A 55449-nucleotide genomic window follows, 5' to 3' on the forward strand; every position below is an offset into this window, starting at 1 on the left:
GCGCCCTCCCGTCGGGTCAGTCCTCGATCGAGGCGTTGTAGAACTCCGGCAAAGCGCCGTCCGTGAGGCGGAAGCCCTTCACGTGCTGCTGGGTGACGTACACCTGGCTGTCGTTCAGGATCGGGACCACGTACGCCTGATCGATCAGATAGTCCTGGATCTGTCCGAGGATCGCCGTCCGGGCCTCATCGTCGGTCGCGGCATACTGCGAGTCCAGCAGCGACTGCAGGGTCTGGTCGGACCCGGCGAGGCCGAGCAGATCCGAGCCTGCCGAGCCGTAGTACTCGCTGAGACCCTTCGAGGCGTCCGGGTGCGGCCATCCCACCCGCAGCGGTCCGACTTCGGGGTCCGCGAAGGCGGTCGCCCAGTAGGTCGAGTAGTCGAGCTCGTTCAGCGCCAGCTCGATGCCGACGTCCTTGAACTGGTTCTGGATCTGCTGGAAGAGACTCTTCGCGGTGTTGTCGTAGACGTCGATATAGGTCTTGAGCGTCAGGCGCTCGCCGCCCTTGGTGCGATAGCCGTCGGAGTCGCGCTCCGTCCATCCCGCCGCGTCGAGCAGGCTGTTCGCCTCATCGGGGTCGTACTCGAACTTCGCCGACTCGTCGACGTAACCGAAGGTGTCCGGCGACAGCACCGAGCTCGCGGCCGTCCAGCTCTCGGTGTACTGAGTCTCGATGATCTGCTCGCGGTCGATCGCATGCAGCAGGGCTCTGCGCACCTGGATGTCGTCGAAGTGCGGGGCGCCGGGACGCAGGAACCACTGGTTGCTCAGGCCGACGCCGGTCTTCGAGACGATCTCATACCCGGCATCCGCGAGTCCCTGCTCTTCACTGGGCTGGACGTAACGGATCACGTCGGCCTCCCCCGACGTGAGGGTGCCGAGCCGAACGCTGTCCTCCTGCACGGGGATCACGGTGACCTGGGCGAGGTGCGCCTCGCCCTGGTTCGGCGAGCTCTCTGGCGCCCAGGCGTAGCCGTCGCGGCGCTCGAGCACGATCTCCTTGCCGTAGGTCTCCGAGGTGACGACGAAGGGCCCGCTCCCGATCAGGTTCACGAACTTCGACTGATCCTCCTTGCTCGCGTCGATCGTCGCATCCGCGACGAGGCCGGAGCCCCAGCCGGTGAGCACGTTGAGGAACGGCGCGTACGGCTCGGGGAGCGTGACGGTCACCGTGCGGCTCGCGTCGTCGGCGGTCGCCGCCAGACCGCTCGGGAACTGGGCGTTCGGGGTGGTGCCCACCGCTTCGTCGCCCGCGGATTGCCACTCGAGGTTCTTCGCGACGCTCGACGCGTCGAGATCGGTGCCGTCGCTGTAGGTGACGCCGTCACGGATCACGAACGTGTAGGTGAGGCCGTCAGGGCTGACCGTCCACGACTCGGCGATCCAGGGCTCCAGCTGGTTCGTGTCGGGGTTGCGGTACAGCAGCCGGTCGGTGATGTTCTGCTGCAGTGCACGCGTCTGCCACGTGCCGGACTCCTGCACCTGCGCGGAGGTGGGGATCTCGGCGTCGAGGTACACGAGGGATCCGCCGTCGGCGTCGGTGGACGCCGGCTGGGCGGAGCAGCCGACGAGCGCGATGCTGAGCGCGGCGACGGCTGCGGCGGCGAGTCTGACTCGTCGTCCGGTGATTCGGGACATGGCGGATTCTCCTGAGGCTGGGTTCGAGATGCGGGGGGCGGGATGCGACAAGGCCACTGCTGTGCCCGTGTGGTTGACCATCCTGCGGCTGGATCGGGCCCTGCGCACGCGCTGTTACCAGCGGTGACCGGGATCGTCGGTCGGTGTCGCTGTATGACGTTGCGTGTCGGCTCCCGGGGCGGACCTCGAATCAGGATCAGCACCGGGCTCGCGCTCTGCGGGATCGGGAAGCGGCTCATGGCGAGCCGCCCACGGATCGGGGTCGGCTCCGTTGACGTACCAGTCGCCGAGAAGCCTCGCCTTGTAACCACGGGGGTTGTGGGAGATGAGGGTACGGGCGTTGCGCCAGTGCCGATCGAGGCCTGCCCTGTGTTCGACCGACGAGGATCCGAGCGCGTCGAACAGCTCGGTCGAGGCGCGCAGGGCGGCGTCGGCAGTGACGATCTGGGCCTCGTAGGTGGCGACGGCGGCAGGATGCAGCAGGTCGCTGCCCCTCGCGTCCTCGGCGCGCAGCCCCTCGGCGCTCGCACGGGCGGCACGGAGGGCCTCCAGCCCGGCGTCGAGTTCGCGCGCCGCATGCACGACCACGGCTCGAGCCGCCGCGGCGGCGGCCGCCACGCCGCCGATCGTCTCCTGCACGATCGCGTCCTCCCTCGGCAGAGCGGCGAGACCCTGCGGATAGTTGCGCACCCGTGCACGGACGGCGGCAGCACCGTCATCCCGCGCTCCGACGGCCACACCCGCCACCGCGGCGACGAGCACCAGCTGGTAGATGGTCTCCTGGTGGGGCGAGCGACCTCCGTCCGGGAACACGGCGTCACCCGCGACGGGGACGTCTCGGAGCTCGGTCGTGCCGCTGGCGGTGAGCCGTTGGCCGATACCGCCCCAGTCGTCATGACGCACGACGCCCGCTTCCGAGGCATCGACGACCACGAGCACATCCGCGCCGTCATCCGTCTTCGCGGTCACCGTGATCCAGTCGGCGTAGAGGCTGCCGGTGCTGTAGTACTTGGTGCCGCTCACCGTCGGGGGCCGCGTCGACGCGTCGAAGCGCGTGCTGCTCCTGGCGCCTGGCACGGTGGCGCGTTCCGACCAGGCACCGCCGACGAAAGCGCCCTGGGCGATGCGGGCTATCCAGACGTCGTCAGCACCGCCCTCACGATGCCAGAGGCGGTCTTCCACGAAGGCGATGTGGTTGCGCCAGATTTGCGGAAGGTTGGCGTCGGCGGCACCGAGGTCGATGAGCAGCTCGACGAGCTCGCCGGCGGTCAACCCGCCTCCGCCTTCCGACACGTCGAGGCGCAGGGCGCCGAACCCCGCGGCGGCGAGGCGTCGGACCTCGTCGACGGGGAGCTCGCGCGAGGCCTCCCGCGACGCCGCACCCGCGGCGATCTCCGCGAAGAGCGGGGCGAATCGCTCGCGCGCCGCAGCGAGTCGGTCGGTCGACGCGGCAACGGGCGAGTCGACGGACGAGATGCTCGGAGCGGTGGCCGTGCTCATGCCGAGGCTCCGATCAGGCGGGAGTCCGCCGGTCGAGTGCCGCCCAGTCCGGTTCCGCCGCGATACCGCGCCGCCGGGTGGTCGTCAGGGAGACGCGCTCCGCCGCCGGTCAGCCGCTCGCGTAGGGTCTCGCCCGGCACGTAGGCGGTGCGCAGCCGTCCCCGCCGTTGGAGCTCGGGGACGACGAGCTCCACGAAATCCTGCAGGGTGTCGTAGCTGTGGTACTGGCGGAGGTTGATGCCGTCGATGCCCACCTCGTCGAGCCAGCGCTCGATCTCGTCGGCGACGACCTCGGGAGTGCCGACCGCGAAGAAGTCCTGCTCGAGCTCTGCGCCGACGCGTTCGATGAAATCACCCACGGTGCCCGACACCGACTGCGGAGGCAGCGTGTCATCCGGCAGACCCTCGGCGGCGAGCGCATCCGCGATCGTGCGCTCCGCCGGGTGCGCGGTGGGGTCGAACGGCAGGCTCGCATGCACGAACCGGCCGATGAGGCTCGCGTGCTCGCGATACTCCTGGGCCTTGCGCTCGGCCTCCTCCTGTGTCGGGGCGACGATCACGGCGGCCTGCACGACGATCTTCACCGAACTGCCGTCACGGCCGTTCCGCCTCGCCGAGTCACGGAACCGGTCGATCAGCGGTCCCGCGCCTCCGGGGCCGCGGACACCGGTGAACACCGCTTCAGCATGACGACCGGCGAAGTCGATGCCCGCGGGCGACGCGGTCGCGGTGAACAGCACAGGGGTGCGCTGCACGCTCGGCTCGGAGAGATGAGGGCCCGCGACCCGGAAGTACTCGCCCTCGTGGTCGATGTATCTGACCTTCGAGGGATCGGAGTACACCCCGGCCGCTCGGTCGCGGATCACGGCGTCGTCGTCCCACGATCCCTCCCAGAGCTTGTAGACGACGTCGAGGTACTCCTCCGCGATCGCGAAGCGCTCATCGTGCGGGATCTCCTCGGCCAGGCCGAAGTTCCGCGCCGCATTCGGCAGGTAGGACGTGACGATGTTCCAGGCCACGCGCCCGTTGGTGAGGTGGTCGAGGGTGCTCATCCGACGGGCGAACCCGAACGGCGGCTCGTAGCTCGTCGAGAAGGTGATGCCGAATCCGAGGTGCTCGGTCACCGCCGCCATCGCCGGGACGACGAGCATCGGATCATTGTTCGGGATCTGCAGCCCCTCGCGCAGGGCATCCGCGGGGCCACCGCGGAAGACGTCGTACGCACCGACGACGTCGGCGATGAAGATCGCGTCGAATCCACCCCGCTCGGCGGTGCGCGCGAGCTCCGTCCAGTACCGGATGTCCGTGTAGCGGTCGCGATTGTTCCCTGGCAGGCGCCACAGCCCGTGCGTGATGTGGCTCACGCAGTTCATCTCGAACAGGTTGAGGATGAGGGGCTTCGGCTCGGCCGATGTGCGGGCAGTGATGATCGTCTCCTCTGACAGCGGTGAACGGGCCTCACGACGCGAGCCCGGTGAATCAGCACACTAGGTCGCGACGGAGGTCGGATCCGCCCCGGTGTCATGAGGGGTAACCGGGGGTCATACGAGAACCTCTCCCTCGCCCGGATGGCCTTCTCACCCCATCCGATTCCTCGCGGGCTCCGAACAGGAGCAGATGGGCCCGTTCTCGCGCGCCCGAGAGGAGTTCCGATGATCGAATCGTCGACCCCGCCGCTCGCCGACCTCGACGGGTACCGCAACGTCACCGACCTGCTGGTCGCACGCGCAGCCGCAGCTCCCGATCACGTCGCCTTCGAGGTCAAAGGCGCGGATGCTCGAGGACCGTGGCGCCCGATCACGACTCGGGAGTTCCTCACCCAGGTGCGCGCTCTGGCCAAGGGCTTCATCGCCCAGGGCGTGCGGGCCGGCGACCCCATCGCGATCATGGCGCCGACGCGCTACGAATGGGCCGTCGCCGACCTCGCCTCCTGGTTCGCCGGCGCCGTCGTCGTGCCGATCTACGAGACGTCATCGCCGTCGCAGGTCAATGCCATCGTCGCCGATGCCGGCGTGCGCCTGGCGATCGGCGGCACCACTGAGCACGCGGTGCTTCTGCGGGCGGCGCTCACGCAGACCGGACGGAACACTCTCGGCGCCTGGACGATGGATGCCGCAGCATCCGGCACGCTCTCCGACCTGGTCGCGCGGGGCGTCGACGTCGCCGACGACGAACTCGAGGCTCGCAGGACCTCGGCCTCGCAGGACGACCCCGCGACGATCGTCTACACCTCGGGCACCACGGGCGAGCCCAAGGGCGTCGTGCTCACGCACCGGAACTTCCTCGGGCAGGTCCTCAACATCGCCGCCGCGTATCGCGAGATCGTGAACGAGCAGGGCAACACCGTCATCTTCCTGCCCCTCGCCCACGTGCTGGCGCGCGGGCTGCAGCTGATCTGCCTGGCCAGCGGCATGCGCATCGCGCACCTCTCCGATCCCTCGACGGTCGTCGCGACCCTCGACACTCTGCGCCCGACATTCCTGGTCGTCGTTCCGCGGGTGCTGCAGAAGATCCAGGCCGCCGCGGCCGACAAAGCCGCCGAGAAGAAGCTCTCGGCGGTGTGGGCGAAGGCCCGGTCGACGGCCATCGCCTGGGGCCACCGCGCCGAACGGATCGACGCCGGCCGCCGTCTCCCGAAAGACCTCGGGCTCAGCCTGCGGCACCGCTTCTTCGACGCTCTCTTCTACCGCCGCCTCCGCACCGTGATGGGCGGGCGCGTCGGATACATCCTGTCGGGTGGAGCCGCGCTCGACGCCGAGCTCTCGCTCTTCTTCCGCGGCATCGGCGTTCCCGTCATCGAGGGCTACGGTCTCACCGAGACGACGGCGCCGCTCACCGGCAACCTGCCCGGTCGCATCGCCTCCGGCAGCGTCGGCTCGCCGCTGCCAGGGCTCACCGTGCGCATCAGCGACGACGGCGAGGTGCTCGCCAACGGCATCGGCGTCTTCGGCGGGTACCGCAACCCGGCCCACGACGAGGGTGCCTTCGTCGACGGCTTCTTCCGCACCGGCGACCTCGGGCGGCTCGACGACCAGGGCCGGCTCTTCCTCGAAGGCCGACTCAAAGACGTGATCGTGACCTCGAACGGCAAGACGGTGGTGCCGACGCGGTGGGAGAGCGCGGTCGAGGCGGATCCGCTCGTCTCGCACGCGGTGATGGTGGGCGAGGGCAAGCCGTATCTCTCGGCGCTTCTCGTGCTCGACCCCGAGCAGACCGTGGCCTGGGCGGCATCCGAAGGCGTCAGCATCCCTCCGATCGCCGAGGCCGACCTCCGCGCCGTGACCGACCCGACCCTGCGCGCTCGCCTGCAGAATGCCGTCGACGCCGCCAACGCACTCGTGGCCCGCAGCGAGCAGGTGCGCCGGTTCAGCGTCGTCTTCGCCGACCTCGACGACCGCGCGCTGGTCACACCGACCATGAAGCTCAAGCGGAGCGTCGTGCTGGATCGCGCCGCCGTCACCGTCGAAGACCTGTACCTCTGAGAAGCAGAAAGAGAACGATGTCCTCCCCCACCTCCTCCACCCCCAAGTCTTCGCGATCGTCTCTCATCGCGATCATCGTCGCGCTCGTCATCGGAGCCCTCGTCGCACTCGCCGGGAGCCAGGGCGGTGGGGCGATCGGCGGCATCCCGCTGTTCGCCCTCGCCGTCGCCGCGGCATTCGCCATCCAGGTCATCGCGTTCATCCCGGCGATGATCCTGCGCACCGAGCGGTTCTTCGACCTCACCGGCAGCCTCACCTTCCTTGCCATCTCGGTCACTCTCGTGCTGGTGACGCCTATGCCCGATGCGCGCAGCTGGATCCTCGCGGCGATGGTGATCCTGTGGGCCGCCCGCCTCGGATCCTTCCTCGCGATGCGCGTGCACAAGGCCGGATCCGACGGCCGCTTCGACGAGATCAAGGGCTCGCCCGTGCGCTTCCTGCAGGTGTGGGTGATCCAGGGTGCGTGGGTGTCGATCACGGCGGCGGCGGCATGGATCGCGATCAGCACGGATGCTGCGGCACGAGCGCCAATCGGATGGCTGACTGTCGTGGGCATCGTCGTGTGGCTGCTCGGCATGACCATCGAGATCGTCGCCGACGCACAGAAGTCGGCGTTCCGCGCCGACCCTAAGAACAAGGACGAGTTCATCCGTACCGGCCTGTGGTCGCGCTCGCGGCACCCGAACTACTTCGGCGAGATCGTCATCTGGGTGGGCGTGTTCCTGACCGCCGCACCCGTGCTCGCGGGGTGGCAGTGGGTCGCGATCCTGTCGCCGCTGTTCGTGATCCTGCTGCTCACCCGCGTGAGCGGCATCCCACTGCTCGAAGCGCGCGCCGAGAAGAAGTGGGGCGACCGCGCCGACTACGTCGAGTACCGCGAGAGCACGCCCTCGTTGATCCCACGCCTCACCCGGCCTGCCGTGCGGGAGCGTGCTGCGTAGAAAGCGCGGAGACCGGGTTCACGCGCGGGCAGCCGCCCTCAACTCGCGCAGATTGTCGTCGACCGTCCGGATGACATCTTCCGCCGTCGTGTCTCCCGGCCGTCGGCTGACCTTCAGCCCGAGTCGCTCGACCTGACCGGCGGAGGCGAGCGCGGCGGCGACGTGGGCCGCATCCAACAGCGAACCGGATGCGGGATCCGCTGCCGCGAGCGGCAGGTGCCCGTCCGTCCAGGCTGGGCCATAGGGGCCGTCGATCGCTGCCGACCCCGAGAACGTCAGCCCGGCGAGCCGACCGGTCGCCGCCGCCTCCGCGATCTGCCCGGTCACCGCGTCGGCGTCGCGCGTCTCGATCACCGAGCGACCCCAGTTCAGCCAGAGCGCCAGCGGAGCGTCGACCGAGAGCATCGCGCCGAGCTCGTCGTCCAGCGTCAGGAAGCCCTTCTCCCACGGGTGACCCGGCACCGCGGCGTCGCAGTGCTCGATGACGAGCCGCGCTCCCGCCCAGTCCCATCCGGTGATCTCGGCGAGCGATGCCGCCAGACGCGCTCGATCTCCTCCCCCCTGCGGGGCGGTGTGGAGCGCGACCACCGTGACCGAGGCATCGGTGTCGTGGTCGATCCGCCGCACGTCTCGGGCGACTGCGCGCAGGTCGGCGATGGCGGCGCGACGCCCGTCCTCATCCGGAGAGGCGATGCCGTAGCGGGCGTCGGCCGCACACCGCTTCATCACCCATGGCAGCGGGGTCACCGCGAGCTCGGCCGCGGCAGGCACGTGGCGCAGGAACCACCCCGGATCATGGGGGTGCAGGCCCCCGATCCACGGCACCTCGAGCCCCACGACATCGGGCAGCGCGCAGAGCGCGGGCAGGAGTTCGGCCTCGAGATCGGGATCCCAGGTCGCATGCGCGGGAGACACCGCGTAGGAGCTGACCAGCAGCGGTGCGAGCGGCTCGTTCATGACACCAGGTGGCGGTGCGCCTGAGTGTGCCGGTAGTACTCGGCGAGCGCGAGCCGGGACGCGGCCGCGTCATCGACGAGCACGGTGACGCGTCGGTGGTGTTGCAGGATCGTCGCGGGCCATCGGGCCGACACCGCCCCTTCGACGAGCTGCGCGACGGCCTCTGCCTTCGCCTCACCGGTCGCGACGAGCACGATGCGTCGCGCGTCCATGATCGTGCCGAGCCCCTGCGTGAGGCAGTGATACGGCACCGCGTCGACGTCGCCGCCGAAGAAACGGGCGTTGTCTTCACGGGTCTGTGCGGTGAGTGTCTTCACTCGGGTCCTCGACGCCAGCGACGAGCCGGGCTCGTTGAACGCGATATGCCCGTCCGTGCCGATGCCCAGGATCTGCAGGTCGACGCCGCCGGCATCGCGGATCGCCTTCTCATAGCCGGCACACGCCGCGTCGAGATCGGCGGCGTCACCGTCCGGCCCGCGCACCGCACCGGGGGCGAGATCGACGCGCGAGACGAAGTCCTCGTCGATCACCGTGCTGTAGCGGCACGGATGCCCCAGGGGCAGTCCGACATACTCGTCGAGCATGAACCCCCGAGCGCGCGCGAGGGAGAGCTCCCCGCGCTCGACGCGCTCGGCGACCGCGTCATAGATGCGCAGCGGACTCGATCCCGTCGCGAGGCCGAGCACGGCATCCGGCCGAGCTGCGATCAGGGCGGCGATGTCGTCGGCGACGATCTCGCCGATCTGGGCTTCGGGTGCGATGACGACGTCCATCAGCTCTCCTCGGTGAGTGCGGCGACGAACCATGACGTGATGGTCGCCGGGTGGGTGATCGCGGTGCCGACGCACACGGCGAACGCGCCGGCGGCGGCCGCTGCCGCCGCCTGCGCAGGCGAGTGGATCCGCCCCTCCGCCATGATCGGGGTGCTGCAGCGGGCGGTGAGGAGCGAGATCAGCTCGAGATCCGGCCCCTCGGTCTTCGGGCGCTCGGCCGTGTAGCCCGAGAGCGTCGTGCCGAGGATGTCCACGCCGGCCCGCTCGGCCGCCAGTGCGTCGTCGAGCGAGCCGCAGTCGGCCATGATCAGGGCGTCCGTGTGCTCGCGGAGCGCCGCGACCGTCTCGGCGAGGCTCTTGCCGTCCGGCCTGCGCCTGCGGGTCCCGTCGATCGCGACGATGTCGGCACCTGCGTCAGCGACCGCCTTGGCGTGCTCGAGCGTCGGGGTGATGAAGACGTCGGCGTCGCCGTCCTTCCAGAGCCCGATCACCGGCACGGTCATCTCGGCGACGGCTCTGATGTCGTCGAGGCCCTGCACCCGGATGCCGGCGGCTCCGCCGACGACCGCCGCCTGCGCGACCTGCGCCATGGTGCGGGGATCGCGCATCGCCTCGCCGGGGTAGGCCTGGCACGAGACGATGAGGCCCCCTCGCAGCTCGTCGAGGATGTCGATGGATGTCATATCGCCCTCCAGGCGGATGCTGCGGCGCCCCGCAGGGGCGCGTCGTCACCGAGCTCGCCCGGCAGGATCGGAGTGGACTGCAGTGCATCGATGGCGTCGTCCGCGTACGCGCTCAGCATCGGCGTCCACCACGCGTCGCCGATCTTCGGCACTCCCCCGGTGATCACGATGCGCTCCGGGTCGAGGATGGTCGCGGCGCCGGCGAGCGCGCGCCCGACGGCAGCGGCGGACTCTCCGACGGCACGGATGGCGATCGGGTCGCCGTCGGCTGCGGCGGCTGCGACCCCGCGGGCGTCGATGATGTGCGGATCCCCGCCCAGCCACCGGAAGTGCGCGTGCAGACCGACGCCGGAGCCGATTGCCTCGAGATGCCCCATGCGCCCGCAGGGGCAGCGCAGATGCTCGGCCCCCGGGGTCGGCAGGTGGGCGATCTCGCCGGCGACGTGGTGTGCGCCGCGCACGGCGCTGCCGTCGAGGATGAGCCCCGCCCCGACACCGGTTCCCACGGCGACGACGAGCACGCTGGCCGCACCGGCCGCCGCCCCGTGCCGGTGCTCGCCCTCGGCATGCGCGTCGACGTCGTTCTGCACGACGACCGGGGCGCGGGGCACCAGCAGGTCGCCCAGCGCCTCGCGCACCAGCTCGGCGACGGGGGTGCCCGGCCAGTCGGCGAAGGTGTCGGTCGCCGAGACGATCGTGCCGGTGACGGCGTTCACGACCCCGGCCGCGCCGATCCCGACGCCCGAGAGACGTGCGGGTGATCCGTCGAGAAGTCTCTGCGCCAGACCGGCGACGGTCGAGACGACCGCCGCCGGTCCTTCCGCTGCTCGCGTGGGCGCCGTCTCGGTGCACAGCAGCATGTCGCCACGATCGGCGAGGGCCGCCGACGTCTTCGTGCCGCCGATGTCGACGGCCAGCACCACCTCGCGCGACTCCGCTGATCCGACACGATGCGCTGATCCGGCATGATGCGCTGGCACGAGACGATGCGCCATCAGGAGACGACGACCGGCAGCATCCCCTGCTCCGAGAGGATCTGACGGATGCGCGTGACGGTGTCGGCATCGAGCGACTGCACGGTGTCGGCCATCGTCGCGTGGTCGATGATGCCGCGGGCATGCATGGCGGCCTTGAACGCGCCCACTCCGGTCGCGTCACCCGAGAGGCCCTGCGGTGCGAAGACGATGTCGAACGCGCGGTTGATGCGCTCCTGCTCGGTGCGCGCCTCTGTCCAGTCGCCGCGCTGCGTGGCATCCCACAGCCTGACGTAGCCCGCGGCCTCGACGTTCGCGAAGCCCGGCACCACACCGTCGGCTCCGGCCAGGGCCATCGCGTCGACGACGACCTCGTGGCCGGTGAGCAGCTGCAGCGGACGCCCGGCGGCGTCGTTCGCGGCGATCAGACGGCGGAACGAGACGTCATCGCCCGAGGAGTCCTTGACCCCGTGGATGACTCCCTCGGCGCCGAGTCGCACGAGCAGGTCGATGCCGAGCTTGGAGTGCACCCGCACGGGCACGTCGTACGCCCACAGCGGCACGTCGATCGCCGCGGCGATCGCCCGGAAGTGATCGGCGACCTCTGCGGCGGAATTCAGTGTGTAGAGAGGTGCCGTCGTGACGATCGCCTGTGCGCCGGCCGCCACCAGACGACGCGCGGTCTCGATGATGCGGGGAGCAGTCAGCTCGATCGCACCGGCGATGATCGGCACCCGACCGGCGTTCACCCTGACGATCGTGGTGAGCAGCTCGACGCGCTGGTCGTCGGTGAAGTAGGCGGTCTCGCCCGTCGACCCGAGCGCGAACAGACCCGAGACGCCCTCGGCGATCAGTCGCTCGACGAGACGCTCGAGCGAGACGTGGTCGATCGTGCCGTCGGGCAGCAGCGGGGTGGCGACGGGCGGGATGACACCGGTGAAGGTGACGGAGGAGGATGCAGCAGTCATTGTGTTCCGGTCGTTTCAGTTGGTCGGTTCGAGCAGCGAGGGCGCGGCGCCCAGCAGCGTTCTGGTGTATTCGTCGGAGGGCGCCTCGAACACGCGGGCGGCATCGCCGAACTCGACGACCCTCCCCCGGTTCATCACGGCGATCTCGTCTGAGAGGTAGCGGACGGTCTGGATGTCGTGCGAGATGAAGACCATGCCGAGGCCGAGCTGCTCCTTCAGGTCGGTGAGCAGGTTGAGGATCTGAGCCCGCACCGAGACGTCGAGCGCCGAGGTGGGTTCGTCGGCGACGATCACCTGCGGATCCAGCACCAGCGCCCTCGCGATCGCGACACGCTGACGCTGACCGCCGGAGAGCTGGCTGGGCAACGCCTCGAGTGCGGAGGCCGGCAGACCGACGAGTCCGATCAGATCGCGCACCTTGCGGTCACGGCTCGCCGGCGTGCCGAGCCGGTGCACCTGCATCGGGTCGAGCAGCGCATCGCGCACGGTCATCCGGGCGTTCAGAGCCGTGGCAGGGTCCTGGAAGACGACCGACAGGATCCGCCCGAGCCGTCGGCGCACTGCCGGCGTGAACGAGGTCACCGTCTCGCCGTCGAACACGACGCGGCCGCTGGTCGGCTTCTCGAGGCCGACCAGAACCTTGGCCGAGGTGGACTTGCCCGACCCCGACTCGCCGACGATCCCCAGGGTCTGCCCCCGTTTGACGGTGAGCGAGACACCGGCCAGTGCGTCGACGTACTTCGGCCTGAACAGCGACGACGCACGCGTCTTGTAGCGGACGTGGACGTCCTCGAGCTCGATGACGGTCTCGCTCATCGTCCTGCTCCGATCGCATCGATGGGCGCATCGTCCGGATGCGCCGAGTAGTAGTGCTCGGTTCCCTCGATCCGCCGGCGCACCGGCGCGACCCCCGCGTAGCGGGCCGGGTCGGACGAACGAGGAGCGAAGCGGTCGCCGGCGGGGAAGTCACGCGGCGACGGGACGACGCCGGAGACCTGGTGGAGCCTGTCGGAGCCCGCCTCGATCGACAGTACGGCGCCGAGCAGCCCCTGCGTGTACTCATGCACCGGCTGCGTCAGGATCTCGCGGGTCGTGCCCTGCTCGACGACCTGCCCCGCGTACATCACCGTGATGCGGTGGGTGAGCTCTGCGACGAGCGCGAGGTCGTGCGAGACGAAGACGAGAGCGAAGCCGAGCTCGCGCTGCAGCCGCATCAGCAGCTCGACGACCTGCGCCTGCACCGTGACGTCGAGAGCCGTGGTCGGCTCATCGGCGATCACCAGTCGCGGGTCGCGGGTGAGCGCCATCGCGATCAGCACGCGCTGCCGCTGACCTCCCGACAGCTCGTGCGGATACGAGGCGAGCGTGCGCGCGGGGTCGAGACCCACCAGCTCGAGGAGGTCCTCGGCCGTGCGGGTGCCACCCCTCGAGGTGAGCTGCTTCATCTGCGAGCGGATGAGCATCGCCGGATTCAGCGAGCTCAGCGCATCCTGGTAGATCATCGCGATGTCGTGGCCCCGCAGCGCGTTGCGTCGCTTCGGGGTCATCTGCAGCAGATCCTGGCCGTCGAAGAGGATGCGTCCTCGAACGTCGGCCTTCGGGTCGAGCAGGCCCATGATGGCCAGCGAGGTGATCGACTTGCCGCAGCCAGACTCGCCCACCAGCGCCATGGTCTCGCCGGGGCGCACCGTGAAGCTGACATGGTCGACCACGTCGACGTCGCCGTGCCGCGGGAACGAGATGCAGAGGTCCTGCACATCGAGCAACGGGGTCTCGTCGCCCCCGTAGACGAGCCGATCGGTGCGGGAGAGCTCGCGCTGCCGCAGAACGGCGAGCCGCTCGGAGAGAGGCACCGCGGGTGCCACCGGCACCAGCACGTCCGGCACGCCGCTCGGAACGGAGAGATTGACGGCGGTGTCGACCGTGACGATCACATTCGTGTCGTCGTGGCCGGCGGCCGCCTCTTCGAGCTCGTGCGTCGACTCCTCGGTGTTCGCGGCATCGGCGGTGATCTTTCGTGCCCGCGGCGACACCATCGCATCGGTCATCCCCTCGGAGAGGATGTTGAGGCAGAGCACCGTCAGCATGATGAGGATGCCGGGGAAGAACGTCGCCCACCACGCCCCGCTCATCAGCAGGTTGCGACCGGCGGCGATCACGTTGCCCCACGACGGCTCGGGGTCGGGCACGCCGGCCTGCAGGAACGACAGCGACGCCTCGAAGACGATCGCGTCGGCGACGAGCACGGTCGCGAAGACGAGCACCGGGGCCATCGCGTTGCGGGCGACGTGCTTGGCGATGATCCTCGGAGTGCCCGCGCCCATGACGCGCACGGCCGAGACGTAGTCCTCGCCGTACTGATCGAGGATGTTCGCGCGGATGATGCGGGTGAGCTGCGGCACATAGAGGAAGGCGATCGTGAGCACGAGCACCGGCAGCGACTTGCCGAACACCGCCACGAACACCGCGGCGAGCGCGATGCCCGGGAAGGACATCACCACGTCCATCACCCGCATGAGGGTCTCGGAGATCCACCGAGGGGCGGTGGCGGCGATGGTGCCGAACACGCAGGCCGCGGCGAGTGCGACCAGGGTCGCGCCGAGCCCGATCACCAGGGAGTACCGGGCGCCGTACACCAGTCGGGAGAAGATGTCGCGGCCCTGGCGGTCGGTGCCGAACCAGTGCTCCGCGCTCGGCGGCTGCACCGGGGCACCGGATGCCAGCGGGTCGAACGGCGCGATCAGGGGTGCGGCGATCGCGGCCAACGCGATCACTGCGAGCACCACGATGCAGATCAGGGAGCCGAGGGACAGGCCGCCGAGGCGGAGTCCCGGAAGCGAGAGTCGTTCAGTCAGTTTGCGTCGCATGTCACACCGCCCGGATTCGGGGATTGATGAGCACGTACAGGAGGTCGACGATGATGTTGATCACCACGAAGGCCAGTGACACTGCGAGAGTCACGCCCTGCACGAGATTGGGTTCGTTGTTGGTCACGCCGTTGAGGATCAGGGTGCCCATGCCGGGGATCGCGAAGATGATCTCGATCACCACCGCCCCGCCGATGAGGTAGCCGATGCGCAGACCGAGCACGGTCACGGGCGTGATCAGGGCGTTGCGCAGCACGTTGCGACCGACGACGACGGTCCGCGGGATGCCGGCGCCGAGTGCCGTGCGCACGTAATCCCGGTCGAGCTCCTCGACCATCGAGGTGCGCACGACGCGGGAGAGCTGACCGATCACCGGAACGGCGAGCGCGATGGCCGGCAGCGCCATGCGGGCGAGCCACCCTGCCGGGTCGGCCCACGGATCGGGCAGGGGACCGGACGCGGGCAGCACGTTCAGCCCGAGGGTGAAGAGCTGGATGAGCAGGATCGCGAGCCAGAACGAGGGCGTCGACAGCGACGCCACCCCGATGATGCGGATGAGCTGGTCGGGCCAGCGGTCACGATAGACGGCGGCGAGGACGCCGATCGCGAAGGCGACGATGACGGCGATGAGGAGGCCGAGGAAGGTCAGCGCCAGCGTGACGGGGAAGGCGCGGACGACCTCGTCGATCACCGGAAGGCTCCGTGCCGAGTAGGTGCCGAGGTTGCCCTGCAGCAGCCCCACCAGGAAGGTGAAGTAGCGCGCGAGCAGCGGCTGATCGAGGCCGTACTGCTCCCGGTACGCCTGCAGCGCCTCCGGGGATGCGGTCTCGCCGAGCGCGGTGCGTGCCGGGTCGACGGGCGAGAACGACATCACGAAGAAGACGAGGAACGTGATGCCGAGGATCATGAACGGCAGCTGCAGCAGCCGTCGTCCGATGAGGCGGAGCGTGTTGGACACGTGCCGCTCCTTCCAGGTTCGGGGAGGTGTGGCGGGGATGCGCTCGGGCGCGCACCCCCGCCGTGGAGACCGGGACTACTTCGCCGCCACGCCGACGTCGAGGAACGACAGGCCGGTGGTGGGGACGGGAGCGAAGCCGATCAGCTCCTGGCTGCTCCACGCGGTGGGCAGCTTGCGGTGGAACAGCGGGTAGAGCACGGCCTCATCGGCGATCAGGTCGTACGCCTTGTCCCACGTGGCCTGCTGCTCGTCGCCCTGCTGCTGCACGGCGTCGTCGAGGAGCGTGCGCAGCTCGGCGTACTCGGCCGAATCGGCCCAGTTGGTGCGGGTCTGGGTCCAGACGTTCTCGCCGTACCACCAGTTCATGAGCAGGTCGGGGTCGACGCCGAAGACCGACGGGTCTCCCGGAGCGATCGCGACCGTGTAGTCGCCGGAGTCGACCTTCTCGTACATGGAAGCGGACTGCCCGATGTCGAGCGTCGTGTCGATCCCGATGGCGTCGAGCGACTCCTTGATCAGGGGTGCGACCTCCTTCACCCAGCCGGTGTCGGTGGTGAGCAGCGTGATCGACAGGTCGTCGACGCCCGCCTCGGCGAGCAGCTCTTCGGCCTTCTCGGGGTCGTAGCTGTAGACCGTCGAGGCCTCGTTGTAATTCGGGTACGTCTCGGGCAGGAACGACGTGGCGGGGGTCGCGTTGCCGAGCATCCCCGTCTCGATGATCTTGTCCATGTCGAGCGCGTAATGCATGGCCTGACGCACCCGGACGTCGTCGAACGGCGCGGCCTTCGTGTTGAACATCATGAACAGCAGCCCGAACGACTGCACGCTCTCGACATCGGCGGCGGATGCGAGCGAGTCGACGTCGATGTAGGGCACGTCCTCCATCGCCTGGATCGTGCCGGTCGACATCGCCGTGACTCTGGCTGAGGCGTCGGACAGCAGGTTCCAGTTCATGCCCGCGGCGAGTGCCGGGTGCGGCCCGTTGTAGTCGTCGTAGCGCTCGAAGACGAGCTTGTCCTCGGGCACGGCGGAGACCAGCGAGTAGGGACCGGAGCCGACGGGGTTCGCACCGAAGCCCTCGGGGTCTGCTTCGACGACCGCCTTGGGCACGATCTTTACGACGCCGAGGCGCTCTTCGATGAGGGAGAACGGATAGTCGGTCGTGATCCGCACCGTGTCCTCGTCGACCGCGGTCACCGTGTCGACGAAGTCGATGAAGGTCCGGAACAGCGAGTTGTTGTCGGGGTTCAGGACGCGCTCGTAGCTGAAGACGACGTCGTCTGCGGTGACCGGGTCGCCGTTCTGGAACGTCGCGCCCTCGCGGAGGTCGATCTCGTACGTGGTGTCATCGACCTTGGTCGGGAGGTCGGCGGCGAGTGCGGGGGCGGCCTCCTGCGTGACGGGGTCGAGGTCGACGAGGCCCTCGAAGACATGCCAGTTCGCAGACACCGTGACGGCGCCGGAGGCGACCATCGGGTCGAAGCTGCCGTTGAGCGTGTACGAGATGCCCGCTTCGATGATCGCGTCGGGATCGACGGCGCCGGCGGACGCGCCGTCGTCGGGTGCGGGGGTCGCTCCGGCGGCGCAGCCGGCCAGGACGGCGGAGGCGGCGACGGTGCCGGCGACCAGTGTCGTGAATCGACCCGCGCGGCGGCGGGTGACGTGTCGGTTCATGTGTGCTCCAGGGTGGGTGGGGGACATCTTGAGGACATCTGATGTCTGATGTACTCTAAACACACGATCGGTCGAATCACAAGAGTGAGATGATCGGAGCGTTTCAGTCGGGACGAGAGGGAGACCAGATGAAGTCCACCACGAGTAGGGCATCGCGGATGCGGCGCTCGACGACGGCGGATCAGATCAAGCAGCTCATCATCGCCCGCGGGCTGACACCCGGAGACCCCCTTCCGACCGAGGCCGAGCTCTGCGAAGAGCTCGATGTGTCTCGCTCGTCGGTCAGGGAGGCGATCCGCACCCTGTCGACTCTCGACATCGTCGATGTGCGGCACGGCCACGGCACCTACGTCGGCCCGATGTCACTGGATCCGATGGTCGAGGCACTGGTCTTCCGAGGGGTCCTCTCCCCCGAAGGGTCTCTGCAGTCGCTGCGAGAGGTCGTCGAAGTGCGCCTGGCGCTCGACCTCTCGATGGCCGAGCGTGTCGTGGCGGCCGCCCAGGTCGATGCCGGCGGAGAGCTCGACGAGCTCGTCGCCGAGATGGTCGACAAGGCGAGCAGAGGCGAGCGCTTCCTCGAGGCCGACCGCCTGTTCCACACCAAGCTCTTCGACGCGATCGGCAACCGACTCGTCGGGCAGCTCGTCGGCGCCTTCTGGGACGTGCACACAGCCGTGCTGCCGCAGCTCGACATCGATCAGCCCGACGACATCCATCAGACCGCGGTGGCGCACGGCGACATGCTCGCCGCCGTGCGGGCCGGGGACGTCGACGCCTACCGCGCGGCCGTGATCGAGCACTACCGACCACTGCAGCGCGTCCTCGCGCAGGCCGAGAGCTCGCACGCCTGAGTCGAGTGCGCCTCAGCGCGCTCGGAACTCGCGCGGCGTGGTGCTCGTCCCTCAGGCGAAGTCGAGTTCTCCCCGCACGATCGAATCTCCCGAGTGCGCCGGATCGCCGTCCACCGGCTCGAAGGAGATGTCGACCAGGCGGTACTCGTCGAGGTCGACGCCGTCGGGCACACGGAAGGTGCCCGACGCGTCGTCGAGCACGCCGAGGCTGATCAGCGCCTGCCCGTCTTCGCGGATCAGCCACACCTCGCGGTAGTCGCCGTCTGCGAGCTCATCGCCTTCGAGCGTCACCGTGAGCGTGCGCCGGCCGTCGCCGTCGTCGTCGACCTCCGCCTGCCCGACCGCATCGGGGTGATCGGGGAACGCCGCGAGCTCGGCCGAGGCGATCACGGCAGACGAGGGCGTCAGCGCACGGGCGATCCAGACACCGGCGCCGATCGCGACGACGAGCGCCATCGACGCGGCGAGGATCCAGACGGATGCCGAGGAGCGACGACGCGAGCGCACGCGAGCACGCTGACGCGGATGCCCGGCATCCGCAGCAGCCGGCTCCGAATCCGGCTCGAGCTCGGGCTCCGGCTCGTGCTCGGGCTCCGGCGGGGGTTCGAGCTCGCCAGCGATGGACGCGGGATCGGCAGCGACCGCCTCGGTCAAACCGAGCTCGCCATGGATCCGCGACCACACGTCTGCCGGCGGGGCTTCCAGGTCGCCCTCGACGACGCTGGATCGCGCCACGAGCGCCACCCGGGACATCTCGGCGACCTCTGCCGCGCAGGACTCGCATTCGACGAGGTGCTGCATGTCTGCATCGGAGCCGGCCGGCTCACCCATCGCGATCAGGGCGATCTTCTCGTCATCGAGATGTGACATGGTTCACCTCCAATCGGTCGCGCATTCGGGCAAGACTTCGGCGGATATGGCTCTTCACGGTGCCGAGCGGCATCCCCATTCTGCGTGAGATCTCTTCGTGGGTCAGGTCATCGTAGAAGGCCAGTCGCATGACCGCCTGCGCGTCGGGTGCGAGCTGCTGCAGCTCGCTCGAGAGCAGCAGCGTCTCAGACAGATCGATCGACTCCGAGACGAGTGCGTCCGGCGGAGTGAGGCGCTCCATCTCGGCCTGCAGCTGCTGCACCTTGGCCCGCGCCTCGAACGTGTCGGCGATCCGACGCCGCGCGATGGCGATCAGCCAGGTCGACAAGCGCGCCTTCGACGAGTCGTATCCGGCGCGCGAGTTCCAGGCCGACACGAACGTGCGCTGTGTGACGTCCTCGGCGTCCCCCCGGTCGCCGAGCGAACGAAGCGCAAGGGTGAAGACGACCGGCGACCAGCGTCGGTAGAGCTCCGCGAGGGCCTGCTCGTCGCCCGCGACGAAACGTCGATCGAGCGCTGCCTCGGCTTCGGTGGTCTCATCCACCCGGAGTCTCCTCTCCATGGTGATCACCCCGCCTCATCGCGGGACCGCCACAGCCACCACGTTATCGCGGTAGTGGCCGGTCTGGCTGTCGAAGGGGCCGCCGCACGTCACGAGAACCAGGGCGGAGGGCCCGCCGCGCTCGAAGAGCTCAGCCGTGGGGAGCGAGGTCTTCTCGTAGTAGGTCAGGGATTGGACCACGAACTCGCGACTCGTGCCGTCTGCCGCGGTGAGACGGACGGCCTCGCCTGCGGGCACGTCCCGCAGGCGAGCGAGCGGTCCGATCGGATAGTCGACCGCGTCGACGTGCGCTGCGATCAGAATCCGGCCGCTCGTGCTCGTGGCATCCGCCCCGTATCGGTACCACCCGGCGACGGCCGGGTCGGTCGGCAGCTCCATCTGTCCGGTGTCGGCCACCCCGACGTCCGTCACCGGCATGTCGATGGCGAGCGACGGGATGGCCAGACTCACGGGAGCGACGGATGCCTCCGGGGTGGGGAGAGCACCCGGCCGCACCTCGACGTCTCTCATGGGGGTGGGGGTGGGGGTGGGGGTGGGGGTGGGGGGTGAAGTGGGAGGGACGGGCGGTGGAGTCGTGGGGGGCGACTCCGAGGAAGGAGGGAGTTCCGCGCCCGCCCCTCCCGGTGCGCACGCCACGAGGCACGCCGCAGTGACCAGGGCGCCCAGCGTCAGGATGACGCGGCGCAGACCGGCTTCTCGCGGCGTGCCTCGGAGCATCAGCGCACCGTCTGGCGACGACGGACGATCAGACCCGCACCCACGGCGGCCGAGATCGCGAGGGCGACGAGACCCGCCGAGAGAAGCGTGGTCACCGATGCGTCCTGCTGGGCGAGGTAGCCCGCGGTGCCCGAGGGCACTCCGTCGGGGTTCGAGTGCAGTCCCGAGATCGTCTGCGCGGCGATCGCGAGGTTGCCGTCTTCGGCACTGCCCCAGGCATAGACGATCGTGTTGACGCCCTCTTCGATCGCGACGTCCGCCGGGCCGATGACCGGGTCGGTCGTGCCCGTGAGTGCCACGGCGGCCGACACGGTTCCCGCGGGCAGGTCGAGCTTCGCCTCGTTCGGGTTCGTGAGGTTCTCGATCACGGGCGAGCCGCCGGCGAGGATGTCGACCGCGGGTGCCGCGGCCGTGTGACGCACCGTCAGCCTGCCCTGGCCGGGTGCCGTCTGCGAGATGTCGTTCGTGAACAGGTTGAGGCCGGGTTCGCCCGCTTCGGTCAGGTGGGCCACGGCGGTGTAGTTCCCGCCCGCGTCGAGAGCGATCGTCGCGGGTCCGAGGATGGGAGCGCTCGCGTCTGCGGCATCGGGAGCGGTGAGGGCGACCTCATACGAGCCGGCCGGCAGCTCGAGCGGACCGGCCAGGTCGCCGGGGGCGAAGTCGTCGAGGGTCAGCTCGCCGTTGACGTACACGTCGACCGGGGTGTCGGGGATCGCGTGCAACACGGAGAGCTGAGCCGCCTGGGTGGTGGCGGCGCCGGCCGGCAATGCCAGGCCGAGAGCGGTGATCATTCCGACGGCGAGGCCGGCGGCGACTGTCTTGCGCATCTGTTCCTCCTGTACCCGGACCGCCCTGTGCGGCCCTTCATAGGAGTTGTTCCCCGGGAACCCGGGTTTTGGATGCAGGTGGATGAAGATTCTTCTCAGAGCCTGTCGGCGATGGCCTCGAACGTGCGCTCAGGATCCTCGAGCCGCGTCAGTCTGCCCGCGCGGCGCGCTTCGCCTCTTGGAAGACACGGATCGCCTCGTACCTCTCGGCCGAGCGCGCCTGTCGCTTCTCGCGCTGCTCGTCTCGGTTCTTCGGCGGCGCCGTCGTCACGAGACCGTCGAGAAGACGTCGCACGGACTGCTCGATCTCGGCGACGGCGCGGTCGAACACTTCCTGGTTCGCCCGCGACGGCGCGTTCGTGCCCGAGATCTTGCGCACGAACTGCACGGCGGCCTCGTGGCACTCGTCGTCGGTCGCGGGCGGTGCGAGGTTGTTCAGCGGAATGATGTTGCGGCACATGCCTGCCAGGCTAGATCGCTGAGCGCCGGAGTCAAGAGGTGCGGCGGAGTCAGTCCGAGCCACTGTCGAGGAAGACCGCGACGCGGTCGCCGTCGAGAACGAACTGCAATGCGGCGCCCTCGGGGTAGCGGTCGATCAGCTCGTCGGGAGCATCGCCGTCGATCGGCATCGCGAAGGTCGCCGGGAACGATCCGACGCTGCACGCCCCCCAGATCCGCCCGCTGACATACGACGATCCGTCGGGGTCCGCCTCCGGCGGCACGTCCTCCGTCGGGACGCCATTGAGGCAGCGATCCTCGGACGACCGATCCCCCGACTCCGAGACCCACCCGGGGGTCGCGAAGATCGTCAGGCCGTAGAACTCGACCGCCGCGACGTCCTCCTCCGCTCCGAACCACCCGGGCGGTACGGCTCCCGTGCGCGTCAGCTCGAGCGTCGCGATCTGCGGCGCGCCCGCGGCCGACGACACCGGAGGGATCGACGCGAACGCGTAAGTGATCATCGCTGCGAGCGCGGCAGCCATGACGACGGATGCCGCCCACAGCGGCGTCCGCCACCGCGTCAGGCGCCCAGCCTGCCGGGGCGCATCGGTCGGAGCATCACGTGCGATCGGCTCCTCCCACGTGGCTTCGTCGCCGAGCCGGTCGAGAAGGTCGCTGCTCTCTCGTGCGGCATCGGCCGAGGGATGCACGACGCGCAGCTCGGCGGCCTCGCCATCTGCTCCGGAGTCGGCGATCGCCGCGTGATCGCTGCCCCCGCGCCGGACAGCCGCTGCACTGCGTGAGGATTCGAGCTCCTCGAGCCGCCGGACCGCGGCGGGGTCGGTCGCGATGTCGGCATGAGGGCCGTACGCGCGAGCACGAAGCTCGCGCAGCTCTTCGTCGGCGGCGGCATCCATCTCGGGCATCGTCTCATGCCCTCCTCCCCGCGCGCAGCAACGGGCGGGTGGAGGTGTGAATCGCCCTCCACCCGCCCGCTGGGTGTGTCAGTTCTTGAACGCGTCCTTGACGTTCTCGCCGGCCTTCTTCGCGTCGGCCTTGACCTGGTCCGCCTTGCCTTCGGCGGCGAGCTTGTCGTTGTCGGTCGCGTTGCCGATCGCTTCCTTCGCCTTGCCGGCGATGTCCTGAGCGGCGTTCTTGATCTTGTCGTCGAGTCCCATGAGGAGCTCCTTTCGTGAGGGTGATCGTTGACTGTGGGAGGATTCCCGCCGTCTTATCGCCGTTGCTCTTCGCGACCGACGATAAGTCTCTGCGTCAAGACAGTCGACGCTGGTCGTGGGCGAGACGCGCACGGAGCCCGGTGTGGATCGAGACGTAGGTCTCGGTGTCACGGCCGGTCAGGGTGGCGAGGTTGGTGAGAAGCCGGTCGATGTGATCGACGACCTCTCGCGGGTCCGTGTTCTGCCGCGGCGTGACCGACACGTGCAGCACCGGAGTGTTGCGGATGTCGTTCGCTGTGACCTGGGTCGAGAGGATCTCGTCCCTCGTCGCGAGCGAGTTCTTCACGGCATCCGACACGAAGGACTCGGTGACGGTGACCCGACCGAGCGGGTTCTGCGCACCGGTGGAGCGGAAGGCCGTCTTCGAGCGGCGTCCGGCGATGCTGGTGAGCGCGAGGATCAGCAGCACGACGACCACGAGGATCGCCACGACGGCGCCGATTCCGATCCACGAGAGGCTGCCGCCGGCGATGGCGGTGGCAGCGATCGCCTGGTCAAGCCAGGAGCGGGCGTTCTCACCGGCCGACGTCCAGATGTCCGTCGCGGTGGGCCAGCTCATGATCGCGATGCCGACGGCGCCGAGGGCCAGGAACAGCAGCCCGATGATCAGCAGCAGTACGCGGTTCAGCGCGCGGTTCGTGTTGTTCACAGCTCGTCCTCCTGCTTGGTGGGGCGCTCGATGCGCACCCGGGTACGGACGCTCCTGGTGAGTCGGTACGTCTGCAGCTCAGCTTCGGCGGCGGACTTCACCGCGCCCTTGTCGAGCGGGATGCCGGCGCCGGGGCGCACGGTGACGTCGACTCCGCGGTGGCCCACACCGACGGTGATGTTGTCACGGGCGAGGCCCGTCTCCTCAGACAGGTGTTGAGCGAGAGCGCTCGCGATCACGCCGTTGTCGACGACGACCGCCCGGTCGCCCGCTTCGAGGGTGTGCTTCGACAGGCGGCCCGGAGTGAGGGCGAGCACGAGGAAGACGATCCCGATGAGGGCGAGTACGACGCTACCGGCGATCACGAGGCCGGCGGGCTGCGCGGTGGGCAGGCCCACGAGCCATCCGCCCGCCGCGGCGGGTCCGAGCAGGAGCGCCGGCTGCGCCGCGAGGCTCAGCACGATCTCGAGCCCGATGTAGGCGAGAGCGAGGACGAGGAGGATGACCGCGACGAACATCGCGACGGTGCGCGGTGAATGCGTCTCGCGTCGCACGACGCGGCGAAGAACGGGGGTGCTCATCGCACTCGTCTCCTCTCTGGAATGGTGGCACCGGTGATGGTGAGGTTGATGCGGGTGACGTCCCTGCCGAGGATTCCCGTCAGACGCTGCTGCAACTGCTCCTGCAGCTGACGGGCCCGTTCGAGCACGGGGATGCTTTGGGAGATCGCGACGGTGTCGTCGAGATCGGGGATCGGAAGCGGCGTCGCGATGCGCACGGTCATTCCTCCCGGGTGTTCGGCGACATCGACCTTCACGTCACCGCGGGGCACACCGATCAGGGTTGCGGACGCCTGTTCGGTGACCGTGCGGTAGACGCGCTCTTTCACGTCGATGCGCCCAGGGACGGTGGTCTCTCCGGTGGCGACCCGCGAGGAGCCGCCACCGGTGGCGAGGTTCTGGTCGATGCGCATCAGGAGGTGCGCCGCCCCGTGAACGCGTCTGCGAGACCGCGGACGTCGAGCTTGCCGGAGGCGATCCGGCCGATGATCGCTCCGATGCCTGCGAACAGGGCCATGAGGAGGAACCCCCAGAACCCGAACAGCAGAGCCGCCAGGGCGAGGAGCGCACCGATCAGGGCGCCGGTGGTGGTGGGGGTCATGAGACTCGCGACTCCTCGTTCTCGTTGCTGTCATCGCCGGGCACGTGCACGTCGTTGACCTCGACGTTGACCTCGACGACCTCGAGACCGACGAGGCGGGTGATCGCACCCGCGACGGCGGCGCGCACGTTGTTCGCGACCTCCTGGATGGGGGCGGGGTACTCGACGACGATCGTCAGATCTGCGGCGGCCTGCGTCTCGCCGACCTCGACCTTGACGCCCTGCGAGAGGTCGGTCGCGTTGACCGCGTCACGGATCGCGCCGAAGGCGCGTGCTCCGCCGCCACCGAGTGCGAACACGCCGGCGACCTCACGGGCGGCGATGCCGGCGACCTTGGCCACCACTCCATCGGCGATGGTGGTCTTGCCCGCGGCATCCGAGTCGGCGGGGATCCGCGACGACGAGAAGCTCGAGGTGCGGTCGACACGCGAGCCGGATGCGGCCGGCTTCGGCGCTGCGGAAGTCTGGGCCAGCTCCTTCTCAGCGGGGCTGGCGGGGGTGTTCTGGTCCTGAGTTGCCATGACTTTTCCTTCGTCTCACGGGGTGCCGGCTACGAGACCTGATGGCCTCACCGGGAGCGTGTCGGTCGCTCACAGATAGGACGTGCGAGGGTGCGCGTTCGTCACAAATTCGTCGCGAGGAGATCAGACCCGACGCCTCGACGTCGGCGGGATTCGCGCGAGGCATGGCCGCTGACGGTCTGGCCCACGCCGCCCTCGACCGCGAGGATGAGGGCATGAACCGAGACATCGCCACCGCACTGCTCGTCATCGACGCCCAGGAGTCCTTCCGTCAGCGGCCGGACGAGTGGGCGGCCACCGCCAACCCTGATGCCGTCGACAACATCTCACGGTTGGTCGATCATGCCCGCGAGATCGGCGATCAGGTCGTCTGGGTCACTCACTCAGAACCGGGCAGCGGCGGAGTGTTCGACCCGGTCAACGGCTTCGTCCGAGTGATCTCAGACCTCGATCCGCAGGGCGACGAGATCGCCGTGACGAAGACCACCGTCAACGCCTTCACGTCGACAGACCTCGAAGAGCAGCTGCGGCAGCTCGGCGTCGGACGCGTGGTCGTGTGCGGGATCCGCACGGAGCAGTGCTGCGAGACGACCGCTCGGATGGCGTCCGATCTGGGCTTCGCGGTCGAGTTCGTGACGGATGCCACGACGACCTCGGCGATCGAGGCGAATGACGGACTCGCGGCCGTCTCGGGTGACGAGATCATGCGACGCACCGAGAGCATCCTCGCCGCGCGTGGATTCGCGACCGTCATCCGCACGTCCGATCGGGTCGGCATCTCCGCCTAGGTTGGAGGGCATGTCCCCCTCGCTCGCGCTCCCCGATCTCGCCGGCCGCACGATCCTCGTGACGGGGGCGAACGCCGGCATCGGCTACTGGTGTGCAGAGATCCTCGCCGGGCACGGTGCCAGGGTGCTGCTCGGATGCCGGTCGACCGAGCGGGCGGAGGTCGCGGCATCCTCGATCCGCGCGCACGCGCCCGGCGCCGACCTCGGAATCGTCCCGCTGGATCTCGGCTCGCTCGTGAGCATCACCGCTGCCGCGGCATCCATGGGCGAGCGCATCGACGCCGTGATCTGCAACGCCGGAGTGAAAGCAGCGGATCGCGGCGCCCGCAGCGCTGATGGCCTCGACCTGATGGTGGGCACGAACTTCGTTGGGCACTTCGCCCTGATCGCCCGACTCGGCGACGTGCTCGCCGATGACGCCAGGGTCGTGGCGGTGGGTTCGCTGGCTCATCGCTTCGCGGAGATCGACCCCGCCACGCTCGCGCAGCCGTGGACCGGTCCGTCGCTGCGTCAGTACGGCCGGTCGAAAGCCGCGCTGATGGCCTTCGCGTTCGAGCTGAATCGGCGCTGGAGGGGCTCCGCGCGGTCAGCGCTGTGCGCGCATCCCGGCTACGCGGTCGACCCGCTGACTCCGCACCGCGACGGCCTCGCCGAGGTGTCGACAGTGACGCGCGCCCTCGCCGCACTCAGCCGCCCGCTCGTGCAGGGCAAGGATGCCGGAGCCGCGCCCATCGTGCATGCGGCGGTCGCCGCCGACGCCACGGGTGGAGACTACTGGGGGCCCGGCGGGTTGCTGGAGTTCCGCGGGGCACCGAGACGCGTCGCCGCGAGCGCGCAGGTGCGTTCGGTCGATGTGGGTGCTGACCTGTGGTCCGTCGCCGAGCACATGGCGGGCGTGCGGTTCAGGATCTGACGCTCGGCGCGTCGGTCAGTCGAGCTCCTGCAGGGTCGCCGTCATGTCTCCCCCGGCGTCTCCCGTGTTGACCGTGCCCTTCGGCTCGAACAGGATCGCGTGCACCTCGTCCTCGGCCTTCGGGCAGTGCTCGACTCCTCGCGGCACGACGAACACGTCATTCGGGTTCAAGACCACGTCGCGAAGTGCACGTTGCGAACATCATCTGTCATGGTCGAAAGCCTATCCACGCGGCCGTCGCATCGGCGGAGCCGGCTACGCCGCAGCGATCTCCCTGGCAGGGATCTGGTCGAGAGATCGGTACACGGGCAGGCCGCGCTCGAGGGCGATCTCGACGTCCTTGTCGGCGCCGGCAGAGTCGCCGGGCAGGCGGAGCACCGCGTCGCAGTGCTGCAGCAGTCGGTGCGCGGTCTCGTACATGACGTCGCCCTCGGCGGCATCCGTCTCGTCCATCCCCCGGAGGATCGGCAGGGCTGCCCACTCCCCGATCATGGGCACGTGGCCGAGGCGATGGATCGGCGCCGCCGCCTCTTCGAGTCGTTCGAGGTTGCGGGCGATCAGGGCGGGGTCGCCGCCGGTGCCGGAGCGGTAGGGACCGGCGATGAGGATGAGGAGTGGAGTTGTCATGGAGAAGACTGTAACGTTAACCGTGCAAGAACGTGCAACTTCGCGAATGAACAAGATTTTGAGGAGTGGGATGCTGGGCGCACAGCGCAAGGACCACCTGCGAGAGATCCTGCGCAGGGACGGCCGTGTGGTGGCGAAGGATGTCGCCGCCGATCTGGGCGTCTCAGAGGACTCGATCCGCCGCGACCTCCGCGAGCTCGCCGACGCCGGTGAGATGGTGCGGGTCTACGGAGGTGCTCTGCCGATTCCGCCGGCCGACCGCCCCGTCGACCAGCGGGCATTGCTCGCCACCGAGAGCAAAGAGCGCGTCGCCCGTCGCGCCGTCGAGCTGATCACCCCGGCCTCGACGATCGTGCTGGACGCCGGCACCACGACTCTCGCGATGGCGCGCATGCTGCCGCGCGGCTCCGACCTGACCGTGATCACGCCCAGCCCGACGATCGCCCTCGCGGTCGCTGAGCACTCCGATGCCCGCATCGTGATCATCGGCGGTGAGCTCGCTCGCTTCTCGATGGTCGCCAGCGGCCCGCTCGCCATGGAGGCGGTGCAGCACCTCCATGCCGACATCTTCTTCCTCGGCGCGACCGGCATCGACCCGGTGCGCGGGCTGACCACCGGCAACCTCGACGACGCCGTCACCAAGCGCGCGATCGCCGCCCGCTGTGCGCAGGCCTACGTGCTCGGCAGCGAAGAGAAGATCGGGGCGACGTCGCGCCACCCCGTGCTCGACCTCGAGGCCGTCGCCGGTGTGGTCGTCGACCCCGTCGACTCGAACCCCGTGATCAGCGAGCTCGCAGAGCGTGTGGCCGTGCTGCGCTGAGCGCGCGTCAGCCGGGCACCTCGAGGCCGTCCTCGCTGAGCTCGCCGAGCCTCGGAATCCGCCTGAGGTCTTTTGAACTGACCATGACGACCACAGTCGCGATGGCAACCGTGGCTGAGAACACCAGGGGCACGAAAGGTCCGAAGTGATCGAAGAGAAGCCCTCCACCCAATGCACCCACCGGCATGAGCAGCATTCCCGGCACACCCGATGCCGCCGTGACCCTCCCCATCAACGGTGCAGGCGTGACGGTCACGGTGTACGCGCTGATCGCTGCGTTGAACGCCGGAAGCGGAAGCGCGGAAAGGAACAACACCACGACTGTGAGAGGCAGCGACGGATACGTGAACACGACCATTGCTTGCCCTAGCGCGAACGCAGCGAGCGCGGTGCCCCCGAGACGGCCAAGCCGGAACCGTGAAGAGAGCGTTCCTGCCATCAGTGCGCCAGCGACGACACCGGCCCCGAACGCTGTCGCGAGAATTCCGATCGCAACAGGCGGTTCTCCACTCTTCTGGTAATACGCGATCAGCGTGAGCGGCAGGACGATGATCGGAAGGTTCGCGAGCCCGGCGACGATCGCTACGCCACGAAGCCCCGGCTGCCTCCAGACGAAGACGAACCCTTCCCGCAGTTGTGCGATGTATCCGCTCGGTGACGATTCGTATTCGGCTACTCGCGACGGCCGCGGTGTGAAGATACCCGCGACCACATTGAGAGCGACTTGAGTCCCAAGTGCCCACGCTCCACCCAGCGAATACAGCAGGCCTCCTATAGGTCCGCCGACAAGTCCGGCACCGGCCTCCCGCCCCTGCGAAACGGCAGCCGCCTGGCCGAGTTGACCACGAGGAACGATCACCTTGACCAGAGCCTGTTCGCTAGGTCCGTCAAGTCCCGACGCGGCTCCCGCGAGCGCCGCCCCCAGAATCAGGACCGGCAGCATTCCCGGCTCAGGGAAGAAGATCGCGAGCAGCGCGAGCGCCCACCCGGATGCCTGCGTGAACGACGACAGACGCAGGACGAGTGACGGTGAATGCCGATCCACTAGCGCGCCACCGAAGGCCTGGGTGGCGATCAGAGCGGCATTCGACGCGAAGAGAACCAGACCAGCGAGAGTCGCGGATGCCGTCACCCCGAGGACGATGAGTGGCAACGCCACGTTTCCTATCGCCGACGACAGCTCGTTCGACACCTTCGCGACGACCAGCCGCTGAAACGCCCTGTTCCGACGCAAGGCGCTGCCCCCCTTGAGCTCGACCGTCTCACCCATGTGGGCACCCCTCAGGTACCTCGACCACGTATGAGTGACGGTAGTCGAACATGTTCTGGTGGAAGGCCCGACCGATAATCCACCTCCTCGTGTCTCGTGGAATCACCACGGTAGGCACGGCCACAGCAGAGGTACCGACACCGCTCGCAGAAGTCGCGGTGCTATATCGGAATGCGATCCGAGACCCGGAATCAGGCAGGCAGAACGCACCAGTCGCGGACGATATATGCCAACACGAACGCTCGAAGGGTCTTCACATCACTGAGCTGACGGCTCATCACGGCCGGGACAGATTCGGATGGATGCTGACGACACCCGCCATCACCGGTGCCGCCCCGGCGGGTCGTCCCCGATCTTCGAAATCGTGCCCGGCGCGGGCCACGCCGGAGCGGCGCGTCAGGTGATGGTCGCGGCCACGATCGTCGGGGTCATGACGGCCACCATCGCCGCGGTGATCGCGTCGTTGACAGCCTTGGCGACGGCGTCCCCCGCCGGCGACCCCGCCGTGAGCTCTTCGATCCGCTTCTTGAGGTCGCGCGCCGACATTCCGCCGCATTCGTCGCGCAGGATCGCATGCGCGCAGTTGAGGTTCTGCAGGATGGAGAGCAGCGCCAGGTCGGCCTGCGTCGGGGAGCCCGTTCCGGCGAGCACGGCGGCGAGTCGGGCGCGCAGCATCTGCTCCGGTGCGGAGTCGGATTCGGGCGTGCGCGCCGCACCCCAGCCGAAGAACCCGCGCTCTCCGCGGATCAGGACGCCCTGTGCGATGAGCGACTCCACCACCACCTCGAGCGGATCGAGCTTGGGCCGCACCACGAGCGACTGCAGTCGCTTGCCGCGCAACGGCACGAGGCGCTGCAGCGTCGTGTCGAGGATCGGGTTGCCCGTCGGCTCGGTCGACACGACGTCGATGACGGGGTTCTTCTCGTCCGAGACCGAGATGCGTCCGTGCAGGGCGAGGTCGACGATGACGGCCGCGATCTCGCCATAGAGGCGGTTCACGCTCACCGGACTCTCGACGCGGCCATCAGGCCGGAGAAGCAGCAGATGGAGTTCTTCGACGATCAGCATGCATCCACGCTATGACGGCTCTGCGCGCGTCGGCATCCCCCGGACGGATGACTTCGGATGCCGAGCTCGATACCGCGTCCTGTCAACCCCGTCGCCGTGCAGGCGCCGAATCCATAGGTTTTCAGGATGACATCCGACACCGCCCAGACGCAGGAGGAGCCGACCCGGCTGCGTCGCGCCATCACCGGCCCCCTCCTGTTCGCCTTCATCCTGGGTGACGTTCTGGGCGCCGGAATCTACGCCCTGATGGGAGTGCTCTCCGAGAAGGTCGGTGGAATGCTGTGGGCTCCGCTGCTGCTCGCGCTCCTGCTCGCCCTGCTGACCGCGGGGTCGTACGCCGAACTCGTCACCAAGTACCCGCGCGCGGGCGGGGCGTCCGTGTTCGCCGAGCGCGCCTTCCGCAGCCCGGTCGTGTCCTTCCTCGTCGGATTCAGCATGCTCGCGGCGGGCGTGACGAGCGCCGCGGGTCTGGCGATCGCCTTCGCCGGCGACTACCTGGGCACCTTCTTCGACCTGCCGACGATCCCCGTCGCGATCGTCTTCCTCGCCATCGTCGGAGCGCTCAACGCCCGAGGCATCCGCGAGTCGCTCGGTGCGAATCTGGTGATGACCGCTATCGAGTTGAGCGGTCTCGTGATCGTCATCGTCGTAGTGGGGGTGTTCGTGGCCGGTGGCGGCGGTGACGCCTCGCGGCTCACTCAGACACCGGAGGGGACTCCCGTAGCCATGGCGGTCCTCGCCGGGGCCGTGATCGCGTACTACTCGTTCGTCGGCTTCGAGACATCGGCGAACATGATCGAAGAGGTGAAGAACCCGCGGCGCACCTATCCACGCGCGCTCTTCGGCGCCCTCTTCACCGCCGGCGCGGTCTACGTGCTCGTCGGCGTCGCCAGCTCGATCGCACTGCCGGCATCCGAGCTGCAGGAGTCGAGCGGGCCGCTGCTCTCGGTCGTGGAGGCGGCGGGCGCCAGCATCCCCTCGTGGCTGTTCAGCCTGATCGCCCTGATCGCCGTCGCGAACGGCGCCCTGCTGACCATGATCATGGTCAGCCGCCTGACCTACGGGATGGCGGAGCAGAACCTGCTGCCCCCGGTGCTCGGCCGCGTGCTGCCGAACCGCAAGACCCCCTGGGTGGCGATCCTCACCACGACCCTCGTCGCGATGGGCCTGACGCTGGTCGGCGACCTGGCGACGCTCGCCGAGACCGTCGTGCTGCTGCTGCTGTTCGTCTTCCTGAGCGTCAACGTCTCGGTGCTCGTGCTGCGACGCGACCGGGTCGAGCACGATCACTTCCGCATCTGGACCGTCATCCCGGTGCTGGGAATCGCGTCGTGCATCCTGCTGCTCACCCAGCAGCGCCCCATCGTCTGGCTCTTCGGTGCGATCCTGCTGGCCGTCGGCGGCGTGCTCTATCTGCTCGCCCGCTGGGGGCGGAACCGCACCCGGAAGCAGAGCCGGAATGCAGACCCCTCATCCACCACCACGAAGGAGAACCATGAGCACGCCTGATCACACCTCCGAGGCAGACGACGCCATGACCAGCGAAGAGAAGCGACACGACCAGCTGACCTCGGCACCGGAGGCGACCGAGGCCGACGCCGCGCCCCGCATCGAGGTCTCCGAGCACGACGGCAACACCCGCATCGACATCGCGCCCGATGCTGCGGTGCGCCCCGGCCCCGGCCCTGGAGTCGAGATCGACGACGAACCCGAGCGGTAACAGGTGCGGGGCGACAGCCCTCTCCCCGCGGATATGCCGATATATCACAGATATCCCTGAACAGCAACCCCTGAGCGTATGCTGACCTCGAGGTCGTGTCGTCGGCCTCGAGGTCGGTGACAGACGTCGTCACCACGATCGGGGGGATGCCGTGAGCCTCACCGCAGATCCGAGCACTGACACGAGGTCGGACGCCGAGCTGGCCGACGCGACTCGCAACGGCGACGCTCAGGCGTTCGCCGTGCTGTGGCAGAGGCACGCCGAGGCGGGACTCCGGGCGGCCCGCGCGGTGACGCGCTCGATCGACCCGGACGACCTGGTCAGCGAGGCCTTCACGAAGACCTTCAGTGCGATGCAGAACGGCGGCGGACCGACCGACGGCTTCCGCGCCTATCTGTACGCCGCCATCCGCAACGCCGCGGCGACGTGGGGCGGCAAGCAGAAGGACATCCCGATCGAGTTCATCGAGGAGATCCCCGACGAGGCGCCCGACGCGATCGAGCAGCTGTCGGACAGAGCGATGCTCGCCGCCGCCTTCAAGAACCTGCCGGAGAACCACCGCACTCTGCTCTGGTATCTCGAGGTCGAGGGCATGAAGCCGCGAGAGATCGCGCCGCTGATGGGACTCACCCCGAACGCCGTATCCGCCCTCGCCCTGCGCGCGCGAGACGGCTTCCGTCACGCGTGGCTCGACGCGCTCATCGCCGACCCCTCCCGCCCTGAAGAGTGTCGCTGGGCCTGCGGACGGCTCGTGCGCCGCACCCGCCGCCCGGTCAGTCGACACGAGCGTCCGCGGCTCGAGACTCATCTCGAGGGGTGCGCGGGGTGCACGATCATCGCTCGGGACATCGACACGGCCTCGTCGAAGCTGCGGGCGGTGCTTCTGCCCCTCGCGCTCGGCAGCGCAGGGGCCGCTGCGTTCGCGGCGCTCGAACCCGGCGCCGCGGCGAGCGCCGCTGTCGTCGGACCATCCGCAGTCCTGCGATCCCGGCGCGTTCTCACCCTCGGGGTCGCCGCGGGCAGTGCAGTCGCACTCGCGGCGACCGTCGCGGTGGCGATCGCCGCTCCGTGGACGCAACCTGCGCCCGGCACCGACCGCAGCGAAGCATCCGGACCGGTCGCCCACCCCGTCGACCCGATTCCCGGCACGCCATCCGCGACGCCGGTCGGCACCTCTCCGACGCCTCCTCCTGTGCCCCCGCTGGTTCCGGCGCCGATGGAGCCCCCGCCCGAACCGGTCCTCGAGACCACGCCGCTGACCTCCACTGACCGAGCCGTTCCGGAGACGAAGAGTCCTCCCCCTCCGGCTCCCCCCGCGGTGGACTCTCCGGCAGCGACTCCGCCGGCCCAGAAACCGCCGGTCGAGAAACCACCGGTCGAGACCCCTCCGCCCGAGAAGCCACCGGTCGAGATCCCCTACGCGTTCAGTCTCGAGCCGGCCGGCTGGGACACGAGCAACCCCCTTGCGGTCTCGGCGCGCGGCACCGGCATCCCCGGCAGCACGGTCGCGATGCTCGACGAGCTGGGTGCAGTCCTCGCCGAGGTGCCGGTCGACGACGAGGGCATGTTCGAGATCTCGGTCGCGGGCGACGACCTCCGTCAGGGCATGACCCTCACCGCGCAACACACGTCCCCCACCGGTGACATCGACCTCAGCGAGCCGTTGGGGCCCCTCGCGTTCCCTGTGCCGGTCATCTCCGGCGGGCCGTCGCGCATCCACCTCGACGGCGCGGATGCCGACGCAGACGGCGAGCGCGATGATGCGCTCGTCTCCCTCGAGAGAATCCCGGGCGGATGGGTGCAGGTGGCTGTCGACGGCGTCGTGAACCCTCACCTCATCGCCATCGACGAGGTGACCTCCGACGACTACATCCCCGACATCCACCTCGGGTTCCACCTGCTGACCCTGCGGTACGTCGACGTGGAGTCGGGCCTGATCGGCCCCGGCGCCGAGTACGCCGTCGTCGTCACCCCCGGTGGAAGATGACGACCTCCGGCCGAGTGGCTACAGCCACCCCTTGCGCTTGAACGCCCAGTACAGACCGACACCCATACCCACCATGAGCGCGATCGCCATCGGGTAGCCGAGCGTCCAGTGCAGCTCGGGCATGTGGTCGAAGTTCATGCCGTAGACCGTGCCGACGAGAGTCGGCGCGAAGAGGATCGCCGCCCAGCCCGAGATCTTCTTCACCTCGTCGTTCTGACGGATGCTCAGCTCGGTCATCCGCCGCATCTCCTCGTTCTGCCGCCGCGCCACGATCGTCGACTCGACGGTCAGGGCGCTGTCGAGCACCGTGCGGAAGGTGTTCGCGCGCTCCGACACGCGCAGGGTGTGGTCGAGCACGTCGCGGAGATACCGCTGCAGCTCCTCGTCGACCTGGTACTTCGCCGACCCCCGCAGCAGCGAGTCGAGCATCCCCGCCAGAGGCTGCACCGCACGCTGGAAGTCGATCACCTCGCGACCGAGCTCGTAGATGCGCTGCGTGGCGTCGACCCCGTCTTCGAAGAGCTGGCTCTCGATCTCGTCGATGTCGTTCTCGAGGCCGGCCAGCACCGGTGCGTACTCGTCGACGACCTCGTCGAGGATCGCATAGAGCACGGCCTCAGGGCCGAGCTTCAGCAGCCCCGGGTCGCCTTCGAGGCGGCGCCGAACGCGTCCGAGGTCAGGCGACTCCGCGTGACGGATGGTGACCACGAAGTCCGGCCCCACGAGCACGTGGATCTCCCCGAACTCGACCTCCTCCGCCTCATCCAGATACCGGGCAGAGCGGAGCACCATGAACAGCACCTCGCCGTAGCGCTCGAGCTTCGAGCGCTGGTGACCCGAGAGGGCATCTTCGACGACGAGCGCGTGGATGCCGAACTCGTCGGCCACCTCGCGGATCTCGGCCTCGCTCGGCCGATACAGGCCGATCCAGCTCATGCCCCCGCGTTCGCGCAGCACCTCGAAGGTCTCGCTGAGGCTCCGCGGATTCTGGGTGCGGATGCCGTCGACATAGATCGCGTTGTCGATGATCGCCATCGGCGTTCCTCCCTCGATCGGGGCCGCGGAGCGGTCGTGCGCCTCCGAGATCAGCCGGCGGGCGGTGCGACGCAGGCGATCGCGGAATCGGTGATCTCCTGGTGGTACTGCTCGGCCGTGAACGGCAGCCCGAACTCGGGGGCCGTCTCTCCTGCGGCTGCGGGAGCCTTCGATGCGATCGCGGCCAGCTCCCACGCCAGGAACATCGCGGTCAGACCGCCGGTCGTCGAGTCGTTGAGCGACACCGCGACCGTGAAACCGCTCTCAGGGTCGGAGAACGCCGACGTCTGGTACCCGGGGGTCCACCCCGACTGTCCGATCATCGAGCCGACGAGCAGGGCTCCTCCGGTGGCCTGGAACCACGAGGGCGCCTCGGGGCTCTGCGGCAACGGGGATCCGAAGCGATTCGGCTCATCCTTCGTCCGCAGCTTCTGTGCGGCCTCGGCCTGGGCGTAGCGGCCGAGGTCATCGATCGTCGACACGACGCCGGAGTCGGTGTAGCCGGTGCTCGACGACAGCGTGGTGATGTCGGTCGGAGCCGCGCAGTCGTATCCGCCTTCGACGGGCGTCAGGTAGTGCCCGTTCATGACCGGACCGGTCGAGGGCGCAGCCGCGGCCGGCGAGGGCAGCGACGTGGCGGCGAGACCGAGCGGCTCGGTCACGTACTCGGCGATCAGCTCGGATGCCGTGAGGCCCGACGCGCGCTCGAGGGCGAGGCCGAGCAGCAGGTAGCCGGCGTCCGAGTTCGTGTATGTCGTCTTCGGCGTCGCGCGCGGGGCGCCGAGGCCGTAGGAGGCGAGCTCGAGCGGCGCCCACACGCGCTCGGGGGTGGTGAACCACGAGGCCTGCGCGGTGGCCTCGGACGAGCCGACCCCGCTCGTGCTGTTGCACAGATCGAGGAGCGTGATGTCCTTCATGTCGGCGACGCCCGAGACGTACTCCGGCACGAGGTCGTCGAGCTCGACCACGCCCTCGTCTGCGAGGCCGTAGAGCACGTCGCACGTCATGAGCCGGGTCATGTCCGCGACACGGAAGGCCATGTCGGTGCTGATCTCCTCATCGGAGCCGGGGCCCTGCGTGCCGACGCCGGTGACCCAGCTGCCGCTCCAGGGAGCCCAGACGCCCACGACAGCACCCGACGCCCCCGACGCGGCGAGCGCGTTGGCGACGGCCGCCTCCATGGCGGCGACGGTGTCGTCGGGCAGTGCGCCCTCGACCTGAGACGGCGGCTCGTAACTGAACTCCGGCTCGGCGGTGCAGCCGGTGAGGAAGAGTCCGAGCGCGGCGACGCCGGCCGCTGCTGCGCGGAACGTGCGCGACGAGAGAAGCTGCATGAAAGGGGACCCCCGGAAGACGTGTCTCCCGAGTCTAGAACGCCGTTCCTGAAAGAAGGCATCGCCGGGGCCCCTTTAGGGTGATCAGCATGCCCCACATCTTCGAGGCCGACGTCGTCTCCGCCATCCTGCACCACATGAACGGCGACCACACCGACGACAATCTGCTCATCACGCGCGCATTCTCGGCGGTCGAGGACGGCGAGATCACGGATGCCGTGATGACGGACCTCGATGGCGACGGCGGCGTCTGGAAGGTCACCCGCTCGGGGGTCGCCTCCGAACTGCGCATCGCGTGGCCCTCGGGCTCGATCACCGAGCGCCCGGCTGTGCGGCGCGAGGTCGTCGCACTCTACGATCTCGCGTGCGAGAAGCTCGGGGTCGAGCCGCGTCCGCACGCATGACGCTCTGAGATATCGGGCTATCGCTCCAGGTTAGGCAACCCTTACACTTGGCACATGTCCGAGATCCTCTCCTTCTCCGCAGCCCTCCGTGAGCGCTCCTCCGGTTCGCACTCGCGCAGCGAGGGGGCGGGCTTCATGTCCGACCTGCTCAAGGGCGAAGGCTCGCGTGAGGACTACATCGCGCTCGTCGCACAGCACTACTTCATCTACGAGGCCCTCGAAGGCGCGGGAGAGCGCATGCGCCGCGACCCCGTGGCATCCGTCTTCCTCAGCGACAAGCTGACCCGTCTTCCTGCGCTGGAGGCCGACCTCGAGTTCCTGCTCGGCGCCGGCTGGCGCGACGAGATCGTCGCTCTCCCCACCACGCAGCGCTACGTCGAGCGCATCCGTCAGGTCGGCGCGACCTGGGCCGGAGGCTTCGTCGCGCACCACTACACGCGCTACCTCGGCGACCTGTCCGGTGGCATCTTCATCGGACGAGTGATGGCGCGCCGCTTCGGCTTCGAGACCAACGGCATCGGCTTCTACCTGTTCGACGACATCGCCGACCCCGCGGCCTTCAAGGACGTCTACCGCGAGCAGCTCGACGCAGCCCCGTGGGACGACGCCGAGCGCGAGCGCGTGATCGACGAGGTGCTTCTCGCCTACCGCTTCAACACCGAGCTGTTCGAAGACCTCGACCGCGCACGCGTCGCCGCTTGAAACGCCTCAGGCCCTGCCGACCTCGGGGGTGGATGCCGCGAGCCATGCGTCGCGCATGAAGCGGCGCACGTCCTCGTCGACCCGGATGTCGCTCGGGCGCAGCGCCCTCGACAGGTAGAGCCCGTCGAGCGACGTGAGTCGCGACAGCGCCACGTAGGTCTGCCCCGGTGCGAAGGCACCGGACCCGAGGTCGATGATGGCGCGGTCGTAGGTCTTGCCCTGCGACTTGTGGATCGTGACCGCCCAGGCCAGACGCAGCGGGAACTGGGTGAACTCCGCGACGACGTCTCGGGAGAGCTTCTTCGTGCTCGGTTCGTACGAATAGCGGAAGCGTTCCCACACGGCCGGCTCGACGTCGACCTCGTCTCCGTCGATCTCGACGCGCACGGTCTCGCCGAGGATCCGGACGACCGTGCCGATCGTGCCGTTCACCCACCGCGGCGGCTCCCCCGACATCGAGGTGTCGTTGCGGAGGAACATCACCTGCGCGCCGATCTTCAGCTTGAGCTCCGACTCGGCGGGCAGCGACGCCTCGCCCCTGCCGAACTCTCCGCTCACCTCGGCCTTCGCCGTCTGCTCCTTGCCGGGAAGCGCCGCGAGATGCCGGCTGTTGATCGTGTTCACGATGTCGTTGCGCGTGGCGAGCGTGATCATCGGCACCTCGCCCGGTTCCGGGTCGGGGGGTGTGCGTGCGCCCTGCGCGTTCAGCACCCCCGCGATCTCGGCGGTGACCCGGCCGTACCGCACCGCGTTCAGCATGGCCTTGAAACCGTCATCCGACTGCCGATGGATCTGCACGAGCTCGCGCACATGCAGCTCGGCGCGGGTGTCGACGGCGAAGAGCCCCTCGTCCTCCTCCGGCTCCTCCCCGCCGGCAGCGCCGGCCCACACCTTGGCGTCGAAGAACCAGAACGAGCGGTAGTGGTCCTTCACATACCGCAGCTCGTCGCCCCGCGGGGGCACGGGAGCCAGCTGATACGGATCGCCGAACATCACGACCTGCACGCCGCCGAACGGGATGCCGCGCTTGCCCCGAGCCTGCCGGAGGGAGCGGTCGATCGCGTCCATGAGGTCGGCGTTGACCATCGAGATCTCGTCGATCACGAGCGTCTCGATCGCGTTGAGGATGCGTCGTGTGTTGTCGTTCTGATCGATGTCCGAGTCGCCGATCAGACCGATCGGCAGCCGGAACAGCGAGTGGATCGTCTGACCCTCGACGTTCAGTGCGGCGACACCGGTGGGAGCGCAGATCGCGATCTGCTTCTTGGTGTTCCACGAGAAGTACTGCAGCAGGGTCGACTTGCCGGTGCCCGCTCGGCCGGTGATGAAGACATGTTCGCTGGTGTCCTCGATCATCCGGAACAGCTCTTGCTGCTCTTCGGACAGGGCGGGAAGCGACACGGTTCTCTCACACGGCTGGAGGCGGGAGTGCACGTTGAGATCGTGCCTCCCCATGCTACGTGGCGCCGCCGCCCGGCATCCGACGGACACAGCGATCACCGCCGACGCACAGCGACCCACGCTCGGCTCCGTCCCAGGCCGCGCTCCTAGACTGACGCCATGCAGCTGGTCGAGACGAAGGCGCCCCGGCGCTCCCGCCTCGCTGCCGATCTCGCGCTGCTCGCAGTGGTCGGCCTGGTGCTCGTCGCCGCTCTCGGCGCAGGCGGGGCCACTCTCTACCAGCAGTTCTACGGCCCGTCGGCGTTCGTCGTGCGGTATCTCGATCTGCTCTCCGAAGGCCGCGCGGCAGATGCCCTCCGCGTGCCGGGCGTCGCGATCGATCGCGAGACGCTCGAGGTCGCCGGCATCGGAGCCACGGCGTCAGAGGCTCTGCTGCGGCACTCGGCCCTCGCTCCACTCACCGACGTGGAGGTGCTGTCGGAGAAGCAGGACGACGCAGGCAAGACCGAGGTGACCGTCTCCTTCTCGGCGAGCGGACACGCCGGCACCACCACCTTCACGGTCGAGCAGGACGGCTGGGCGGGCGTCACCCCGAACTGGCGCTTCACGACGAGCCCTCTCGCCGTGGTCGAGCTCACGCTGCGCGGCGCCGATCAGTTCGCCGTCAACGGCTTCGAGATGGACCGCCGCCAGGTGTCGGCTGCGGGCGCGCAGGCCGCTCCGCTCGATCCCCTGCCGCTGCTGGTCTTCACGCCGGGGCTGTACTCGGTCACCGTCGACACGGCGATCGCCGACTCCGACGGTGTCGGCGTCCTCGCAGACACCCCGCTCGCCACCACCCCCATCGACGTGCAGACCGAACCCACCCCCGAATTCGTCGCGGTGGTGCAGCAGCGCGTCGAGGAGTTCCTCACGGGGTGCACCGCTCAAGAGGTGCTGCAGCCGACCGCCTGCCCGTTCGGCCTCGAGGTGTACAACCGCCTCGCGTCACTGCCGAAGTGGTCGATCACGGCTCAGCCCCAGGTCAGCGTCGTGCCTGACGGCGGGCACTGGAAGATCCCTCCGACAGATGCGGTCGCACACGTCGACGTCGAGATCAGGTCACTCTTCGACGGCTCGGTTCAGGAGGTCTCGGAAGACGTGCCGTTCCAGGTCAACGGGTCGATCACGATCCTGCCGGACGGGAAGGTGTCGATCCGCGTCGGATCTCCCGGCGAGGAGCCGACGGGCTGATCCGCCCCGCCCGCGGCAGTGCGGGCGCAGGGTCAGCGTGCTTCGCGCTCGGCCTGACGAAGGTCGCGCTCGGCGAGGGCCGCGAGCCTCTCGTTGTACTCCTCGAGCTCGGCCTCGCCCGTGCGGTCGGCATGACGGTCCCGACGCTTCTGCAGCTTCGTGTCGCTGCGGCTCCACTGGATCGCCACCGTGATCGCGAGGATCAGGGTCGGGATCTCACCGATCGACCACGCGATGCCGCCGCCGATGTACTGGTCTTCGAGCGGCGACGGGCCCCAGGTGCGCCCCATCGACCCGAACCAGTCGGCGACCATCAGCCCCTCCTGCATCATGATCGCGACGCCGAAGAAGGCGTGCATGGCCATGATCGCGATCAGGGTGATAAGGCGCCCCGGGTAGGGCAGACGGTACGGCACGGGGTCGGCGCCGACCAGGCTCAGCACGAAGAGATATCCGGAGATGAGGAAGTGCGCGACCATCCACTCGTGGCCGAGGTGCTCGAACATCGACCAGCGCACGAGGTCGGTGAAGTAGAAGGCCCACAGCGACAGGATGAAGATGCCCGCCGCGACGAACGGGTGGGTGACGACCTTCGAGAACGGCGAGTGCACCGCCCACATGATCCATTCGCGGCCGCCGCGGGTGCCGTCGTCGCGCTTGTGGATCGCACGGAGGGCCAGGGTGACAGGCGCCCCCGAGACCAGCAGCAACGGGATCGCCATCGACAGCATCATGTGCCCCAGCATGTGCACGCTGAAGAGATACTCCTGATAGGCGTTGATCGGGCCACCCGTGACCCACAGCAGCATCAGCATGCCCAGCACCCAGAACACGGTGCGATGGATCGGCCAGCGGTCGCCCCGCAGGCGCAGACGGCGCACCCCTGCGAGATAGAAGAAGAGGCCGAAGCCGGCGGCCACCAGCCAGAGCACGTCGATGTCCCACGCCGTGAACCACCGGTCGATCGTGAATTCGGGAGGCAGGGGCGAACGGGTGAGGTTCTCCGCTGGCGTCTGCACGAACGCGGCTTCCTCGCCGGTGGGCGGAGGAGTGCGCGCGAGCGCGGCGGCCGCACCCGAGGCGAGACCCATCAGCGCGACCTCGCACAGCACCAGCATCCAGAACCAGCGCGCTGCTCCAGCGCCCTCGAGACGAGGGATCAGGCGGATGCGGTACCAGGCGCCGAGCAGGCCCATGCCGACCAGGAGCACGACCTTCGCGAGGAGGATCGTGCCGTAGGGCGTCCAGAGCTGCGAGATGTCGCCGAAGGAGACGATGGAACGCGCCAGGCCCGAGATCGCGACGACGGCGAAGGCGGCGATCGCGAGACTCGAGTAGCGGCTGACCAGCCGCGCGGTTCCCACGCCGGAGCGGTCTCGCAGGATCACGACCAGCAGCAGACCGCCGAGCCACACCGCCGCGCCGATCGTGTGCAGCAGGATCGAGTTCACGGCGATGTTGTGGCCCGCGAGCTCACCCGAGTGACCCTGGGTCGCCAGCGGGAGGAAGGAGGCGGCGGCGAGGATCGCCGTGATCAGGGTGGGCGTCCACGTGCGCCACGCGAAGGCGAGCACGGTGATCACCGAGCCCATGATCGTGGTGATCAGCCACGACTGACCGAGCGGCAGCTGCAGCAGGAAGCGCCCGAGCTGCTCGCCGAACTCGCGCTCGGCGCTCAGCTGCGGGTTGAAGGCCGCCATGAACGTGAAGAATCCGCTGATGCCCGCGGTGACCGTGAAGACGGCCGCGCCCGCTGATGCCGTGTTGAGGGCGGTGTCGAACGACTTCTCCTCGCTGCGCAGCGCGAACAGCGCCAGCACGAGGGATCCCAGCATCGCCGCAGCCGCGATGTTCATGACGAGCTTGACGATGGGGGTGGCCCAGCGCACGAACGGACCCGGATCCTGCAGCAGCAGCGGCGCCGCGCCCCCGCCGATCACGAGGGCGATGAGCACGCCGATCAATCCGGTCGCGAGCAGGATTCCGACTCCGGCCGCGCGATACGCGGAGCGGCTCGGGGTCTGCACGGCGCGGGCACTCACCCCTCAAGCCTAAGCCGCGGATTCGGGGTGGGAGCACGAAGGCCGCCCCCGACGGATCGGGAGCGGCCTTCGAAGAGGTGCAGTCTTACTTGACGGCAGCCTTGAGCTTGGAACCAGCGGTCACCTTGACGCGGTGGCCGGCCGGGATCTTGATCTCGGCACCGGTCTGCGGGTTGCGGCCCGTGCGAGCTGCGGTTGCGACCTGCTCGAACGAGATCCAGCCCGGGATCGAGACCTTGCTGCCCTTGGCAACAGCGTCGGAGACCGAGGAGAACAGCGCGTCGAGGACACCCGAGACGGTGGCCTGGCTCTGGCCGGTGGCAGAAGCGATGCTCGCGACGAGCTCGGTCTTGGTGATGGACTTGTCAGCCATGTCATCCTCCAGCGACGAGGTTCCCGTCGCATCGTTGGTGTTCGAAGGGCGACTGCCCTCCGTTGGTCGAGTGACCGCCTTGAATGTACCAACCACCACCCACATTTCCGCGTCATTTCGCGGGTTTTGGGGTTTTCGGCGGCGTGTCGTGGTGCAGAAGTGACGAAAGTGACCCCTGTTGTGCCCTGTTGGGCAGCCGAACACCGCCGTTCCGCGGCCCGCAGCGGGCTGCGACGGGTCGACCTCGTCGACTCCGCGCTGCGCTTCGGGAGGAGTCCGTACCGTCGACTCCGCGCTGCGCTTCGGGAGGAGGACTGCGCTTCGGGAGGAGGACTGCGCTCCGGGAGGAGGACTGCGCTTCGGGAGGAGAGATCTGCTGAGCCTCTCCTCCCGAAGCGAAGCGTTCCTCCCGAAGCGCAGTCCCGAGGGATGCTCAGTCCCGAGGCACAGTCCCGAGGCGCACTCCTGACGGATGCTCAGTCCCGAGGTGCAGTCCCGAGAGATGCGCGCGTTAGCGCGGGCCGTGGGACTCGACGACCGAGCGAGCGGTGCGCGCGAATGCCGGGGTGACGCGCTCGTCTCCGTCGAGGTAGCCGCCGACGAGCGCTGCGTCGCGCAGCAGGACGAGGGATGCTGCGACATCGGCGGGGCTCTCGAGGCCGGCCTGCTCGGCGACGGCCTGCAGGGTCGACCGGAACCATTCTCGGTGCTCGTCGATCAGTCGTCGCACGGCGCCGTCGGCATCCGGATACTCCGCGGCCGCGTTGATGAACGGGCAGCCGCGCGTGTGCCTGAGGCGGATGTCGGCGGCGATGCCCTCGATCACCGCGTCGACCAGCTGAGTCGGGTCCGTGACCTCCGCCCCTGCCTGGGCGAACAGCGCCCGAAGCATCTCGTCTTCGTTGCGCAGGTACGCGAGGACCAGGTTCTCCTTGCCACCGAACTGGTTGTAGAGCGTCGCCCTGGTGACCGCGGCCTCGTCGATGATGCGGTCGACGCCCACGGCATGGATCCCCTCTTCGTAGAAGAGCCTGGTGGCGCTGTCGATCAATCGGGTGCGCGCGGCGCTCGGACGCTTCGGGGTCGGCGTCTGAGTCTTCGCCGGAGCCGGGGTGGGAGTCGTGGTCTTCATGGTGATCCCTCTCATCGTGTCATCCGAAAGCGACTTTCGGGAATAGGTTGCAGTAGATAGAACGTTCGGTCTATTATCAGCCTAACGCATCCGCACCGGGCGGGAGCAGAAACAGGAGAAGAGACCATGAACAGCACCGAGAAGACCCCGATCGTCCTGATCCACGGACTCTGGATGACGCCGAAGAGCTGGAACACCTGGGCCGAGCGCTTCCGCGCACAGGGTCACGAGGTGATCATTCCGGGCTGGCCCGGCATCGACGACCGCTCCGTCGAGGACATCCGCCGCGATCCGTCCGCGCTCAAGGGCATCGGCCTGAAGCAGATCGCCGACAACTACGAGCGCATCATCAGAGCGCTTCCGGTGAAGCCGATCATCATGGGCCACTCGTTCGGCGGCGTGATCACGCAGATGCTGGCAGACCGCGGCCTCGGTGCCGCCTACGTCGGCGTCGCCCCCGGACAGACCGCCGGCGTCACCGCACTCCCCCTATCGACCCTCTGGACAGGAACGCCGATCCTCTCGAACCCGTTCGGCCGCAACGGCGCCAAGCCGCTCTCGAAGCGCCACTTCCACTTCACATTCGGCAACGACCTGTCGCGCGCCGCATCCGACGAGCTCTGGGAGGAGTATGCCGTGAATTCCTACAACCGGGTCTTCTTCGAGGGCGTGACTTCGGTGCTCAACGAGAAGGGGGGCGTCACGCACGTCGACTACGCTCGTGCCGACCGCGCTCCGCTGCTCGTCATCACCGGCGAGATCGACCACGTCGTGCCGCCCGCCATCGGCCGCGCGATCGTCAAGAAGTACCGGTCGAGCGGCAGCCCTGCCGTCGTCGAGTACAAGGAGTATGCCGGCCGCACCCACCGCCTCGTCAGCCAGGACGGCTGGGAAGAAATCGCCGACTACGCACTGACCTGGGCGGTGGAGCACGCGACAGCATCCGCCGCCTGATGTCGGGCTCGTGCAGGGGTGGGCCCTTCGCGACGGGGCCGGCCGCGGCGCTCGCCCCACCTCGGGTAGCGCCTCGGGAGGAGAACTGCGCTTCGGGAGGAGAGATCTGCGGATTCTCTCCTCCCGAAGCGCAGTCTTCCTCCCGAGGGATGCAGCAGTGACAGGGATGCGGATCATTCACTCCGCGACGTGCAGTCGCTGCCCGATCGCGGTCAAGATCACCTGTTGCACCTGCGCCCATCGGCTCATCAGCTGGTCGTAGCCGATGCGGATCACGTGATAGCCGTGCAGCTTCAGAAGAGCGTCGTGGGCGATGTCGCTCGTCCGCTGTTCACCGACATGATGGCCGCCGTCGATCTGAATGACCAGTCGCTCACCGATGACGAAGTCGACCCGATGGCCGAGTATCCAGACCTGCGGCACGACGGGGATCCCCAGCCATCTCAGCCGCACCTGGAAGATGCTCTCGGTACCGGAATCGGCGAACTGCCGCGCGTCCGCGAGCAGACGTCGAGCAGTGGGCGGAAGCGGAGCCCGCTCGAGGATGCCGGGGGCGATGAGATTCTGACGCATGGCCGACTCCCAGGTCGCGAGCGCGCTCTCATACGGCTGGCACCCCGCGATCAGGATCAGCGCGTTCTCGAGGGAGTCCTCGCGCGAGTCCGGATCCCGCGGGAACACCGGTTCGTTCCAATGCACCGTGCCGCGGGACACCTTCACATGGCCCGATCGCGCCGGCGCAGCGACGTGCGGCTGTGAGTCGCCGAGCACCCACACCCCTTTCCGCGACGCGAGCGTGACGCAAGTCAGGAACACTCCGCGGCGGGCAGCCGCGAGAAGCATCGGGTCGGCATCCGGCAGCGCGACCCACCCTCGGCGAACAGCGATGACGTCACCTCTCTGGACCGACGATCGGAGCACGTGCCTGCTGACCCCGAGCCGTCTCAGGGTCTCGGTGCGGGCCACGCCGTCGCGCTGCGTCAGCGCCTGTCTGGGGTTCACCCGTCGAGGATCACTCAGGCCCGCATCCGCGATCGACACGGCATCCACGATTCGTGCCCAGCCGCCTCAGACCCCCATCCGTGCAGAAGAGGTCACGCCGCCCTCGGCACCTGCCCGGTACGTCGTGACACCCGACCATTCGACGGGACCTCGCGGCAGCCCCCGGCCCACACGCCCCACACACCCCACTCACCCCCCACGCCCCCACACGTGAACATCCGTCGGGAGGAGGACTGCGCCTCGGGAGGAGAAATTCTCGAGAAAACTCCTCCCCGAGCGCAGATCTCCTCCCGAGGCGCAGAGGAGACAGAACGGAGTGAGGCGATGCCGGGGCGCAAGAGCGGATGCCGCGGGTGCAAGGGCGGATGCCGGGGCCGAGCGGATGCCGCGCAAGGGCGGATGCCGCGGCGGAGCGGATGCCGGGGCGAAGCCCCCCGGGCACGCGAAAAGGGGCGAGGATCCGAAGATCCTCGCCCCTTCAGGCTTGTCTGCTGAGACTTACCAGCTCGACTTGGTGACACCGGGCAGCTCGCCACGGTGTGCCATGTCACGGAAGCGGACGCGCGAGACGCCGAACTTCGTGAGGACACCGCGGGGGCGGCCGTCGATGACGTCGCGCGAACGCACGCGAGCCGGCGACGCGTTGCGCGGCAGCTTCTGCAGGCCGACGCGTGCGGCCTCGCGGGCCTCGTCGGTGGCGTTCGGGTCGACGAGGGTCTTCTTCAGCTCGGCGCGACGCTCTGCGTAACGCTCGACGATGACCTTGCGCTGCTCGTTGCGAGCGATCTTGCTCTTCTTAGCCATTGATCAACGCTCCTCTCGGAATTCGACGTGCTGACGGATGACCGGGTCGTACTTCTTGAGCACGAGGCGGTCGGGGGTGTTGCGGCGGTTCTTCTTGGTCACGTACGTGTAGCCCGTACCTGCCGTCGAACGCAGCTTGATGATCGGACGTACGTCCTGAGCCTTCTTGGCCATTAGAGCTTCACACCCTTCGCCTGGAGGTCCTTGACCACGTTCTCGATGCCGCGGACATCGATCACCTTGATGCCCTTGGCGGACACGTTGAGCGTGATCTTACGACCGAGCGAAGCGACGAAATAGGTCTTCTTCTGCACGTTCGGGTCGAAGCGGCGCTTCGTCCGGCGGTGCGAGTGCGAGACGTTGTGACCGAAGCCGGGAACAGCTCCGGTCACCTGGCACACTGCTGCCATGATGGTGACTCCTTCTATACCGTGAGGCCGGACGGCCTCACCCAAGATCCCTTGTCTGCGCGCCACCCCGCAGCGCCGATCTCTCGGCAGAAGAAGGGGAAGCACGCGAACTACGCACAGGAGTGTGCGCAGACAAAGAGTCAGTTTAGCACGGTCCGTTCCGTCACACTCGCACGGCCTCGAGCAGCAGCGCCGCCCCCGGAGCGAGCAGCGGCAGCGGCACCCCCACCGATCCGAGCAGCGAACCCGACGCCTCGATGCCGGCCCCCAGCCACGCGGGGTCCGAGACCTGATGGCGCGACACCGATCCGAGCTCCTCGCGCACCCGCATCCGGTACCGCTCCCCCGCCTGAAGCCCCGGGATCCGAGTGCGCGGCGTGAACCCGTCGACCGAGGTGCCCAGACGCACCCACGCGAACACGCCCCGCGAGCCGTCCCCGGCGACGACGCCGTGCAGCAGCGTCTCGTCGTCGACCTCGTCGCTACGCACCGTGACGCCCGAGTGCAGCAGCGGCCGCAGCTCGCGATAGAGGGCGGTCCACCGCGACAGCATCTCGCGCTCCTCCGACGTGCACCGGGTGATGTCCCACTCGATGCCGGCGTGCCCGAACAGCGCGGTCGTCATGCGGAACGGCAGGGATGCCGCGCGGTGCGTCGTCTCGGCGATCGGCGGGCCCACGTGCGAGCCGACGAGCTCGGGCGGCACGAGTGTGCCGGTCCAGCGCTGGATCCGCTGCCGTTCGATCGGGTCGTTCGAGTCCGACGCCCACACGCGCTGCGTGCGCTGCAGCACGCCGAGGTCGACGCGGGCGCCACCGCTCGCGCACGACTCGATCTCCACCGACGGATGCCGTTCGCGCAGCGCATCGAGCAGGGCGTAGAACGCGGTGGTCTGCGCGTGCACCGACGCGCGGCCGGTGCGCGGCGACACCGCGGCATGCAGGTCGCGGTTGTGATCCCACTTGATGAAGTCGATGCCGACCTCGGCGACCAGAGCGTCGATGCGCTCGAAGAGGTAGGCGGCGGCATCCGGGTTCGAGAGGTCGAGCACCTTCTGGTGCCGCCAGGTCGCGGAGTCGGGTGACGCCTGAAGCACCCAGTCCGGATGCCGTTCGGCGAGGTCCGACACCGGATTCACCATCTCGGGCTCGAACCAGAGGCCGAACTGCATCCCGAGCCCGTGCACGTGATCGGCGAGGGGGCGCAGTCCGTCGGGCCATTTCGCGTCGTCGATGAACCAGTCGCCGAGCCCCGAGCGGTCGTCGGGGCGCCCGCGGAACCAGCCGTCATCGAGCACGAACCGCTCCACCCCGACCGATGCCGCGGCCTCCGCGAGCTCGACGATCTTCGCCGGGTCGTGGTCGAAGTACACGGCCTCCCAGGTGTTCAGCACGAGGGGGCGCGGCGTGGTCGGGTGCGCGGCGAACGAACGCACCGCCTGGTGCAGTCGGGCAGACACCGAGTCGAGTCCGCTCTCGCCATAGGTGAGGAACACCTGCGGCGACACGTAGGTCTCCCCCGCCCCCAGCCGGATCTCGCCCGGCAGCAGCAGCTCACCTCCGCCGAGCACAGCCCCGTGCACACCTGCGCCCTCGGGCAGCCTCTCGACGCCGACTTCGAGGTCGCCGCTCCACGCGACGTGCGCGGTCCACAGCTCGCCGCGTCGGAAGCCGAACCCGCCGGTGCCGACCGCGGTCAGGTAGGGAGCGTCGTGTCCGCCGCGGCCTCGACGAACCTGTCGCAGGTGCGCCCCGTGCCGCAGCTCGCCCCGCTGCGGGTGCCGCTCGCCGGTCCAGCGACCCGTGTGGTCGAGCACCTCGGTCGCATGTGCGGGAATCGGGAGCAGGATGCGGGCCGCGAGCAGATCCAGCGGCTCAACGCCGTCGGCGGTGCTCGTGACCGACACCTGCGCGGTGAGCACGCCCCCGGCATCCAACGCGAGGTCGAGCACGACCGTGACCCCGGCCCCGGCATCCGAGAACTCCGCCCGCACCGACGTCGCCGTCGACTCCCACCCGACACACCGCAGCAGCGGCGCGCTGTGCAGTCCGCCGCGATGCCACGCGAGTGCCGGTGTGCCCGACCACCCGTCGGCCTCGACGGCGAGCAGCGGGAAGACCCGGGGGGCGTCGAACGAGCTGAACGTCACCGAGCCGGTCGATGACCCGGCGAGCGCCTCGAGGTCGGCGGGATCGAGCGCCGCGCCCCAGTGCAGCAGGCGCGCAGTGGTCGTGTCGATGACGACGCTGACGCCGCCGGAGGTCAGGTGGACGAGTGCGCTCATTGCCGCTCCAGACGGGTCGCAGACGAAACAGGAGGCCCGCCCGTGAGCATACGGGCGGGCCTCCGGAGGGTGTTACTCCTTGACGGGGATCGACGCGGCCTTGAGCGCGTCGACGGTCGCCGTCTGACCCTTCTCGATCGCGTCGAGCAGCGTTCCGCTGCCCGAGACCGCGGCCTTGAACCCGTCGGACACGTCCGAGTAGGTCTGGGTCATGGTCGGGCCCCACGCGAAGTCGGGCGAGACCTGGGTGGCGGCGTCGGCGAAGACGTCATAGATCTTCTGGCCGCCGTAGAACTCGACGCCCTCGGCGTAGACCGGAAGGTCGAGTCCTGCGGTGGTGGCCGGGTAGAGGTTGGCCGCTTCGGCGAGCGCGGTCAGCGCCTCATCGGACGTGTTCAGCCACAGCGCGAACTTCGTCGCCTCGTAGAGGTGCTCGCTGCCCTTGAGCACGGCGGTCGAGGATCCACCCCAGTTGCCGGCGGATGATCCGCCCTCCTCCCACTGCGGGAGCGGAGCGACGGCCCAGTTGCCCGCGGTGTCGGGTGCGCCGCTCGAGATCGAGTTGGCGCCCCAGACGGCGGAGTTCCAGGTCCAGACCTGACCGGAGTTGTAGGCGTTGTTCCACTCGTCGGTCCACGCGGGAACCGTCGCGACCAGGTCGTCGTCGAGCATGCTCTGCCAGTAGTCGGCGACCGTGGTGGTGGCGTCGTCTGCGAGCGAGACCGTCCAGCCCTCGTCGTCGCTCGAGAACCACTGCGCGCCGTCCTGCCAGGCGAAGCCGGCGAACTGGTTGATGTCGGACTGCGAGAAGTTGGTGATGTAGCCGCCCAGTTCGCGGATCTTGACCGCGGCCTCGCGATACTCGTCCCACGTGGTGGGGATCTCGATGCCGTTCTGCTCGAACAGGTCGGCGCGGTAGAACAGCCCCATGGGGCCGGTGTCCTGCGGCACGCCGTAGACGCCCTCGGTGCCGAGAGTCACCTGACCCCAGGCCCAGTCGACGAACTGGTCTTCGGAGGCGACGACGTCTTCGCAGGCGCTGAGGTCTTCGAGACCGTCCTGCACGAGGAAGTTCGGCAGGGCGTCGTACTCGATCTGCCCGAGGTCAGGAGCGTCGCCCGCCTTGATCTGGTTGAAGAAGTTCTGGTACGTGCCGCCGTTGCCGTTGGGGCCGGTCTGCACGTCGACCTGGATCTCGGGGTTGGCGTCGTTCCAGATCTTCACGACGTCTTCGATGCCGGGGATCCAGGAGGTGAACTCGAGCGTGACGTCGCCGTCGGCCGGGGTGCACGAGGCGGCGTCGCCGCCGGTGCCTGAGCTGTCTCCGCCGGATGCCGAGCAACCGGCGAGCGCGAACGCCGAGATGGCGATGACAGCGGCTGCCTTCATCTTCGAATGCTGCATTTCGATCCTTTCGTGGATGCGATGGGGTGGTGCGGGTGTGTGGTGCGGGTGGTGCGGGTGGTGCGGGTGGTGCGCCGCCCGGTCGGTCCGGGCGGCTGCCTGCTCACTTCAGGGCGCCGGCGCCCAGTCCGTTGCGCCAGAAGCGCTGGAGCAGGAGGAAGGTGACGATCAGCGGGATGACCGACAGCAGAGCGCCGATCAGCACGAGACCACGGAGTTCTGGCAGCTGATTCAGCTGGTTGTTCCAGTTGTAGAGACCGAAGACCACCGGGAAGAGGTCTTCGGATCGCAGCATGATCATCGGCAGGAAGAAGTTGTTCCAGATGGCCACGAACTGGAACAGGAACATCGTCACCAGTGCCGGGGTCATCAGCCCGATGCTGACGGTGAAGAACGTGCGGATCTCCCCCGCGCCGTCGAGTCGACTCGCTTCGAGCAGCTCGTCCGGCACCGACGAGGCCGCGAAGATCCGTGCCAGGTAGACCCCGAACGGACTCACGATCGACGGCAGGAAGACCGACCAGAACGTGTTGGTCAGCTGCGCCTGGCTGAAGATCAGGAACAGGGGCAGCGCGAGCGCGGTGGCGGGCACGAGCACCCCGCCGAGCACGATGTCGAACATCAGGTCGCGGCCCGGGAACCGGTACTTCGCCAGGGCGTAGCCGGCCATGGCGGCGAGCAGGGTCGCGATGGCGCCGCCGAGTGCCGCGTAGAGCACCGAGTTCATCAGCCACCGCAGGTAGACGCCGTCGCGGTAGGCGAACAGCTCCGCGATGTTGTCGAACAGGTGGAAGTCGGCGAACCACAGTGGCGCGGTGGTCAGGATGTCGCCGGTCTCTTTGCTCGACGCGACGAGCAGCCACCACAGCGGCAGCAGGAAGTAGACCGTGAACACGGCCATGATCAGCATGGCGCCGGTGCGCGAGATGCCGGACTCGCGAGCGGCCTTTCCGCGCGGGGCCTTGCCGCGGGTGCCCCGGCCAGGGGCGACGATCGACATGGTGCTCATGCGTTCTGCTCCTTGCGCTGCATGTACTTCATGAACCCGAACGACAGCACGAACGTCGTCACGGCGAGCACGACCGAGAAGGCGGCCGCCAGGTTGGTGTTCGGGATGGATGCCGTGGCGTACACGGTCATGTTCGGGGTGAAGGTGCTGGTCACCGCCGAGCTGAACGAGCGGAAGACCTGGGGCTCGGCGAGCAGCTGCAGCGTGCCGATGATCGAGAAGATCGCGGTCATGACGATCGCCGGGCGCACCAGCGGGATCTTGATCGACCAGGCGATGCGCCACTGGCCTGCGCCGTCGAGGATGGCCGCCTCGTAGAGCTCCTGCGGGATCGACAGCAGCGCCGAGTAGATGATCAGCATGTTGTAGCCGACGTAGACCCAGGTGACGACGTTCGCGATCGACCACAGCACCAGGTCGGCACCGAGGAAGTCGATGTTCTTGGTGATCGCGGTGAACGGCGACAGGTTGGGCGAGAACAGCGAGCCCCACATGATCGCGGCGATGACGCCGGGCACCGCGTAGGGCACGAAGAACGCGAGACGGAAGAAGCGCTTGCCCCGCACGAGCGGCGAGTCGAGCAGCAGCGCGAACAGCAGGGCGAGGCCGAGCATGACCGGCACCTGCACGACGCCGAACGTCAGCATCCGCCCCATCGAGCTCCAGAACGCCTCGTTCTGGAAGACGAGCACGTACTGGGCGAAGCCGCCGAACACCTGCTCGGCCTTGCCGAAGGTGCCGTCCCGCTCGACGACGAGCAGCGACTGCCAGAAGGCGTAGGCGATCGGCACGACGTAGAACAGCGCGAACAGCACGCCGAAGGGCACGATGAGGAACGCGATCGCGCCCTTGTGCGGAATCCGTCGGCGGCGGCCCGGCGCCCGGGGCGCTGAGGCGACCGCCGGAGCGGTGAGCGTGGTGGTCATACATCCTCCTTGATGATGCGGACGGCCCCCGCCGGCACGAGCCCGGTGGCGGCGGCGTCGGTGACGAGGTCGTGGCCCGAGGTCGCGATCTCGACATCCGTCGATCCGTGGTTGATGACGAACAGGAACGACCCGGCGTCGCCGGTGCGGCGCACGATCTCGACGTCGGGTCCGGCGCCCGGCGTCGGGGCGATGCCGGCGGATGCCGCGAGCCGCGCGATCAGTCGGCGGTAGTCGTCGCGAGCGGGCTGGGTTCCGAGGAACCAGGCCTCGCCCTCGCCTGCCGCGCGGCGTGTGATCGCAGGGCCGCCGGCGGCGGGGCCGTCGACGAACGACGCGACGACCTCGGCACCCGTCGTCTTGAGCCGTTCGCTCCAGATCGTTCCCGTCGTGCCGTCGCTGAGGGTCACGGACTCGTCGGGACGGAGCGGTGCGAACTCCTCCGAGCGGATGCCGAGCAGCTCGCGGAACGCGCCGGGGTAGCCGCCGGTGCGCACCCGATCCTCCTCGTCGACGATGCCGCTGAAGAACGTGATGAGAGCCGTGGCGCCGTTCTCGACCGCGCGGGCGATCGCCGCGGCATCCGCGTCGCTGATGAGGTGCAGCGCGGGCACGACCAGCAGGCGGTACCCGTCGAGGTCTGCGCCCGGACGGACGACATCGGTGGTGACACCGGCATCCGCCAGTGCCGCGTGCGCGGCGTGCACCTGCCCGAGGTATGTGAGCCCCTCGCTCGGGCGGCCCTCGTTCTCGGTCGCCCACCAGCTCTCCCAGGAGAAGAACAGGGCCGCATCGGCGGCGACTCGTGTGCTGGCGACGTCGCCGAGGCGGTCGAGCAGACCGCCGAGCTCGACGACCTCGCGCCACTGGTCGGAGTCCTCGCCCGCGTGGGGCACGAGGGCCGTGTGGTACTTCTCGGCGCCCTGCGTCGAGGCCCGCCACTGGAAGAAGCAGATGCCGTCGGCGCCGCGTGCCACGTGCGCGGCGATGTTGCGCTGCAGCTCACCCGGGGCCTTGGCGAGGTTGTAGGGCTGCCAGTTCACGGCGCCGGTCGAGGTCTCCATCAGCAGCCACGGCGCGCCCTGCGCGAGGCCTCGGGTGAGGTCGGCGGCGAACGAGAGTTCTCCGCGTGCATCGTCGAGGCGGCGGTCGAGATAGTGGTCGTTGGCGATCAGATCCATCTCGCCCGCCCACGTCCAGTAGTCGAGGTTGCGGATGTGCGCGGTGACCATGAAGTTGGTCGTGACCGGCACCTCGCTGTGCTCGCGCAGGATCTCGGCCTCGGCCCGGTAGAGCGCGAGCTGTTCGTCGGAGCTGAACCGCTGGAAGTCGAGGATCTGGCCGGGGTTGCGCAGCGACAGGGCCTGCGCCGGCACGCGCACGTCGTCGAAGTCGCTGTATCGCTGGCTCCAGAACGTCGTGCCCCAGGCGCGGTTGAGCGCGTCGATGTCGTCGTAGCGGTCGCGCAGCCAGCCGCGGAACGCCTCGGCGCTCGTGTCGCAGTAGCAGAGCGCGTTATGGCAGCCCAGTTCGTTCGACACATGCCAGAGCGACACGGCGGGGTGGTTCCCGTAGCGCTCGACGACGCGGGTGACGACCTCGGCGGCGTAGTCACGGAAGAGCGGCGAGCTCGGGCAGTAGCCCTGACGGCCGCCCTGGTGGAAGACCGTGCCGTCTTCGCCGACCGGGAGGATCTCGGGGTGGCGGGCGGTGAGCCAGGGAGCAGGAGATGCGGTGCCGGTGCCGAGATTGATGCGGATCTCCGCCGCGTGCAGCAGCTCGATGATCTCGTCGAGTGCGCTGAAATCCCAGGCCCCCGGAGCGGGGTTGATCGACGACCAGCCGAAGATGTTGATCGCCACGAGTCCGATGCCGGCCTGCCGCATGAGCCGCACGTCGTCGGGCCAGACGCTGCGATCCCACTGCTCGGGGTTGTAGTCGCATCCGAAGACGAGGCCGCGCCCTGCGGAGAGGGTGGCGATGCGGTCGGACACAGCGGCGGCCATCGGTGACGCTCCTTTGCGGTTCATGTGTGCACGTGCACAGCTCGCGGCATGAGAACAGCGATCGGAATTTCTGTGAACGTGCACACATCGTCGCATGTCGCGGTGAATCCCGTCAAGTCCGGGTCGCTAGGCTGTCGATCATGAGCACTTCCGCCCGTCGTCGCAGCACCGTGCACGACGTGGCGCGCGTGGCCGGGGTCTCGAGAGGAACCGTCAGCCGGGTGATCAACGGCGGCTACGTCTCGGATTCCGCCCGGACCGCGATCGAAGACGCGATCCGCGAGGTCGGGTACGTGCCCAACACCGCCGCGCAGAACCTCGTGCGTCAGCGCACGCAGGCCATCGCGTTCATCGTGCACGAGCCGCATGCGCTGTTCCTCGAAGACCCCAACATCGGCGCGATCATGCTCGGCACGAACGAGACCCTCTCCGAGGCCGATTACCAGATGGTGTGCCTCGTCGTGGACTCGGTGCGCGACACCGAGCGCGTCGCCCGCTACCTCAACGGCGGATTCGTCGACGGAGCCGTCATCGTCTCGGCGCGAGCA

At 68.7% G+C, this 55449-nt stretch carries 57 protein-coding genes (1 of these 57 only partly in view); 14 read left to right on the plus strand and 43 right to left on the minus strand.

All coding sequences use genetic code 11. The features are described from left to right. Positions 1-16: 16 nt before the first annotated feature. From OPU70_RS13435 to OPU70_RS13445, 3 genes are all read right to left on the minus strand, one after another. Positions 17-1639 (minus strand): ABC transporter substrate-binding protein, encoded by a 1623-nt coding sequence (locus OPU70_RS13435; RefSeq protein ID WP_498558005.1) that lies wholly within the window; start codon positions 1637-1639, stop codon positions 17-19. Between the two features lie 114 nt (positions 1640-1753). Further along, complete coding sequence (locus OPU70_RS13440; RefSeq protein ID WP_498558006.1) at positions 1754-3139, minus strand: acyl-CoA dehydrogenase family protein; 1386 nt, start codon at positions 3137-3139, stop codon at positions 1754-1756. Beyond that, positions 3136-4584 (minus strand): LLM class flavin-dependent oxidoreductase, encoded by a 1449-nt coding sequence (locus OPU70_RS13445; protein WP_331451821.1) that lies wholly within the window; start codon positions 4582-4584, stop codon positions 3136-3138. Before OPU70_RS13445 ends, OPU70_RS13440 begins: the two co-directional genes overlap by 4 nt. 207 nt (positions 4585-4791) lie before the next feature. Here OPU70_RS13445 and OPU70_RS13450 point away from each other — a divergent pair, with 207 nt between their 5' ends. Together OPU70_RS13450 and OPU70_RS13455 are read left to right on the plus strand one after the other, a co-directional pair. Beyond that, positions 4792-6621, plus strand: a complete 1830-nt coding sequence (locus tag OPU70_RS13450; RefSeq protein WP_311877905.1) for an AMP-dependent synthetase/ligase — start codon at positions 4792-4794, stop codon at positions 6619-6621. Positions 6622-6638: 17 nt separating this feature from the next. After that, entirely contained in the window at positions 6639-7562 is a 924-nt protein-coding gene (locus OPU70_RS13455) for a DUF1295 domain-containing protein (protein WP_498558007.1), read from the plus strand. Between the two features lie 18 nt (positions 7563-7580). Here the strand turns inward: OPU70_RS13455 and OPU70_RS13460 are convergent, their stop codons facing one another. The 9 genes from OPU70_RS13460 to OPU70_RS13500 form a co-directional block, all read right to left on the minus strand. Then, a complete protein-coding gene (locus tag OPU70_RS13460; protein ID WP_052492817.1) occupies positions 7581-8519 on the minus strand; it encodes a DUF4862 family protein in 939 nt (312 codons plus the stop codon). Next, a complete protein-coding gene (gene nagB, locus OPU70_RS13465; protein ID WP_042536871.1) occupies positions 8516-9292 on the minus strand; it encodes a glucosamine-6-phosphate deaminase in 777 nt (258 codons plus the stop codon). The genes OPU70_RS13460 and nagB overlap by 4 nt, the downstream gene beginning before the upstream one ends. Beyond that, the gene (locus OPU70_RS13470; protein WP_042536872.1) at positions 9292-9975 is read right to left on the minus strand and encodes an N-acetylmannosamine-6-phosphate 2-epimerase; all 684 of its coding nucleotides are present in this window, start codon (positions 9973-9975) and stop codon (positions 9292-9294) included. Before OPU70_RS13470 ends, nagB begins: the two co-directional genes overlap by 1 nt. After that, positions 9972-10955: an ROK family protein gene (locus OPU70_RS13475; protein ID WP_231567446.1), complete on the minus strand. Its 984-nt coding sequence runs from the start codon at positions 10953-10955 to the stop codon at positions 9972-9974. The genes OPU70_RS13470 and OPU70_RS13475 overlap by 4 nt, the downstream gene beginning before the upstream one ends. Before the next feature lie 14 nt (positions 10956-10969). Next, positions 10970-11917 (minus strand): dihydrodipicolinate synthase family protein, encoded by a 948-nt coding sequence (locus OPU70_RS13480; protein WP_042536873.1) that lies wholly within the window; start codon positions 11915-11917, stop codon positions 10970-10972. A gap of 15 nt (positions 11918-11932) precedes the next feature. Beyond that, positions 11933-12733: an ABC transporter ATP-binding protein gene (locus OPU70_RS13485; RefSeq protein ID WP_042536874.1), complete on the minus strand. Its 801-nt coding sequence runs from the start codon at positions 12731-12733 to the stop codon at positions 11933-11935. Then, entirely contained in the window at positions 12730-14784 is a 2055-nt protein-coding gene (locus tag OPU70_RS13490; RefSeq protein ID WP_498558008.1) for a dipeptide/oligopeptide/nickel ABC transporter permease/ATP-binding protein, read from the minus strand. The genes OPU70_RS13485 and OPU70_RS13490 overlap by 4 nt, the downstream gene beginning before the upstream one ends. A gap of 1 nt (position 14785) precedes the next feature. Next, positions 14786-15742, minus strand: coding sequence for an ABC transporter permease (locus tag OPU70_RS13495; protein ID WP_498558009.1), 957 nt, complete (start codon positions 15740-15742; stop codon positions 14786-14788). A gap of 75 nt (positions 15743-15817) precedes the next feature. After that, positions 15818-17416 carry an ABC transporter substrate-binding protein gene (locus OPU70_RS13500; RefSeq protein ID WP_042536879.1) on the minus strand — a complete coding sequence of 533 codons (1599 nt, stop codon included), beginning with the start codon at positions 17414-17416 and terminating at the stop codon, positions 15818-15820. 128 nt (positions 17417-17544) lie between these two features. Between OPU70_RS13500 and OPU70_RS13505 the strand changes: the two genes are divergently transcribed. Beyond that, positions 17545-18267: a FadR/GntR family transcriptional regulator gene (locus tag OPU70_RS13505; protein WP_042536924.1), complete on the plus strand. Its 723-nt coding sequence runs from the start codon at positions 17545-17547 to the stop codon at positions 18265-18267. Between the two features lie 51 nt (positions 18268-18318). Here OPU70_RS13505 and OPU70_RS13510 read toward each other — a convergent pair whose 3' ends face one another. The 12 genes from OPU70_RS13510 to OPU70_RS13565 form a co-directional block, all read right to left on the minus strand. Then, positions 18319-19137: an anti-sigma factor gene (locus tag OPU70_RS13510; protein ID WP_042536880.1), complete on the minus strand. Its 819-nt coding sequence runs from the start codon at positions 19135-19137 to the stop codon at positions 18319-18321. Next, positions 19121-19681, minus strand: a complete 561-nt coding sequence (locus OPU70_RS13515; RefSeq protein WP_309691937.1) for an RNA polymerase sigma factor — start codon at positions 19679-19681, stop codon at positions 19121-19123. The genes OPU70_RS13510 and OPU70_RS13515 overlap by 17 nt, the downstream gene beginning before the upstream one ends. Positions 19682-19714: 33 nt before the next feature. Then, complete coding sequence (locus tag OPU70_RS13520; protein WP_475123252.1) at positions 19715-20209, minus strand: class F sortase; 495 nt, start codon at positions 20207-20209, stop codon at positions 19715-19717. A gap of 206 nt (positions 20210-20415) precedes the next feature. Continuing rightward, a complete protein-coding gene (locus OPU70_RS13525) occupies positions 20416-21243 on the minus strand; it encodes a DUF4397 domain-containing protein (RefSeq protein ID WP_056374722.1) in 828 nt (275 codons plus the stop codon). 148 nt (positions 21244-21391) lie between these two features. After that, positions 21392-21703, minus strand: coding sequence for a DUF2277 domain-containing protein (locus tag OPU70_RS13530; RefSeq protein WP_056374724.1), 312 nt, complete (start codon positions 21701-21703; stop codon positions 21392-21394). Positions 21704-21752: 49 nt separating this feature from the next. Beyond that, positions 21753-22610: a hypothetical protein gene (locus tag OPU70_RS13535; RefSeq protein WP_498558010.1), complete on the minus strand. Its 858-nt coding sequence runs from the start codon at positions 22608-22610 to the stop codon at positions 21753-21755. A 78-nt stretch (positions 22611-22688) separates the two neighbouring features. Continuing rightward, positions 22689-22862 carry a CsbD family protein gene (locus OPU70_RS13540; protein WP_042541591.1) on the minus strand — a complete coding sequence of 58 codons (174 nt, stop codon included), beginning with the start codon at positions 22860-22862 and terminating at the stop codon, positions 22689-22691. A gap of 94 nt (positions 22863-22956) precedes the next feature. Then, the gene (locus OPU70_RS13545; protein ID WP_042541590.1) at positions 22957-23571 is read right to left on the minus strand and encodes a hypothetical protein; all 615 of its coding nucleotides are present in this window, start codon (positions 23569-23571) and stop codon (positions 22957-22959) included. Next, positions 23568-24152: an Asp23/Gls24 family envelope stress response protein gene (locus OPU70_RS13550; protein WP_498558011.1), complete on the minus strand. Its 585-nt coding sequence runs from the start codon at positions 24150-24152 to the stop codon at positions 23568-23570. The genes OPU70_RS13545 and OPU70_RS13550 overlap by 4 nt, the downstream gene beginning before the upstream one ends. Continuing rightward, positions 24149-24544: a hypothetical protein gene (locus tag OPU70_RS13555; protein ID WP_498558012.1), complete on the minus strand. Its 396-nt coding sequence runs from the start codon at positions 24542-24544 to the stop codon at positions 24149-24151. The genes OPU70_RS13550 and OPU70_RS13555 overlap by 4 nt, the downstream gene beginning before the upstream one ends. Next, positions 24544-24732, minus strand: coding sequence for a DUF2273 domain-containing protein (locus tag OPU70_RS13560; RefSeq protein ID WP_140038388.1), 189 nt, complete (start codon positions 24730-24732; stop codon positions 24544-24546). Before OPU70_RS13560 ends, OPU70_RS13555 begins: the two co-directional genes overlap by 1 nt. Continuing rightward, positions 24729-25253, minus strand: a complete 525-nt coding sequence (locus OPU70_RS13565) for an Asp23/Gls24 family envelope stress response protein (RefSeq protein ID WP_498558013.1) — start codon at positions 25251-25253, stop codon at positions 24729-24731. The genes OPU70_RS13560 and OPU70_RS13565 overlap by 4 nt, the downstream gene beginning before the upstream one ends. A gap of 215 nt (positions 25254-25468) precedes the next feature. Between OPU70_RS13565 and OPU70_RS13570 the strand changes: the two genes are divergently transcribed. Both OPU70_RS13570 and OPU70_RS13575 read left to right on the plus strand, forming a co-directional pair. Beyond that, complete coding sequence (locus OPU70_RS13570; RefSeq protein ID WP_042541598.1) at positions 25469-26041, plus strand: isochorismatase family protein; 573 nt, start codon at positions 25469-25471, stop codon at positions 26039-26041. 10 nt (positions 26042-26051) lie between these two features. Continuing rightward, on the plus strand, positions 26052-26954 hold the full coding sequence (locus OPU70_RS13575) for an SDR family NAD(P)-dependent oxidoreductase (protein WP_498558014.1): 903 nt from the start codon (positions 26052-26054) through the stop codon (positions 26952-26954). Positions 26955-26969: 15 nt separating this feature from the next. On the opposite strand, the gene OPU70_RS13580 is transcribed toward OPU70_RS13575, so the two are convergent. Then, the gene (locus tag OPU70_RS13580; RefSeq protein ID WP_475123257.1) at positions 26970-27131 is read right to left on the minus strand and encodes a cupin domain-containing protein; all 162 of its coding nucleotides are present in this window, start codon (positions 27129-27131) and stop codon (positions 26970-26972) included. A 78-nt stretch (positions 27132-27209) separates the two neighbouring features. After that, positions 27210-27581, minus strand: a complete 372-nt coding sequence (locus tag OPU70_RS13585) for a DUF4406 domain-containing protein (RefSeq protein WP_498558015.1) — start codon at positions 27579-27581, stop codon at positions 27210-27212. A 70-nt stretch (positions 27582-27651) separates the two neighbouring features. Here OPU70_RS13585 and OPU70_RS13590 point away from each other — a divergent pair, with 70 nt between their 5' ends. Next, complete coding sequence (locus OPU70_RS13590) at positions 27652-28401, plus strand: DeoR/GlpR family DNA-binding transcription regulator (protein ID WP_079113766.1); 750 nt, start codon at positions 27652-27654, stop codon at positions 28399-28401. Positions 28402-28408: 7 nt separating this feature from the next. Here OPU70_RS13590 and OPU70_RS13595 read toward each other — a convergent pair whose 3' ends face one another. Next, positions 28409-29671 carry an MFS transporter gene (locus OPU70_RS13595; protein WP_498558016.1) on the minus strand — a complete coding sequence of 421 codons (1263 nt, stop codon included), beginning with the start codon at positions 29669-29671 and terminating at the stop codon, positions 28409-28411. A gap of 396 nt (positions 29672-30067) precedes the next feature. Beyond that, a complete protein-coding gene (locus tag OPU70_RS13600; RefSeq protein WP_498558017.1) occupies positions 30068-30739 on the minus strand; it encodes a GOLPH3/VPS74 family protein in 672 nt (223 codons plus the stop codon). A 126-nt stretch (positions 30740-30865) separates the two neighbouring features. Here OPU70_RS13600 and OPU70_RS13605 point away from each other — a divergent pair, with 126 nt between their 5' ends. The 3 genes from OPU70_RS13605 (at position 30866) to OPU70_RS13615 (ending at position 34446) form a co-directional block, all read left to right on the plus strand. Further along, a complete protein-coding gene (locus OPU70_RS13605) occupies positions 30866-32248 on the plus strand; it encodes an APC family permease (RefSeq protein WP_498558018.1) in 1383 nt (460 codons plus the stop codon). After that, positions 32235-32459: a multidrug transporter gene (locus tag OPU70_RS13610; protein ID WP_367821516.1), complete on the plus strand. Its 225-nt coding sequence runs from the start codon at positions 32235-32237 to the stop codon at positions 32457-32459. The genes OPU70_RS13605 and OPU70_RS13610 overlap by 14 nt, the downstream gene beginning before the upstream one ends. Before the next feature lie 151 nt (positions 32460-32610). Then, positions 32611-34446 (plus strand): RNA polymerase sigma factor, encoded by a 1836-nt coding sequence (locus tag OPU70_RS13615; RefSeq protein WP_498558019.1) that lies wholly within the window; start codon positions 32611-32613, stop codon positions 34444-34446. Between the two features lie 18 nt (positions 34447-34464). Here OPU70_RS13615 and corA read toward each other — a convergent pair whose 3' ends face one another. Both corA and OPU70_RS13625 read right to left on the minus strand, forming a co-directional pair. Next, positions 34465-35481 (minus strand): magnesium/cobalt transporter CorA, encoded by a 1017-nt coding sequence (gene corA / locus OPU70_RS13620; protein WP_475433003.1) that lies wholly within the window; start codon positions 35479-35481, stop codon positions 34465-34467. Positions 35482-35531: 50 nt separating this feature from the next. Continuing rightward, positions 35532-36815 carry a serine hydrolase domain-containing protein gene (locus OPU70_RS13625; protein ID WP_079113772.1) on the minus strand — a complete coding sequence of 428 codons (1284 nt, stop codon included), beginning with the start codon at positions 36813-36815 and terminating at the stop codon, positions 35532-35534. Positions 36816-36904: 89 nt separating this feature from the next. Between OPU70_RS13625 and OPU70_RS13630 the strand changes: the two genes are divergently transcribed. Together OPU70_RS13630 and OPU70_RS13635 are read left to right on the plus strand one after the other, a co-directional pair. Further along, complete coding sequence (locus OPU70_RS13630) at positions 36905-37219, plus strand: DUF2470 domain-containing protein (protein WP_498558020.1); 315 nt, start codon at positions 36905-36907, stop codon at positions 37217-37219. 54 nt (positions 37220-37273) lie between these two features. After that, positions 37274-37921 (plus strand): biliverdin-producing heme oxygenase, encoded by a 648-nt coding sequence (locus tag OPU70_RS13635; RefSeq protein WP_042541577.1) that lies wholly within the window; start codon positions 37274-37276, stop codon positions 37919-37921. A 6-nt stretch (positions 37922-37927) separates the two neighbouring features. Here OPU70_RS13635 and OPU70_RS13640 read toward each other — a convergent pair whose 3' ends face one another. After that, on the minus strand, positions 37928-39322 hold the full coding sequence (locus OPU70_RS13640) for an ATP-dependent DNA helicase (protein WP_498558021.1): 1395 nt from the start codon (positions 39320-39322) through the stop codon (positions 37928-37930). A 159-nt stretch (positions 39323-39481) separates the two neighbouring features. On the opposite strand from OPU70_RS13640, the gene OPU70_RS13645 reads away from it, so the two are divergent. Further along, a complete protein-coding gene (locus OPU70_RS13645) occupies positions 39482-40555 on the plus strand; it encodes a hypothetical protein (protein WP_498558022.1) in 1074 nt (357 codons plus the stop codon). 32 nt (positions 40556-40587) lie between these two features. On the opposite strand, the gene OPU70_RS13650 is transcribed toward OPU70_RS13645, so the two are convergent. The 3 genes from OPU70_RS13650 to OPU70_RS13660 all read right to left on the minus strand — a co-directional run bounded on the left by OPU70_RS13650 (position 40588) and on the right by OPU70_RS13660 (position 44102). Beyond that, positions 40588-42597 (minus strand): bifunctional copper resistance protein CopD/cytochrome c oxidase assembly protein, encoded by a 2010-nt coding sequence (locus OPU70_RS13650; protein WP_309692002.1) that lies wholly within the window; start codon positions 42595-42597, stop codon positions 40588-40590. A gap of 85 nt (positions 42598-42682) precedes the next feature. Next, positions 42683-42970: an HU family DNA-binding protein gene (locus tag OPU70_RS13655; protein WP_042541574.1), complete on the minus strand. Its 288-nt coding sequence runs from the start codon at positions 42968-42970 to the stop codon at positions 42683-42685. Between the two features lie 511 nt (positions 42971-43481). After that, positions 43482-44102: a TetR/AcrR family transcriptional regulator gene (locus OPU70_RS13660; RefSeq protein ID WP_498558023.1), complete on the minus strand. Its 621-nt coding sequence runs from the start codon at positions 44100-44102 to the stop codon at positions 43482-43484. A 126-nt stretch (positions 44103-44228) separates the two neighbouring features. On the opposite strand from OPU70_RS13660, the gene OPU70_RS13665 reads away from it, so the two are divergent. Further along, on the plus strand, positions 44229-45056 hold the full coding sequence (locus OPU70_RS13665; protein ID WP_498558024.1) for an alpha/beta hydrolase: 828 nt from the start codon (positions 44229-44231) through the stop codon (positions 45054-45056). Positions 45057-45233: 177 nt separating this feature from the next. On the opposite strand, the gene OPU70_RS13670 is transcribed toward OPU70_RS13665, so the two are convergent. The 9 genes from OPU70_RS13670 to OPU70_RS13710 all read right to left on the minus strand — a co-directional run bounded on the left by OPU70_RS13670 (position 45234) and on the right by OPU70_RS13710 (position 54901). Next, positions 45234-46058: an endonuclease domain-containing protein gene (locus OPU70_RS13670; protein ID WP_228385594.1), complete on the minus strand. Its 825-nt coding sequence runs from the start codon at positions 46056-46058 to the stop codon at positions 45234-45236. A 498-nt stretch (positions 46059-46556) separates the two neighbouring features. Continuing rightward, positions 46557-46862 (minus strand): 30S ribosomal protein S14, encoded by a 306-nt coding sequence (gene rpsN, locus OPU70_RS13675; protein WP_042540535.1) that lies wholly within the window; start codon positions 46860-46862, stop codon positions 46557-46559. 3 nt (positions 46863-46865) lie between these two features. Next, positions 46866-47036, minus strand: a complete 171-nt coding sequence (gene rpmG, locus OPU70_RS13680) for a 50S ribosomal protein L33 (protein ID WP_017203558.1) — start codon at positions 47034-47036, stop codon at positions 46866-46868. Next, the gene (gene rpmB, locus OPU70_RS13685; RefSeq protein WP_042540533.1) at positions 47036-47272 is read right to left on the minus strand and encodes a 50S ribosomal protein L28; all 237 of its coding nucleotides are present in this window, start codon (positions 47270-47272) and stop codon (positions 47036-47038) included. Before rpmB ends, rpmG begins: the two co-directional genes overlap by 1 nt. Positions 47273-47435: 163 nt before the next feature. Further along, positions 47436-49556, minus strand: coding sequence for an alpha-galactosidase (locus tag OPU70_RS13690; protein ID WP_498558025.1), 2121 nt, complete (start codon positions 49554-49556; stop codon positions 47436-47438). A gap of 72 nt (positions 49557-49628) precedes the next feature. Further along, positions 49629-50960: an ABC transporter substrate-binding protein gene (locus OPU70_RS13695; protein ID WP_042540529.1), complete on the minus strand. Its 1332-nt coding sequence runs from the start codon at positions 50958-50960 to the stop codon at positions 49629-49631. Positions 50961-51063: 103 nt separating this feature from the next. Further along, positions 51064-51969: a carbohydrate ABC transporter permease gene (locus tag OPU70_RS13700; RefSeq protein ID WP_498558026.1), complete on the minus strand. Its 906-nt coding sequence runs from the start codon at positions 51967-51969 to the stop codon at positions 51064-51066. After that, on the minus strand, positions 51966-52895 hold the full coding sequence (locus OPU70_RS13705) for a carbohydrate ABC transporter permease (RefSeq protein ID WP_042540527.1): 930 nt from the start codon (positions 52893-52895) through the stop codon (positions 51966-51968). Before OPU70_RS13705 ends, OPU70_RS13700 begins: the two co-directional genes overlap by 4 nt. Further along, positions 52892-54901, minus strand: a complete 2010-nt coding sequence (locus OPU70_RS13710) for a beta-galactosidase (protein WP_042540525.1) — start codon at positions 54899-54901, stop codon at positions 52892-52894. Before OPU70_RS13710 ends, OPU70_RS13705 begins: the two co-directional genes overlap by 4 nt. Before the next feature lie 140 nt (positions 54902-55041). Between OPU70_RS13710 and OPU70_RS13715 the strand changes: the two genes are divergently transcribed. Beyond that, positions 55042-55449, plus strand: partial view of a LacI family DNA-binding transcriptional regulator gene (locus tag OPU70_RS13715; RefSeq protein WP_042540523.1) — the 5' end (the start) only. It continues 603 nt past the right edge of the window; 408 of the gene's 1011 nt are visible here — the first part of the coding sequence; its start codon is at positions 55042-55044; its stop codon lies beyond the right edge, outside the window.

Source organism: Microbacterium sp. SWDP-B6 (assembly GCF_059803615.1).

What these genes read in the sequence shown, in the direction of transcription:
- OPU70_RS13435 (WP_498558005.1), bottom strand. Translation starts at nt 1,639, where the DNA reads ATGTCCCGAATCACCGGACGACGAGTCAGACTCGCCGCCGCAGCCGTC.
- OPU70_RS13440 (WP_498558006.1), bottom strand. Translation starts at nt 3,139, where the DNA reads ATGAGCACGGCCACCGCTCCGAGCATCTCGTCCGTCGACTCGCCCGTT.
- OPU70_RS13450 (WP_311877905.1), top strand. Translation starts at nt 4,792, where the DNA reads ATGATCGAATCGTCGACCCCGCCGCTCGCCGACCTCGACGGGTACCGC.
- OPU70_RS13455 (WP_498558007.1), top strand. Translation starts at nt 6,639, where the DNA reads ATGTCCTCCCCCACCTCCTCCACCCCCAAGTCTTCGCGATCGTCTCTC.
- OPU70_RS13460 (WP_052492817.1), bottom strand. Translation starts at nt 8,519, where the DNA reads ATGAACGAGCCGCTCGCACCGCTGCTGGTCAGCTCCTACGCGGTGTCT.
- nagB (WP_042536871.1), bottom strand. Translation starts at nt 9,292, where the DNA reads ATGGACGTCGTCATCGCACCCGAAGCCCAGATCGGCGAGATCGTCGCC.
- OPU70_RS13470 (WP_042536872.1), bottom strand. Translation starts at nt 9,975, where the DNA reads ATGACATCCATCGACATCCTCGACGAGCTGCGAGGGGGCCTCATCGTC.
- OPU70_RS13480 (WP_042536873.1), bottom strand. Translation starts at nt 11,917, where the DNA reads ATGACTGCTGCATCCTCCTCCGTCACCTTCACCGGTGTCATCCCGCCC.
- OPU70_RS13485 (WP_042536874.1), bottom strand. Translation starts at nt 12,733, where the DNA reads ATGAGCGAGACCGTCATCGAGCTCGAGGACGTCCACGTCCGCTACAAG.
- OPU70_RS13490 (WP_498558008.1), bottom strand. Translation starts at nt 14,784, where the DNA reads ATGCGACGCAAACTGACTGAACGACTCTCGCTTCCGGGACTCCGCCTC.
- OPU70_RS13500 (WP_042536879.1), bottom strand. Translation starts at nt 17,416, where the DNA reads ATGAACCGACACGTCACCCGCCGCCGCGCGGGTCGATTCACGACACTG.
- OPU70_RS13505 (WP_042536924.1), top strand. Translation starts at nt 17,545, where the DNA reads ATGAAGTCCACCACGAGTAGGGCATCGCGGATGCGGCGCTCGACGACG.
- OPU70_RS13510 (WP_042536880.1), bottom strand. Translation starts at nt 19,137, where the DNA reads ATGTCACATCTCGATGACGAGAAGATCGCCCTGATCGCGATGGGTGAG.
- OPU70_RS13520 (WP_475123252.1), bottom strand. Translation starts at nt 20,209, where the DNA reads ATGAGAGACGTCGAGGTGCGGCCGGGTGCTCTCCCCACCCCGGAGGCA.
- OPU70_RS13525 (WP_056374722.1), bottom strand. Translation starts at nt 21,243, where the DNA reads ATGCGCAAGACAGTCGCCGCCGGCCTCGCCGTCGGAATGATCACCGCT.
- OPU70_RS13530 (WP_056374724.1), bottom strand. Translation starts at nt 21,703, where the DNA reads ATGTGCCGCAACATCATTCCGCTGAACAACCTCGCACCGCCCGCGACC.
- OPU70_RS13535 (WP_498558010.1), bottom strand. Translation starts at nt 22,610, where the DNA reads ATGCCCGAGATGGATGCCGCCGCCGACGAAGAGCTGCGCGAGCTTCGT.
- OPU70_RS13540 (WP_042541591.1), bottom strand. Translation starts at nt 22,862, where the DNA reads ATGGGACTCGACGACAAGATCAAGAACGCCGCTCAGGACATCGCCGGC.
- OPU70_RS13550 (WP_498558011.1), bottom strand. Translation starts at nt 24,152, where the DNA reads ATGAGCACCCCCGTTCTTCGCCGCGTCGTGCGACGCGAGACGCATTCA.
- OPU70_RS13555 (WP_498558012.1), bottom strand. Translation starts at nt 24,544, where the DNA reads ATGCGCATCGACCAGAACCTCGCCACCGGTGGCGGCTCCTCGCGGGTC.
- OPU70_RS13560 (WP_140038388.1), bottom strand. Translation starts at nt 24,732, where the DNA reads ATGACCCCCACCACCACCGGCGCCCTGATCGGTGCGCTCCTCGCCCTG.
- OPU70_RS13565 (WP_498558013.1), bottom strand. Translation starts at nt 25,253, where the DNA reads ATGGCAACTCAGGACCAGAACACCCCCGCCAGCCCCGCTGAGAAGGAG.
- OPU70_RS13570 (WP_042541598.1), top strand. Translation starts at nt 25,469, where the DNA reads ATGAACCGAGACATCGCCACCGCACTGCTCGTCATCGACGCCCAGGAG.
- OPU70_RS13575 (WP_498558014.1), top strand. Translation starts at nt 26,052, where the DNA reads ATGTCCCCCTCGCTCGCGCTCCCCGATCTCGCCGGCCGCACGATCCTC.
- OPU70_RS13585 (WP_498558015.1), bottom strand. Translation starts at nt 27,581, where the DNA reads ATGACAACTCCACTCCTCATCCTCATCGCCGGTCCCTACCGCTCCGGC.
- OPU70_RS13590 (WP_079113766.1), top strand. Translation starts at nt 27,652, where the DNA reads ATGCTGGGCGCACAGCGCAAGGACCACCTGCGAGAGATCCTGCGCAGG.
- OPU70_RS13595 (WP_498558016.1), bottom strand. Translation starts at nt 29,671, where the DNA reads ATGGGTGAGACGGTCGAGCTCAAGGGGGGCAGCGCCTTGCGTCGGAAC.
- OPU70_RS13600 (WP_498558017.1), bottom strand. Translation starts at nt 30,739, where the DNA reads ATGCTGATCGTCGAAGAACTCCATCTGCTGCTTCTCCGGCCTGATGGC.
- OPU70_RS13605 (WP_498558018.1), top strand. Translation starts at nt 30,866, where the DNA reads ATGACATCCGACACCGCCCAGACGCAGGAGGAGCCGACCCGGCTGCGT.
- OPU70_RS13610 (WP_367821516.1), top strand. Translation starts at nt 32,235, where the DNA reads ATGAGCACGCCTGATCACACCTCCGAGGCAGACGACGCCATGACCAGC.
- corA (WP_475433003.1), bottom strand. Translation starts at nt 35,481, where the DNA reads ATGGCGATCATCGACAACGCGATCTATGTCGACGGCATCCGCACCCAG.
- OPU70_RS13625 (WP_079113772.1), bottom strand. Translation starts at nt 36,815, where the DNA reads ATGCAGCTTCTCTCGTCGCGCACGTTCCGCGCAGCAGCGGCCGGCGTC.
- OPU70_RS13630 (WP_498558020.1), top strand. Translation starts at nt 36,905, where the DNA reads ATGCCCCACATCTTCGAGGCCGACGTCGTCTCCGCCATCCTGCACCAC.
- OPU70_RS13635 (WP_042541577.1), top strand. Translation starts at nt 37,274, where the DNA reads ATGTCCGAGATCCTCTCCTTCTCCGCAGCCCTCCGTGAGCGCTCCTCC.
- OPU70_RS13645 (WP_498558022.1), top strand. Translation starts at nt 39,482, where the DNA reads ATGCAGCTGGTCGAGACGAAGGCGCCCCGGCGCTCCCGCCTCGCTGCC.
- OPU70_RS13655 (WP_042541574.1), bottom strand. Translation starts at nt 42,970, where the DNA reads ATGGCTGACAAGTCCATCACCAAGACCGAGCTCGTCGCGAGCATCGCT.
- OPU70_RS13660 (WP_498558023.1), bottom strand. Translation starts at nt 44,102, where the DNA reads ATGAAGACCACGACTCCCACCCCGGCTCCGGCGAAGACTCAGACGCCG.
- OPU70_RS13665 (WP_498558024.1), top strand. Translation starts at nt 44,229, where the DNA reads ATGAACAGCACCGAGAAGACCCCGATCGTCCTGATCCACGGACTCTGG.
- rpsN (WP_042540535.1), bottom strand. Translation starts at nt 46,862, where the DNA reads ATGGCTAAGAAGAGCAAGATCGCTCGCAACGAGCAGCGCAAGGTCATC.
- rpmG (WP_017203558.1), bottom strand. Translation starts at nt 47,036, where the DNA reads ATGGCCAAGAAGGCTCAGGACGTACGTCCGATCATCAAGCTGCGTTCG.
- rpmB (WP_042540533.1), bottom strand. Translation starts at nt 47,272, where the DNA reads ATGGCAGCAGTGTGCCAGGTGACCGGAGCTGTTCCCGGCTTCGGTCAC.
- OPU70_RS13690 (WP_498558025.1), bottom strand. Translation starts at nt 49,556, where the DNA reads ATGAGCGCACTCGTCCACCTGACCTCCGGCGGCGTCAGCGTCGTCATC.
- OPU70_RS13695 (WP_042540529.1), bottom strand. Translation starts at nt 50,960, where the DNA reads ATGCAGCATTCGAAGATGAAGGCAGCCGCTGTCATCGCCATCTCGGCG.
- OPU70_RS13700 (WP_498558026.1), bottom strand. Translation starts at nt 51,969, where the DNA reads ATGAGCACCATGTCGATCGTCGCCCCTGGCCGGGGCACCCGCGGCAAG.
- OPU70_RS13705 (WP_042540527.1), bottom strand. Translation starts at nt 52,895, where the DNA reads ATGACCACCACGCTCACCGCTCCGGCGGTCGCCTCAGCGCCCCGGGCG.
- OPU70_RS13710 (WP_042540525.1), bottom strand. Translation starts at nt 54,901, where the DNA reads ATGGCCGCCGCTGTGTCCGACCGCATCGCCACCCTCTCCGCAGGGCGC.